Origin of the sequence: Myxococcus sp. AB036A (genome assembly GCF_006547355.1) — a bacterium.
Classification (GTDB): Bacteria; Myxococcota; Myxococcia; order Myxococcales; family Myxococcaceae; genus Myxococcus; species Myxococcus virescens.
This window is the reverse complement of the sequence record NZ_VHLC01000045.1, coordinates 1-57671: the sequence shown is the minus strand read 5'-3', so window position 1 is coordinate 57671 and position 57671 is coordinate 1. Positions and strand designations below refer to the sequence as shown.

Here is a 57671-nt window from a genome sequence, read left to right as displayed (position 1 = left end):
GGCCCTGGAGAACGCGCGCACGGTGGTGGCCGAGGCCGCGGCCCGCGACTCCTTCGTGCGCATCGACATGGAGGACAGCTCGGTGACGCAGGTGACGCTGGACATCGTGCGACAGCTGCGCGCGGAGTTCGGCGAGCCCCATGTCGGCGCCGTGTTGCAAAGCGCCTTGCGGCGCACGGAGCAGGACGCGAAGGAAGTGTGCGCACAGCGCATCCGCATCCGTCTCTGCAAGGGTGCCTATCTGGAGAAGCCCGACGTGGCCTTCCCAGACAAGCGGGACGTGGATGCCAGCTTCGTTCGCACCATGCGGGTGCTGCTGGACAGCGGCATGTATCACGGCATCGCCACGCATGATGAACGGATGATTGAAGCGACACTGGACCACGCGGCGAAGCGCGGACTGCCGCGCGGCGCCTTCGAGTTCCAGATGCTGTACGGCATCCGCAGGGACTTGCAGGAGCGACTCGTGAGGGAGGGTCACCCGGTACGCATCTACGTGCCATACGGACGGCACTGGTACCCGTACTTCATGCGCCGGCTGGCCGAGCGCCCCGCCAATCTGACCTTCCTTCTGCGCAACCTGGTACGTGGGTAGGAAGCAGTACGCGCCTCCCCGCCTGGCGCGCGGGGCCGCCGCGAGGCCCGCATGCGGGTGAAACATGCGGATGAAACACCAGACCGCGCCCCCCCTCGGGAACCCCGCGCGGAGGACCAACGCCAATCGAGAATGGCCGGCCCGCATGGACAGTCATGTCCGGGCAACCCCATACCGGGAGTGGTTCGCGCGCCGCGGCATTCCCTGTTCATGCCCCATGTCTTGTCGCATGGCGTCGATGCGTCGCGAGCGGGCGGCTGCCCCCTCCTCCGCCATCCGCGGGGCCCGTGGACGGCCCGCCGCTCCGGGTGCTCCTGGAGGGACACGCCGCGGGAGGCGTCCCTAGCTTTCCCGCATGGCGCTGCCCATCGAAGCCCATGCCCTCATTGGAGACACGCACAGCGCCGCGCTGGTGGCGAATGACGGCGCCGTCGACTGGCTGTGCTGGCCGCGCTTCGACTCGGACGCGTGCTTCGCGGCGCTGCTGGGTGAGCCGCGGCATGGCTTCTGGCGCATCGCCCCCACCGTGCCCGTGCGGCGCGTCCACCGCCGCTACGTGCGCGACACGCTGGTACTGGAGACGGAGTTCCACACCGACGCCGGCACCGTGCGCCTGTGCGACTTCATGCCGCTGCGCGAGGACACGCCGCAGTTGATTCGCATCGTGGAGGCCCGCACCGGACAGGTGCCGCTCCACCTGGAGTTCGCCCCCTGCTTCGGCTACGGCGACCGCACGCCCTGGGCCCGCCTGATTCCGGGAGGCGTCAGCACCAAGGCCGGCCCGGACGCGCTCTACCTGTCCACCGAGCTGCCGCTGCGTCTGGAGCACAGCCATGTGCTCGCGGACTTCGCCGTGCCGGAAGGGCAGCGCCTGGCCTTCGTCCTGTCCTGGCATCCTTCGCACCTGCCTCCGCCCCGGCAGCCGCCGGACCCCTTCCTCACGCGCGCGGACACGGAGCGGTGGTGGCGCGCCTGGGCGCGCCGCTGCATCCATGAGAGCCCCTGGCGCGCGCAGGTGCTGCGCTCGCTCATCACCCTCAAGGCGCTCACCTACTCCCCCACCGGCGGCGTGGTCGCCGCGCCCACCACGTCCCTGCCGGAGCGGATGGGCGGCGTGCGCAACTGGGACTACCGCTACTGCTGGCTGCGGGATGCCACGCTGACGCTGCTGACCCTGCTGGACGCCGGCTACACCCAGGAAGCCCAGGCCTGGCGGGACTGGCTGCTGCGCGCGGTGGCCGGAGAGCCCGACGAGCTCCAAATCCTCTACGGCGTGGCCGGAGAGCGCCGCGTCACCGAGTTGGAGCTGCCGTGGCTGCCGGGCTTTGCGAGCTCGCGCCCGGTGCGCATCGGCAACGCCGCCGTGGGCCAGTTCCAGTTGGACGTCTTCGGCGAGATTGCCGACTGCCTCTACCACGCGCTCCGTCACGGCGTCTGCTCGGACGCCGAGGCCTGGGACGTGAGCGTGCACCTGCTGCGCTTCGTGGAGCGCCACTGGGACCAGCCCGACGAGGGCATCTGGGAGGTGCGCGGCGGGCGACAGCAGTTCACCCACTCCAAGGTCATGGCCTGGGTGGCCATGGACCGGATGGTGAAGACGGCGGACCTGCGCGGCATGCGCGGCGCGCAGGTGGAGCACTGGAAGGCGCTGCGGGCGCAGATGCACGCGGACATCTGCGCGCGGGGCTACGACGCGCGCCGCAACACCTTCACCCAGGCCTTTGGCAGCCAGGCCCTGGACGCCAGCCTGCTGTTGATTCCCATGGTGGGCTTCCTCCCACCCGACGACGTCCGCGTGCGCGGCACCGTGGAGGCCATCCGCCGCGAGCTGTGCCACGACGGACTGGTGCGCCGCTACCACACGCACGAGACGCGGGACGGCCTCCCTCCGGGCGAAGGCGTCTTCCTGGCGTGCAGCTTCTGGCTGGCGGACGCGCTGGCGCTGATGGGCCGCAAGGACGAGGCGCGCGCGCTGTTCGAGCGCCTGCTGGGCCTGTGCAACGACGTGGGCCTGCTGTCCGAGGAATACGACCCGGTGGCCCACAAGATGGTGGGCAACTTCCCGCAGGCCTTCAGCCACCTCGCGCTGGTGGGCACCGCGCTGAACCTGTCGCGCGAGGGCGGCCCCGTTCAGCAGCGGAGCCACTGACGGCGGCGGCCCGGGCCCTTGGCTGGAAATGAAGCGGGCCCCGGCACGCGGTGGGCGCAGCGTCCCACCTCGTCCGAGGCCCCTGATGCACCACACGCACGTCCACGTCCTCGAGAGACGCGGAGGAGCGGAGACTAGAAGTAGCCGCCGATGGTGGAGGCGACGCTGAAGTTCACCTCCACGTCATTGCCCAGGCCGAAGGCCAGGCGCGGGCCACCGCCCACGAAGAAGTGCGGCGTCACGTGGAAGAGGAAGGGCGCGTAGCCTTCCAGGATGACGGTGACGTCGGCGGGGAGCGCCGAGTTGGCGAAGGGCAGGATGTCGTCGCCGATGTACAGCGACACCTGGCCCTTGGGCCACACGGAGATGCGGTCGGAGAGCGGGATGTTGTAGCCGACGCGCGCGTTCAGGCCGAAGGCGGCAATCGTGTCACCGCTGCCGAAGAGCGCGCGGACCTGGAGGCCGCTACCGACGGACAGGTTCTTCTTGAGGAAGTAGTCCGCGCCGGGCTCCAGGAAGATGTAGCCGACGCCGCTGCCCTGCGTGGAGTAACCCAGGCTCGCGGAGGCATCCGTGCTGATGACGAACTGCCCCTCCGAACCGAAGCTCCCCGACGACTCCTGAGCGCCAGCGCTCACCGACACCATGACGCCCGCCACTGCGGCCAGGTTCTTCCAGTTGTTTGCCTTCATGAGACGTCCCTCCGTTGCGTAGGCCCGGCGCACATGTCCGGGCGCTCGGCGCCCACTTCTAGCCAATGGGCGCGGAGGAACATCATTTATTTCGTCATGGTTGTGAACAGTCGCGTCGATGTCATGCGTGGATCAGCCGCGTGACAGAGAGCCCACCACGATTCATCCAGCAGATGTGTACGGGCCAGCACTGGCAGTGGCCCATTCTCGCGAGGCGAGAAACCGCGGCACGTACCGCGGCCTACTGCATCCGCGACACGCAGCAGGTCACGAGTCCCAGGACAGCGTGTACTCGCTGTCCAGCAGGGACGTCTGTCCGCCACGCACCTGGATGTCCTGGGCGCCCACGGCCAGCAGCGCGCCTTCGAGCATGCCCTCGTTGTAGGCCACGGGGGTGAAGATGCGGCGCATGTGGATGCGGCCCGAGCGCGGGCCCGTCCACGCCACCTGCAGCTCTCCGAAGTTGATGGCCATGCGGTAGGCCTCGGGGAGCATCTCCACGAGGCGCTTGGGCTCGCCGCCCACCTGCTGCCGGACCTCGGCGCCGAACATGGAGTTGATGAAGGCCAGCGTGCCCTGGACGCCGAGCTGCCGCATGGCCTCCTCGACGCCGCCGAGCTGCGGTGCCAGCAGCCGGGCCGCGGAGAAGAACACGCGCATGAAGGGCGGGACGGGGTAGAGCTCGGTGGTGTCCAGGTCGGCGGGGTAGTCACCGCCCTGCTGGATGGGAGCCACCGCCTGCTCACCGCCGAGGAAACGCACGGTGTCGAGGACGGCCGCGAAGTGCATGCCGCGAATGCCCTCGGACGCTTCCACGAGCGCGAGCCGCGAGCTCAGCTCGCGCTCCACATCCTCTGGCGTGTCCCACTTGCCGCGCTCCATGCTGACCTCCCGTCGGAGAACGCGCGAGATGCTGGCACAGCTTGGCCGCCCGCGCGAACTCCGGGCGGCCTTGGTGCGGAGCGTCCCACCTGTCACGTCCGGTGCGCGACGTGGCTCAGGGTGCGGGCTCGACGGCCGGCTCGGCCGCTTCACGGCGCAGGCGCGCTTCGAAGACGAAGGTGCCGAAGGGAAGCAGCGACGCGAAGACGCCGCCCACCACGCGCACGAAGGACCAGCGGTAGGTGATGGCCGCCTCCATGAGCGCGAAGAGGTAGAGCACGAAGAGCAGGCCGTGGACCCAGCCGGTGAACTTCACGGCCTGCGGCATGCCCGCGGCGTACTTCAAAGGCATGGCGATGAAGAAGAGCGCGATGACGGACAGGCCCTCCGCGAGGGCCACGGCACGGAAACGTCCAAGAGGGGTCTTCAGCATGAGGTTCTCCCCCGCCTGTTTCCCACTCCCGGCCGCGGTGGTCCATGAGTCATGGTGACGCAGGGGGTGCTGCCTGGTTGCTTGCTCTCGGAGCGTAGTACGTTGGCGCGATTCGACGTCGAAGGGCATTGCCGGGGGAGGCACCATGAAGCACGGCTACCGCGAGGGCTGCCTGCTCCTGATGGCGCTAGGCATCGCTTGTTCGAGCGGGCGCAGCCACTACACGCATGCGGAGGTGCCCAAGCTCGGAGGCGAGGACGCGTTTCCCGTGGCACCAGGGCCCTGGCCTCAAGTGCCTGCGGTGTTCTCGGATTCGGCCACCGTTCCAGACGACCTGGTCATCCCCACCCTCACTGCGTTGATGGCGCTCCCCGGAAGCACCGGCGCATGCGATGCAAGCACTGGCCGCCCTCGTCCGGATGCCGCAGAGTATTGCGTTGCCCTCTACCGAACGCCGGAGGACTGGAGGGTGTCCTGGCCGCTTCGAAACGTGGCGAACGCATCCGGGACCTGCCAGCCACCGTGGGGTGGGGTCGATGATGCGGATTTCGGACGAGAACTCCCTATCTTTGGGTACGCGCACAACCATCCCTGTGGCTCCGGAATCAGTAGTCAGGACCTCTCGGTGTGGCCTCTTGCGAAATCCGGCGAGGGTGTTTGGATCATGGTCGCCTATGGAACAACGCCCTCGGGGAAGCTGGCTCGTGACTCAAGAGGCCAGCTGATTCCTGCGTGGGGTTGGCTCGCCACGGGGCAACGCGACGCGCCTCTCTTCTACAAATGGAATCAGCAGGGGCAGGTCTACCAATGGGATGAGGGAGGAAAGCACTGGCGGTTTCATGCGAACTGCCAACCTGGGCGGCCCAGCACGTTCCGGCCCCAAGGAGTCCCGCCTGACTGCACTCCAGCGCTACGCCACTAGCAGGGCCCAAGGTGCCACATGCTGAGCCCCCACCACCTCATCGTACTCGTCTCATTGCTCGCGGACGGGGGAGCCCTTCCCGGACTCGCCCGTGATGCAGGAGCAGACGTGGGGACGACTTCGCCCCGTCCCCATCTGGCGCCATCGCGCGCCGACGCAGGCACTGTGCCCACCCAGCCGGCCGCCATCCCCTGGCCTGAAACGGAGCTGGAGCCTCTTGGAACGTTGGATGGTCCGGCGGTCCTGGCCGCTCACGCAGCGCTTCAAGAAGTCCTGAAGCGCTTTCCGAAGACCTCCACGAAGTCGTGTGCCTTCTCACCCCGCGCCCTGGAGTTCGTCGTTGGCTACCAGTCCGGGTGGTACTTCGTCCGGGTCAACCGCCGGGTCGACAAGTGCCCGGAGTTCGGCCCAGGTGTGACGCTGGAATACGACTGGTTCGAGCTGTATGCCGTCTCTCCAGAGGGACGCGTGGAGCGCTACCCCCACATGCCTTGAACCCTCACCCCCGCCACGACGGCAGCGCCACACCGTAGCGCGACAGGTCCTCGGGGGTGTTCACGTTCGCCAGGGAGCGGAGTGACGGATCCACCGCGCGCAGCACGGCCTCGGACAACAGCCGCGTGCGCACTCCGGACAACAGCTCCCGCATCGACGGATCCGTCGCCAGTGCCGCCCCCCACGCCGGGGCCAGCGCCGACCGGTACGCCGCGAGCAACGGCTCCAGCCTGCCCCGCGCCTCGAAGCACACCGCGTCCACGCCGTCATCCCGCGCGCCCAGCAACACCCGCAGGACCTCCGTCGTGATGAACGGCATGTCGCACGCCACCGCCACCACCCAGGGCGTGCGCGCGGCCACCAGCGCCGCATGAACACCGCCAGGCGCTCCCTTGCCTGGCACCACGTCCGCCACCGTGCGCAACCCGAAGCGTGCATAGGGCCCGGGCACGTTCGCCACCAGCAAGACGTCCTTGAAGCACGGGGCCAGCGCCAGGAGCCGCTCCAGCACCGTGCGCCCCTCCACTTCCAACAGCCCCTTGGGCACGCCAGACAGGCGCCGGCCCTGCCCTCCCGCGAGGATGGCCAGCGTCACCTCCGGGAACTCCGTGCGGATCCGCTCCATGCTCGTGCCCCGTTCGCGCGCCTGCCGCGGCCACTTTATCTGTCCGCCCACGCACGCCCCCAGACGAAGTGGCCCTTGCCCCCGTGGACACAGCGGGCGCTCCACGACATAGGCTGCGGCGCTTCCATGCCCCTCACGCCCCTCGACTCCGCCCGGCAAGCCGCGCTCGACGCCATCGCCCCGGCGGTACCTGAGCGCGTGCCGCTCCTCGATGCCCAGGGCCGGTTCCTCGCCACCCCCGTCACGGCCTCCCGCTCGCTGCCCGGCTGTGACAACTCAGCCATGGACGGCTGGGCCGTGCACGCCGAGGAGACCCAGGGCGCCTCCCGCGACCGGCCCGCGCGCCTGCGCGTCACCAGCACCATCTTCGCCGGCGCCCTCCCCTCCACGCCCCTCCGGCCTGGAGAAGCCGCGCGCGTCTTCACCGGCGCGCCCCTGCCCCCCGGCGCAGACGCCATCGTCCGCCAGGAGGCCGCACGCGCCGCCGAGGACGGCGCCTGCGTGGACGTCTTCATCACCGTGCCGCCCGGCAACGACATCCGCCGCACCGGAGAGGAAGTCCTCACCGGCACCCCCCTCTTCGACGCGGGCCAGCGCGTGGGCGCCGCCGTGCTCGGCGTGCTCGCGTCCATGGGCGCCACGGACGTCTGGGTGCGCCCCGCGCCGCGCGTCGCCGTGCTCGCCACCGGCGATGAGCTCGTCCCTCCTGGCACGCCGGCCCTGCCCCACCAGGTGTACGAGAGCAACCTCGTCCTCGTGGCCGCGCTCGCCCGCGAGGCCGGCGCGGATGTCCGCCAGCTCGACCGCGCCCGCGATGACGAGAGCGCCCTGCGCGATGCGCTCTCGCGACTGGCCCCGCAGGTGGATGTCCTCATCACCACTGGAGGCGCCTCCGTGGGCGACAAGGACCTGGTGAAGCGCGTGCTCGCCACGCTCGGCGCCCGCTTCTTCGTGGACGGCGTCGCGCTCAAGCCCGGCAAGCCCGTGGCCGTGGCCCGGCTGGGTGACACCTCCGTCGTCGTGCTGCCCGGCAATCCCGGCGCGGCCACCGTGGCGTTCGACCAGTTCGCGCGCCTGCTCCTGCTCAAGCACCAAGGTGTGCTGGAGACGCGCCGCCGCGTCCGCGCCCACCTCTCCGAAGCACGCCGCAAGCAGGCGGGCCTCACCTACCTCATCACCACCACCCTGGAAGCCCGGGACGGCCTCGCTCCGCGCGCCGTGCTCCGCCCCCAGGGCGCCGGGCAGATCCTCCAGAACGTCCACGGCGAGGGCTGGGCCCTCCTCCCACCGGGCCGCGCGGACTTCGCCGAAGACGACCTCGTCGACGTCGAGCTCTTCGACCGGCCCACCTTCACCCCCGTGGGCGCACTGGCATGAGCCGCGTCCCCGCGCTCAGCGTGGTGGGCTGGTCCGGCGCCGGCAAGACGACGCTGCTCACCCGGCTCGTTCCCGAGCTCGCCGCGCGAGGCCTGCGCGTGGCCGTGGTGAAGCACTCCTCCGACGCCCATCCGCTGCACCGGCCCGGCAGCGACACCGCCCGCTACCAGGACGCGGGCGCCGTGCTCACCGGCTTCACCACGCCCGCGGGTGTCCAGCTCACAACGGCCACTGCCCTCTCGGACGCGCTTCCATCGCTGCTCGAGCGCTCCGCGGGCGCCGTGGAGCTGGTGCTCGTCGAAGGCTGGAAGGACGGCCCCCTCCCCAAGCTGGAGGTGTGGCGGGAGGGCCTGGGCCCGCCGCTGGCGCCCTCGCGCCCGGAGGTCCTCGCGGTGCTCTCCTCCGAGCCCGCACTCCCCACGGACTTCCCACCCGGCCTGCGCGTGCTGCACCCCGACGACGTGCGCGCCGTGGCGGACCTCATCCTGGCCCACCTGCGCCCGAGGCGCCCCGCGCCCCTGCCCCCCGTGGATGCGCGCGGCGTCACGCGCCGCTTCGTCCAGCGGTGGAACGGCGCCACGCTGCTCCCGGCCCAGGAGGACGACATCGCGGTGGAGGAGCCTCTGGAGATTCGCGTCAGCGGAGACTCGGTGGCCACCACCATGCGCACGCCAGGACATGACCGCGAGTTGGCCACCGGCTTCCTCTTCGCCGAGGGCATCCTCCAGAGCGTGGACGACCTGGGCGGGCTGGCACACTGCGGACGGCCCGGCGAGGAGGGCTTCGGCAACGTCATCGAAGTCACCCCCGCCCCCGGCGCCTTCCTCGACGTGGAGCGCGTGAGCACCGCCCGCCGGGGCACCCTCACCACCTCCGCCTGTGGCGTGTGCGGCCGGCGCAGCGTGGATGACCTGCTCGCCGTGTGCCCGGCCCTGCCGCCCGGCCCGGTGCTCCACCCCGACGCCGTGGCCCGCGCCACCGAGCGCCTGCGCGACGTGCAGCGCAACTTCGCCCGCACCGGAGGCGTCCACGCCGCCGCCGTGCTCGACGCCGACGGCCACCTCCTGGCCGCCCATGAGGACGTGGGCCGCCACAACGCCGTGGACAAGGTGGTCGGGACGCTGGTGCTGGCCGGCACCGTGCGGGGCCCCCGGGCCCCCCGCCTCCCGCTGACGCGTCAGCCCGCGGTGCTCGCCGTCAGTGGACGCGTCAGCTTTGAGATCGTCCAGAAAGCCGCCATGGCCCGCATTCCCATCGTCGCGGGCGTCTCCGCCGCCAGCTCCCTCGCAGTGGATCTGGCCCTGCGTTCGGGCATGACGCTGGCCGCGTTCGCCCGGAACGAGCGCTTCAACGTCTACACCGGGCCCGAACGCCTGTCGCAGGTGTAACCTCTTGAAACCCCAGGCATCCTTCCAGGGCGCCCCCGGCGACTGGCATCATCCGTGCCTTCGCGTCAGAGCGGCACCGTAAATGCAAAGAAACCGTGACGAAGGAAACGCGGGGAGCCGCGGTGAAGCACAATGTGTTGGCGACGCTCGGTGAACTCGAACCTGGGTAGGGCGATCGCAAGATTTCACCTGCGGTCACGTCTTAGTGACGCGGCAGGGGTTGCACCTCGCCGCGATATCAGGCAAAACTGGTTTCCTTCCGACTTGAACATTTATAGCCTCAACGGCGACCTCTGCTTCAACTGCACGAAAGTGAGCAGAGGGGGGTGGACACGATGAGCGGCGCAACGGCAAGTGCGGCGGTGGTCGGTGCTCCTGGGTCGGCCAACGCTCAGGGACAAGCAATTGAAGAGGTGCAGGGGCCGCCCAAGCTGGCCCCAGGGTTCGCGGCGAAGCTGAACCTCACGGTGGACCTCGTGCTGCTGTCGTCGGTGCTGGTGGGCTCGGCGTGGCTGAGCGGCGAGCTGTCGGCGGAGTCCGGTTGGAAGGTGTCTGGGCTGGTGCTCGCGGCGTGGGTGGTGTGGATTGTGACGGGCACCGCGCTGTGCCTGTACGACTCGCGCTTCGCCGAGCGCAGCAAGCTGGACCACGTGGCGCTGGTGTCGGTGACGACGCTGGCGGTGGTGACGGTGCTGACGCTGGGCAGCGTGGCGATGCCGGCGGTGGTGACGTCGCCGGTGGTGGGCCCGCTGCTGTTCATCTTCTGGCCGGTGACGCTGCTCCTGCGCCTGTTCGTCTTCCGCCCGGTGGCCTCGCAGGAGCGCCCCATGGACGCGGTGCTCATCGTGGGCACGGGCGCCATGGGCCGCTACACCGGTGAGGACCTGGCCAACCGGGGCCGCCGGCAGATTCTGGGCTACGTGCGTTTCCACGACGACAACGGCTCCGTGGGAGAGCTGCCCGGCCCGGTCATGGGTTCGGTGGACGACCTGGAGCACATCCTCCGCAACACCGCGGTGGATGAGGTGTACATCGCCGGCAACACGCTGAAGCAGGGCGAGTCCATGCAGGCGGCCATCAAGCTGGCCGAGCGCTTCGGCGTGCCCTTCGCGCTGCCCGCGCACAGCTTCCGCCTGGACCGCGCCCGCCCGGTGGAGCGCCGCGCGGTGGCGGACGGCTTCCTGCACTTCGCGGCGGTGAGCCCCAAGCCGCACCAGATGGCGATGAAGCGCCTGTTCGACATCTGCGTGTCCGCTGCGGCGCTGTGGGCGCTGCTGCCGCTGCTGGGCATGGTGGCGCTGGCGGTGAAGTTCACCTCCAAGGGCCCCATCTTCTTCAAGCAGCTGCGCGTGGGGCAGAACGGCAAGCCCTTCTACATGCTGAAGTTCCGCTCCATGGTGGTGAACGCCGAGGAGCTGAAGGAGAAGCTGGCCGCGCTCAACGAGCAGACGGGCCCCGTCTTCAAGATGAAGCACGACCCGCGCATCACCGGCATCGGCCGCTTCATCCGCAAGTTCTCCATTGATGAGCTGCCCCAGTTCATCAACGTGCTGCGCGGGGAGATGAGCATCGTCGGGCCGCGCCCGCCGGTGCCCACCGAGGTGGCGAAGTACGAGACGTGGCAGCGCCGCCGCCTGTCGGTGCGTCCTGGACTCACCTGCATCTGGCAGGTGTCAGGACGGAACCAGATCTCCTTCGAGGAGTGGATGTACCTGGACATGCAGTACATCGACCACTGGAGCCTGACGAGCGACCTGCGCCTGCTGCTGCAGACGGTGCCGGTGGTGCTCACGGGCCGCGGCGCCAGCTAGCAAGCCTTCAGGCAACCCAACCTTTGCGGGGGCGGCATTGACGTGCCGCCCCCGCTCGTTTTCTATGCACCCGGGCAGTCCTGGCCGGCGCCGGGTCCGCACGCTCCCACCGTGAACAGTCCCAGCCATTCCATTTCGCAGGACGCGGGCGAGCGCGAGCGCTCGCATGAGGCGATGGGCGCGGTGCGCAACGGGCTCCAACTCGGTGGCTCGCTGCTGGCCACGTACGCCATCGCCATGGGCGTGCGCTTCCTGCTGCCGGCCCACCTGGGACCGGAGAGCTTCGGGCGCTTCAACTACGCCGACAGCTTCTCCGCCGTCTTCTTCATCGCCACCCACCTGGGCCTGGAGATGTACATCCGCAAGGAGGTGTCGCGCCGGCCCGAGCACGCCAGCGACTTCTTCGGCAGCACGCTGCTGCTGCGGCTGGGCCTCACCGCAGCGCTGATGGGCGCCATGGCGCTGGTGATGGCCCACTTCGATGAGCCGCCCGAGGTGCGCCAGCTCGTCTACGTCTTCGCGCTGGCCCAGTCGCTCATCATCATCAACGCCTCCGTGGCCGCGCTGCTGCACGCCAAGGGCAAGGTGGCGGGGCTGTCCGTCTCCAACATCGTCACCAAGCTGGTGTGGGGCGGAGGCCTGCTGGCCGTCGCCGTGGCGGGCCTGCCGCTGCCGTGGCTGGCGGTGCCGCTGGTGGCGTCGGAAGCCGTGAAGCTGGGCGTGGGCTGGTACCTGGCCCGCGAACACATGGGCCTCACCTTCAAGGTGGACGTGCCGGCCACGCTGAAGGTGCTCAAGGCCAGCCTGCCCTTCTTCATCACCGGCGCGGCGCTTGCGGCCAACGGGCGCCTGGACGTGATGATTCTGGGCATGGTCTCCAGCCACGAAGAGGTGGGCTGGTATGGCGCGGCGTGGAACATCGCGGGCCTCACCTTCTTCCTCAACCCGGTGTTCGGCTGGGTGCTGATGCCGCTGGCGTCCCGTGCGGCCGAGCGCTCCGAGGCGGAGCTGACGAACCTGACGCGCCGCTCGCTGGAGGGCACGCTGGCCGTCACCGTGCCCATGATGATGCTCATCGTCCTGGGCGCTCCGCTGTGGGTGGGGCTGATGGGCGGCGCGTTCTCCGAATCCGCCATGCCGCTGCGGCTGATGTCGCCGCTGTTCGTGCTGGCCTTCGTGACGATGAACGCCGGCCTGTGGCTGACCATGACGAACCGCGAGTGGTGGGTGACCATCACCAGCGTCATTGGCAGCGTGGTGCTGATCCCCCTGCTCAACCTGCTGCTGATTCCGCTGATGCTCTCGGCGCTGGGCAACGGCGGCGGCGCGGCGGGCACGGCGCTGTCCATGCTGCTCATGGAAATCTGCGTCACCATCAGCCTGCTGGGGCGCATGGGCAAGGCGGCCTTCGACGCGCGCCTGGTGTCCATGATGGCCAAGACGGCCGTCATCTGCGTGGCCATCGCCGTGCTGGACCAGACGCTGCTGGCCTCCCTGAACCCGTGGGTGCGCATCACCGTGGAGGCCGTGCTGTACATCGTCGCGGTGCTGGTCACCGGCGCGGTGCGCCCCGGCGAGGTGCTCCAGGTGGTGCGCATCGCCCGCCGCCGTGGAAACCCCGCCCCCGAGGCCGCGCCCACCCCGTGAGGAGAATTCCGCCGCTCATGCCGTCCACGCACCGCCAGCCGCCTTCCGCCCCGCGCCATCCCTGGCGCTCGTTCGCCTGCGCCGCGCTGCTGCTGCTCGCGCCCGCTTGCCGGGGCCTGGGCAAGTACACCTGGGTGGATGACTACCAGGAGAAGCCGCCCCCGGTGGACTCGGCGTACCGCATCGCCGCGGGCGACCTGCTCAACATCCGCGTGTGGAACCAGGAGTCGCTCACCACGCAGGCCCGCGTGCGCGAGGACGGCCGCATCAGCCTGCTCTTCCTGGACGACGTGGAGGCCGCCGGTCACACGCCGGCCATGCTGTCGCAGCAAATCCAGACGCGGCTGAAGGACTACATCAACCACCCCGTCGTCACCGTCGCGCTGGAGATGGCGCGCCCCATCAAGGTGACCATGGTGGGCGAGGTCAACCGCATCGGTCCGCTGGAAATCGACCCGGGCGCCAGCCTGCTGCAGGCCCTGGCCGGCGCGGGCGGCTTCACCGAGTACGCCCACAAGGACCGCATCTTCGTCATGCGCCAGGAAGAGGGCGCCGCGCCCGAGCGCATCCGCTTCCGCTACGACGACCTCATCCACGCCGAGGGGCGCGCGCCCACCTTCCGCCTGCGCCCCGGTGACGTGGTGGTGGTGGAATAACCCGTGCTGGGGACGGTCCTCACCGTCGCGTTGCTGGAGGTGTCCTCCGCCTCCGTCAGCTACGCCACGGCCGCGCGCGTCGACTCGCGCCTGCGCTCCAACGAGGACCCCGCCCCCGAGGCCCCCCGTGTCGCGGGCGACACCGACGTCACCCCGCTCCTGGGCCTGGAGATTCGCGACGGCAACGCCGCGCTCCAGGTGGAGTACGCCCCGCGCATCAGCCTGCGCGAAGTCACCGCCCGCGCGCGCACCGAAATCCAGCACATGGGCCGCCTGGCCGGCCTGTGGCGCCCCGAGCGCGGCCTGTCCCTGCGCCTGTCGGAGGAGCTGGTGCTGGGCAGCGTCAACCTCCTCACCACGGACCTGGGCTCCCTGCCCGGCGGCACACCGGGCACGGACCCCGACGGGCCGCAGCGGCCTCCCGGAAGCGGCGGGCCCCTGCAGCCCCTGCCCCAGGCGGACACCGTCTACTTCCTCTCCTCCGCGACGACGCTGACGGCGGACACCGGCTGGCTGGGGCGGCGGTGGAACCTCACCGGCTCCGGCGGCTTCTCCATCAGCGGCGGCCTGGACGGGCCCGCCCGCGAAGCGGTGCCCATGCAGTATGGCCCGCGCGCGGACGTGTCCCTCAGCCATGCGCTGTCACCCCTGAGCGCCATCACCACCTCCGTGGCCTTCAACTACGCGCGCTTCTCCACCGGGGCGAACAACACCATCGTCACGCTGCGGGAGGCCTGGGGGCACCGGGTGGACAGGCGCACCTCCCTGGAGGCCGGAGCGGGCGTGAGCGTGGTGCACGCCATCCCCGTGCCCCCCGGCGAAGGCGAGCCCGAGCCCGGCCCGCTGGACGCGCCCCGGACGGAGCTGCTCCCCAACCTGAATGTCGGGGTGAGCCACCGGATTCCCTCGCGCACCGCGGACTTCAACGGCCGGGCGGACCTGCGGCTCGTCCCCTTCACGGACCGGCTCACGGCGCGCGTCTACCCTCGGGCGGACCTGACGCTGACGGGGACCTGGGCCCTGGGGCCCCGCGTGCGCGTGTCCGCCATTGGCGGCGGCGCCGCGGCCGTGGGCGGAAGTAGTGGGGACAGCATCCTTTCCGGAGGCTTCACTGGTTCCTGGATTCTCACACGGTGGGTGTCCGTGGATACCGACCTCCGCGGGACGTGGAGCCGCTCGCCCGAACTGCCGGCGGCCCGGCTGACGTGGGCCGCGACGCTGGGCCTCTCCGTGCGGCAAACTGGTATTCTCTGAGGGCTGGCGCCATGGCGAAGCTCATCTTGATGTCCGTCCTCATCCTCACCATCGCCCTGCCAGCCAAGGCGGCGAGGGATCCGCATCCGATGCGGGGGCTGAAGAAGGCCATCCTCTGGTTCGTCCTCTTCAACGCGGCATACACGTATGGCGTCCTCGTCTGGGTGCCACGGCTCGGGTTCGGCTGAGCGAGTTTCAGAAAGGTTGACGACGGATGGAGTCCGACCTGCACACGGTCCTCTTGGTGGAGGACGCCCCCTTCTTCCGGAAGATGCTGGGCGACTACCTGCGGGACATGGGGTTCAAGGAGGTCGTGGAGCTGCCCAGTGGCCGCGCCGCGCTCAAGCACCTGGAGACGGCCGCGCGTCCTGACCTCGTGTGTCTGGACCTGACGCTGCCGGACATCTCCGGCTATGACCTCTGCGAGCACATCCGCCGCTCGGCGACGATGGCGGACGTGCCCGTGCTGGTGGTGAGCGCCCGGGACTTGCCGGAGGACAAGGCGCACGCCGAGGAGGCCGGCGCCAACGGCTACCTGGGCAAGCCCTTCACCCAGGAGGAGTTCACCCGGCGGGTGCAGTCGCTCCTCAAGAGCACTGGGGCCAGGAGGGCGCCGTGACGGTCCCCGCGCCCGGGGCTCCCGGGCCGCGCCCCCAGTTGGTGCCGCCGCGGCCCGCGTTCACTCCGGAGCGCCCGGAGACGAACGCGCCCGCGGACCTCATCGACTGGGGCTTCGCCATCGACGCGGTCTTCTTCTTGAAGAACGCGGTAATGCGGCACTGGTTCCTCGCCCTGATGGTGATGGGCGCGGTGTCCGCCATGGCGGTGGGCGTCAGCAAAATCATGCCGCGCAAGTACCGCGTGGAGACGCGGATGCTGACGCAGCGCAACTTCATCATCTCCTCGCTGGCCAACCCTGGGCGCTCCATCCCCGTGGACGCGGACCAGCCCACGCGCGCCGCGTGGGAGATGGTGATGAAGCACGACAACCTCAAGTCCATCGTCGCGCAGGCGAAGCTGGTGGAGTACTGGGAGCTGCAGCGCTCGCCGCTGAACCGGCTGAAGGAGAAGGTGCTGCGCAAGCCGCCGGTGGCCATGTCGGACGACGACAAGCGCGACGCGCTCACCGCCATGCTGGAGCAGGCGATGATTGTCGGCGTGGAGGGCGGCACGGGCACCGTCTCCATCGGCGTGGAGTGGACCGACCCGCAGCTGGCGCTCAACATCGTGCAGGCCGCGCAGCAGAACTTCCTCGACATGCGCCAGGCGGCGGAGATGGGCGCGGTGCAGGAGGCCATCACCATCCTAGAGAAGCAGGTGGTGGAGGAGGCCGCGGGCATCCAGCAGGCCATTGGCCAGCTCAACGCGGCGGTGAAGCGCGTGGAGGCCCGGCAGAAGAAGGAGGAGGAGAAGAAGGGACGGCGGGGCGGTGCCGCGGCCGCGGCCAACGCCGCGCTGGGCATCAACACCGACCACCTGCTGGCGCAGATGCGCTTCATGATTCAGACGAAGCGCCGGGCCATTGGCGACGTGGAGGACTTCCGCTCGCGGCGGCTGACGGAGCTGCGCAACCAGCTGTCCGAGCAGCGCGTCATCTATTCGCCGCAGCACCCCATCATCACCGACCTGGAGCAGCGCATCTCCTCGCTCCAGGAGGATTCGCCGCAGTTGATTGCGCTGCGCTCGGAGATGACGGAGCTCATCAACGAGTACGTGCGCAACGGCGGTGACCCGGGTGAGCTGGAGTCCGGGCTGGCGACGGCGGCCATGGGCGGCGCGACGTTCGGCGGGCCGGCCACGTCGGATGACCCGGAGGTGTCGGTGGCGGCGGACCGGGTGCGCATGCTGGTGATGCGGCACCAGGAGAAGATGCGGCGGTTGGACCAGGCGCGCACGGAGCTGGAGATTTCCCGCGCGTCCATGAAGCACCGCTTCAGCGTGCTTTCGCCGCCCACCTTCCCGGAGCGGCCATCCAAGCCGAAGGTGAAGCTCATCGTCGCCGCGGGCGTGGTGGGCGGAATCGGCATGGGCATCTTCGCGGCGCTGGCGCTGGACATCATCCGCCGGCGCATTCTGGAGAAGTGGCAGGTCGAGCGGATTCTGAAGCTACCCGTGCTGGCGGAGCTGGAGCGGCGCTGAACAGCGCGCTCGGGGGTGCATGTCGTGACATTGTGGACGTGGCTGGACGTGGCGCTGTGCGTGGCGCAGCTTCCCGTGGCGGTGGCGTGTGGCTATCTGCTGACGCTGACGCTGCTCTCCTATCGGCCCCAGCCGCCGACGACGCGCATCGGGCCGCGAAAGTTCGACATCATCATCCCCGCGCACAACGAGGAGCTGGGCATCGCCCGGACGGTGAAGAACCTGTCCGAGGTCGACTACCCGGCGCACCTGCGGCGCATCATCGTGGTGGCGGACAACTGTTCCGACGCGACGGCGCAGAAGGCGCGCGAGGCCGGCGCCTTCGTCCTGGAGCGGCAGGACACGACGAAGCGGGGCAAGGGCTACGCGCTGGCCCACGCCTTCGAGTTCAGCCAGCAGGACGGCTTCGCCGAGGCGGTGGTGGTGGTGGACGCGGACACGGTGGTGTCGCCCAACCTGCTGACCGCCTTCGCGAAGCGCATCGAGGGTGTCGAGGGCAAGGAGGCCGGTGGCGCGAAGGGCGGGCTCAAAGTCGCGCACGCCATGCAGGCGCACTACGGGGTGATGAACCCCACGGCGTCCTGGCGCACGCGGTTGATGACCATTGCCCTGGGCATGTTCCACAAGGTGCGCTCACAGGGCCGCGAGGCCCTGGGCGTGTCGTGCGGCCTGCGCGGCAACGGCATGTGCTTCACGCACCACGCGCTGGCCCAGGTGCCGCATGACGCCTTCAGCGTGGTGGAGGACCTGGAGTACGGCATCCGCCTGGCTCGCAACGGCTTCCGCGTGCACTACGTCTGGGAGGCGGACGTGCTGGGGGAGATGGTGTCCGCGGAGAAGCAGAGCCGCTCGCAGCGTCAGCGCTGGGAGGGCGGCCGCGCGCAGATGCGCAAGCTGCACGGGTGGCCGCTGCTGAAGGACGGCCTGCGGAAGCGGGACGGCACGCTGTTGGACATCGCCATGGACGTGCTGGTGCCGCCGCTGAGCCAGTTGGTACTGGCGGCGGTGGGTTGCGCGGTGATGGCCGGGGCGTTCGCCTGGTGGTCCCACAACCCGATGCCGTGGGCGCTGGGCGTGGCGGGCTTCAGCGTGGCCAGCCTGGGGGCGTATGTCCTGCGCGGCTGGTGGGTGTCTGGCGTGGGCGTTCGCGGCCTGCTGGACCTGGCCTGGGCGCCTGTCTACGTAGTGTGGAAGGTGTGGCTCATGCTGCGCGGCCCCGGCGCGGAGAAGCGCGGTGAGTGGGTGCGGACCTCGCGTGAGGGCGAGAACCGGTAGCGGGCCGTGTGCACAGAACTCAAGTTGGACTTGAGTTTCGTGCAGTTGAGCGTGGCGACTTGCACGAAACTCAAATTGGACTTTAGTTTCGTGCGTGGGAACGGCACGACGCGGGCAGCCAGATTGGGACCGGCTCTTCGACATCGTCGCGGGGCAATCGGGCCTGTTCACGGCGCAGCAGGTACTGGAGGACGGGTATTCGGCGCAGGTGCTCGCCCACGATGTGCGGTCCGGCCGGCTCCTCCGGTGCACTGAGGCATCTACCGGCTGGTGCACTTTCCGGCCGCTGAGCATGAGGACTTGGTCGCCGTCTGGCTCTGGTCCGAGCAGCAAGGTGTGTTCTCCCACCAGACGGCCCTGGCGCTCCACAACCTGTCGGACGTCCTGCCGCATCGCGTGCACCTGACGCTGCCGGCCAACTGGAAGCAGCGCCGATTCCGCGGTCCTGCCGACACCGTGTTCCACCATGCGGACGTCGGAAAAACGAAGCGCGTCTGATTCGGCCCCATCCCAGGGACTTCACCGCACAGAACTCTGCTGAATTGCGTTGCGGTGCATGTCTCCCCCCATCTGCTGAATCAGGCCATCGCACTGTTGCCCGATAATGCGGACGCCGTGCCACCAACTGCGCTACGTAGAAATTGAGGGGTGGCTCTACCCCTGCCGACTACCTATGCAGGGTGATAGACGCATGAAGCAGGGCCGTGTTTTTCAAGCCCAACATGCGAAAGCGGAAAACCCAAGCCTCTCTGATGTGCCTCTTCGCCACCCTCGCGCTAGGTTGCTCCAGCAGCGCCACCGGCACCGCCAGCCGTCGCGATGCGTACGCGCTCGCGACCTGCTCTGACACTGTGTCGTGCTGCATCCAGCGCAACCCTGGCGTCCCCGAAGCGTGCGGCCTCACGGCGAGCGAAGCCGCCATGTACATGGCAGGCGTCAAGACAGCCATGGACGAGGCCGCCAAGGAAGAAGAGGCACCCGTCATCTGGGACGACGCCCACAACGGGGACCTTCCCGAATGGCGGCGCGAGTGCATTCGGTTCTACGGCGACTGCAAGACGGAGCCTGGGTGGACGGGCCCTTGCTACGAGTGCCTGCGCCGCTGCGAGGCCCAAGAAGAGTGGCCCGTGTCGATGTGCAAGCCCGGAAGAAAGACGCGGAGGAAGTAATGGACGACAGCCCCGACTGGGACCCGGTGCGCGCCCTCGCACATGGCGTGTTGAATCAAGGCATCCCGCTGGAGCTGACGGATGACGTGCGGAGCTTGCTCAGGCGCACCGCGCGAGAGGTTGCCATCAGCGACGCGGACACCGCGCTACAGACCGAAGCGGGCGCAACGGAACTTCTGCGGGAAGCCATGCGCCGAATCAAGGATGGCTCCTGGCGCCTGATGCGTGCGCTTCACCGCATGTACCAGCACAAGCGCGCGGGTGACTTCGACAGCGCCCGCCAGGAAATGAGAGAGGTGCTCGCCGAAGAAGTGGTGCCCTTCTACCGCGACGTTGCAGCCGGGCAACTCGAAGACCTCGACGACGAGCCGTAACGACGACGGGAGCGAGACTGAAGCCGCGCCCCCGTCGTACTCAGAAGCCACCGTCACCAACACGGGGCGGCGCTACCCTGCCGCACGCTGCGGCAGGCCGCGCACAACGTCAGCGCTGGGAGGACGGGCGCAGTTGCGCAGGCTGTCTTGCATGAGACTCGAGTTGGACTTTAGTTTCGTGTGTAGGAATGGCGCGGCGCGGGCAGCCGATGCGGCTGTGCGGAGGAGGCAACGCGGATGGGCGTGCGTAGCAAGGGACGACGTAAGCTCCACCGGGAAGGCCGCCTCTTCATCTGGTGGGTGGACGCAGCGGATGGACCGGAAAAAGTCCTGCACGTCATCGCGGACGACAAGCGGTTCCACGTCCAGTATCCGCTGGAGCAACCCGCCGAGGAGGGCTTCCTGGCCGTCGTCGGCCGGGAGTTTCCAGGACTCCCAGACGCAGGCAGTTGCTGGATTCGAGTGCGAGTCCCCACCTGGGACTCCACCGCCGTGGGCCCCGGCTTCGTTCGCCGCCTCATCGACTGGGCGTTGACGCCGGACAAGCCGCTCCTTCGGGTGGATTGGCGCGGCAAGCCCAAGGAAGGCGGCGATGCCCCTTCCCATTGACCTGCCGGACATCAACGCGGCGATGACCTCGGCATCGTGATGCGTGGATGAAGCTCGGGCCTGCTCGCGGGCGATGCCTTCACGCGAGGTGTCGAGCACCGGCCTGCTCCTCCAACGGCTCGGGTTCAACACGGAGGCCACGGAAATTCTCGACGTGGCGACTGCCTGGTCAGCCCACCCGGACCCGTTCTAGCCCCGGCATCCTGGCGCGCGATTGATGCTGGAACCGTGATGAAGAGGCGAGGCGCCCATGACGTTCGTCACGAGCGCTCTCTGGAAGATGGCCACCTCTTGTTCCTCCGAGGTGGCCCACGATGCATTCCGTCGCTCGCAGTGTGCTGTGCGTCTTCCTGCTGCTGTTCGCCTTTCCCTCGCTGGCTCAGCCCGATGCCGGCGGACATCCGAACACCAGCACCGTCATCGGGACGGTGCGTAACGCATATCGGCGCGTTCCCGTCGCCAATGCTGTCGTGACCGCGAGTTCCCCCAACCTTCAGGGGGAATTGAGAGTCTCGACCGATGCACAAGGGAGCTACCGCATCCCGCAGCTCCCACCGGGCGACTACACGCTGACGTTCGAGAAGGAAGGGTTCAAGCCCTACACACGCTCCGCCATTCAACTGCGTCTCAACCGGACCACCCGGGTCGACGTGGAACTCCTCGCCGCTGCATCGGAGGAGCCGGGACGTGTCATCGCCGCTCCGCCGACCATCGACGTGGGCTCCACGACCATGGGCGTGAACATCGACCAGGAGTTCATCAAGCGCATCGCCGTCGCCCGTCCGGGTGGCAAGGGCGGCGCTACCCGCTCCTACGAAAGCCTGGCAGAGCGCCCCACCAGCGGCCACGCCGGCGTCGCCATCAACGGCCCACCGTACTCCATCCTGCCCTCGCAGTCCCTGAGCCGTGCGGCGCCCCCGACGCCTCCGAGCGCGCCCCGGCTCGCCCGCAGAGATGTCGAGCCCCCTGCCCCCGCCGTGACGCCCGCGCCGGTCTCCCCCTTCCACATGTACTTCCAGGGGTACGGCGTCAATCCCACCATCAACACGGAGGAGGAGCGCTTCTCCACCTTCTCCGTCGACACGGATTCCGCGTCGTACACGCTGACGCGGGCCTACCTGGAGCGCGGCAGCCTTCCCAGCGAGCAGGCCGTCCGTGTGGAGGAGTTCGTCAACACCTTCGACTACGGCTACGCGCACCAGGGCAGCGCGCCCTTCAGCGTCCAGGTGGAAGGCTTCCCGTCTCCCGTTCGCAAGGGCTACCACGTGGTCCACGTCGGCGTGAAAGCGCGGGAGGTCAGCCGCCCGCAGCGCAAGCCGAGCCACCTCGTCTTCGTCATCGACGTGTCCGGCTCCATGAACCTGGAGAACCGGCTGGGCCTGGTGAAGCGCGCACTGCACCTGCTCGTGAACGAGCTGGATGAGCGCGACGAGGTCTCCATCGTCGTGTACGGCTCCACCGCGCGCCTGGTGCTGGAGCCCACCAGCGCCGTGCACGCACACGTCATCCGCGCCGCCATCGACAGCCTGCACACCGAGGGCTCCACCAACGCCCAGGCGGGTCTGGAGATGGGCTATTCGCTCGCGGCCTCCCACCTCGTGGAGGGCGGCATCAACCGCGTCATCCTCTGCTCGGATGGCGTGGCCAACACCGGGCTCACGGATGCCAACAGCATCTGGGAGCACATCCGTGCGCGCGCGGCGAAGGGCATTACCCTGTCCACCGTCGGCTTCGGCATGGGCAACTACAACGACGTGTTGATGGAGCGCCTGTCCCAGGTGGGTGAGGGCAACTACGCCTACGTGGACCGGATTGAAGAGGCGCACCGCATCTTCGTGCGCAACCTCACCGGCACGCTCCAGGTGGTGGCCAAGGACGTGAAGCTCCAGATGGAGTTCAACCCGAAGGCCGTGTCCCACTACCGCCTGCTCGGCTACGAGAACCGCATGCTCACCAAGGAGCAGTTCGCCGATGACCGCGTGGACGCGGGTGAAATCGGCGCGGGCCACGCCGTCACCGCGCTCTACGAGGTGAAGCTGACCGAGCCCTCCGCGTCCTTCGGCACGCTGCGCATCCGCTACAAGGCGCCGGAGGGTGGGGACTCGAAGCTCATCGAGAAGCCGCTGCCGTCGAGCGTCCTCCGCCCCGCCTACGGCCGCGCCACACCGCCCACGCGGCTGTCCTACGTGGCCGCCGCCTTCGCGGAGAAGCTGCGCGGTTCCTACTGGGTGCGCCCGCTGACCTATGACGCCCTGTTCTCCTTCTGGGAGGAAGTCGGCCAGCCGCTGAAGGCCCGCGATGACGTGGCGGAGCTGGGCGCCCTCATCCAGAGGGCCCGCGCCCTGGACCACCGGGAGGACCGCTTCGAGGCCTTCGCGCCCGTGAGCACCATGGACTTCGACCGCGTGCCCACCCTGCCCTGAGCCCCGCGCCCGCGCCTGGCGCGGTCCTTTCGCCAGGCGCGAGCGGCTCCCATTCCTCAGGGCACTGAGTCCAAGCCGGCAGCGAACAGCACCGAGTCCTCCGCCAGCGGGGCACACATGACGCTGACTCGCGGGAAGCTGGCCTCGCGATCAGGTAGGAACAGCTCCATGACGACCTGGATGAGTGGAGTCTGCGAAACGAACGGCATCAACATCCACTACCTCCGAACCGGAGGTGCCACCCCTCCCGTCGTTCTGCTCCATGGATTGATGGGGAACGGCGCCTGCTGGACTCCCCTTGCGCGTGTGCTCGAAGGTGAATTCGACGTCGTCATGCCCGACGCCAGGGGGCACGGCGGTTCGAGCACGCCGCACCACGGCTACCGGTACGACGACCACGCGAACGACGTCGTGGGCCTCATCCGCGGTCTGGAGCTCTCTCGTCCGGTGCTGCTTGGCCACTCGATGGGCGGAATGACCGCCGCGGTGGTGGCGAGTCGAGGGACGGGGGGCCTCCGCGGCCTCATCCTGGTCGACCCGACATTCTTGAGCCCCGAGCGCCAACGCGAGGTGCGCGACAGCGACGTCGCCGACCAACACCGCCGGGCCCTCGGCATGCACAAGTCTGACCTCGTTGCACAGGCCCGAGCCCGCAACCCGCATCGCTCGCCCGAATTCATCGACCTTCTTGCCGAGGCGAGACTGAACACCCGCCTGGACGCCTTCGACGTTCTCACGCCGCCCAACCCCGAGTATCGCGACGTGATGAGCGCGATTGACGTCCCGACCCTCCTCGTCATTGGAGACCGCAGCCCCGTCGTCACGCTCGAGATGGCAACGGAACTGCGGAGCCTCAACCCACGTGTGCGAATCGAACAGGTACAGAACGCCGCCCACGGTCTTCCGTTTGACCAACCCGAGCGACTGGGAGCCGTGGTCGTGCAGTTCTTGCGCGAGCTGACCTAAGGAGGTCTCCAGAAATTCTCTAACCCATCGCGCAGCCCAAAACCCTCGGCGAGGCAACCTGCCTTGCAGAGGACTTCCTGGGGCGAGAGATTCAGCAGCCGCCAGGTGCGCAGCTTCGCCAGGGCCCTTGCCCTCGGCGATGAGCTGGATGGCCAGAAGGCGACGGAAGTGGCGAGCGTCGCGTGCCTGCCGCAGCGCCCACTCCAGCTTCCGCCTGTCGTCTGCTGTCAGCCCCAGTTCCGCAGGGCGCCTTGCCGGTCGCATCCCCCAGAAGTTGTGCATGCTGCTGGCGACCTACTTCAGAGCACCGCGAAGACTGCTTCGAGTCCTTCGCGCCCGTGAGCACCATGGACTTCGACCGCGTGCCCACCCTGCCCTGAGCCCCGCGCCCGCGCCTGGCGTGATGCCCCGCCATGCCGGGGCACTTCCGCCAAGCGCGAGCGCAAGCTCCCGTCAGGGCGCCGTGTCCAGCCCCGCCGCGAAGAGCACCGAGGCCTCAGCGAGCTTCACCGTCTCCTGCTGCTTCAGGTGAAGCACTCGCATGTCCTTGAGCGAGCGGAACGCGTCCAGCAACTCCAGGATGCCTCCGCGCCCCTCGCGGTAGGCGTCCTCGGCCATCCGGCGCACCGTGGGTAGCCGCTCCACCACGTCGTGCTCCAGCCGCGCCAACGCGCCCTTGCGGCCCTCCAGGACGGCGTGAGCCCGGGACAGCTCCGCGCGGGCCTCGGCCAGCTCCGCTTCCAGTGCGCGGGCCTCGGCCTGCATCTCCGCGGACGCGCGGGCGACGGCGCCCTGGTTCCGGTCGAAGAGCGGCAATGGCAGTCCCACGCCCACCAGGGCGATGGTGCTCTGCTCGTTCCGGGTGAACATGACACCCGCCGCCACGGACGGCACTGGCAGCCGCTCCCTGCGTGCCACGTCCAGACCGCCTCGTGCCACGGCCTGCCGCGCGCGCGCCGCCACCAGCGACGGTCGACGCTGCTGGGCGGACTCCCACAGGAGCGGCAGGTCCGGCAGGGATTCGGTGGTCCGCAACGAGCCCTGCGCCTTCGGGTGCCACCCTTCCATGCCGAGCAACGCGGCCAGCCGTCCGGAGGCGTCGGCCACGTTGGCGCGAGCGTTCAACACCTCCACCTCCAGCGCGCGGCTCTCCACCTCGATGCGCTCCACGTCATACCGGCTGGAGTCACCCGCCGCCGCCCGGCCCTTCACCACCTTCTCCACGCGCCCCAGGTCCACCGCCGTCTCCTCCAGCACGCGCAGTTCCTCCTGGTTCGTCAGCAGCGCCGCGAAGGCCTCGCGCACGGCCAGCGCGCGCTCCGCCAGTGAGGCTTTCACGCGCGCCTGTTCGGCGGACACGTTGCGCTCCGCCAGCTCGCGGCGCACGCCGCGCTGCCCGAAAATCATCAGGGGCTGCTCCAGCGACAGCTCGTGCACCACCGACGAACCGGTGTTCACGCCCGCGGCCAGGAGCTGCGTTCCGTAACTGAACGAGGGGTTGGGCAGGATGCTCGCCTCGACGCGGTCCGCCGCCGCCACGTCAATGCGCGAGCGCTCCGCCGCGGCCCATGGGCTGCGCTCGTCCAGCAACGACAGCGCCTGCTCCAGCGTGATGTGCTCCGGAGGCGCCTCCTCAAGCCGCTTCTGCTCCTGCGTGAGTGAGTCCCGAGGAGTGTCGGACCGCGTCTGCGCGAGCAGGAGTCGGTCCGGCGGGGTATACGACCGGTTCTGCGCCAGCACGAATCGACCTGGAGGCGGCACATCGGACTGCGTCTGCTCCTGCGTGAGCCGGTCCGGTGACGTCGCCTCGGACCGCGTCTGCTCCTGAGTGAGCCGGTCCGGCGATGTCGCCTCGGACCGCGTCTGCTCCTGCGTAAGTCGCTCCGGCGACGGCGTATCGGTCTGCTCCGCCCTGGCAGACCCGGCCATCAACAGACACAGCACACCCCATGCGGTGAAGTGCCTCATTCCGTCACCTCCGCCTCGCCCTGATCGCCTTCCGACACCAACGACAGCCATGGAACTCCCTCTGTGCTGAAACCTCGCTTGGCGCCGCATGGCTCCGTCTCCGGCACCGCCCAGTGGGCACGCACCGGCATGAAGCGCTTCAGGCCACCGTTCGCTGAACGCACACCGCTTCGCAGAACGGGTCCAAAGACGGTGTCGCGCCGAAGAGCATCGATGCTCCAGCGGTGCCGGGCCTTTCGGCCCGCCATGCCTCGCCGTGCACCACCAGGAGACCTCCGGACTCTCGCCCCAATGAAGCGCCTCATGCCGCCACCTCACCCTGACGCCAGTGACCACCGGCAAGTCCACCGAGCAGCGCCTCACCACCGCTCCCGCCTGGCTGCCCCGCCACTGACGCCCACTGTGCGCCCGTCCCGTTGAAGCGCCTCACGCCGCCACCCCCGCGGTGCCCTGCTCCGGGTCGTGCCCCTTCGGCCCGATGTGCTCCACGCCGGAGTCCAGGTCCTCGTCCTCGTCGTCGCGCGAGCCCGTGGAGGCGACATGCTTCCCCACGATGACGGAGTAGAAGGCCGGCAGCGCGAACAGCGATACCAGCACCGCCGTCACCAGTCCGCCGATGATGACCACCGCGAAGGGTCGCTGCGTCTCGCTGCCCGCTCCGCTGGAGAGCGCCGCCGGCATCAACCCCAGCATCGCCAGCAGCGCCGTCATCAGCACCGCGCGGAAGCGGCTGGCCGCGCCCGCCGGCAGCGCTGCCTCCAGGGACTCGCCCGCCTTCCGCCGGTCATCCACCGCGCTCACCACCAGCAGCGACGCCAGACACACCTGCCCCAGCAGCGTGATGAAGCCCACCGCCGCGCTCACCGACAGCGGGATGCCAGTGACGGCCAGCGCCAGCACGCCGCCGCACATCGCGAAGGGCGCCCCCGCCAGCACCGCGCCCGCGCTCCGCATGGAGCCCAGCGCCGCGTAGAGCAACGCGAACACCACCAGGAAGGAGATGGGCACGATGACCGCCAGCCTGCCCAGCGCACGCTCCTGGTTCTCGAACTCGCCGCCCCACTTGAGGAACGTGCCCTCCGGCACCGTCACCTCGCGCTCCACGGTGGCCATGGCCTCCTGGATGGTGGAGCCCATGTCGCGCCCCTCCACGTTGAACTTCAGCGCCAGGGTGCGGCTGTTCGCCTCGCGGTTGATGCTCGCGCGGCCCAGCGCCTTCTCCAGCCGCGCCACCTCGCGCAGCGGGACATGGCCTCCGCTGGCCGTGGGCACCAGGATGCCGCCGATGCGCGACTCGTCGTCACGCTCCGTGCCCGGCAGGATGACGCGCACCGGAACGGGTCGCTCCTGCTCCCACAGCTCCGTCACCACCCGGCCACCCAGGGCCGTCTCCACCAGGTCCTGCGCGGTGGCCACGTCGATGCCGGCACGCGCCAGCGCGGGACGGTCCAGCACCACCTGGAGCTGCGGCACACTCGAATCGCGGTAGAGCCCCAGGTCCACCACACCCTCCACGTTCTGCAGCGACGTGACGGCCCGCTCCAGCGTGCCGCGCATGGCCGCCAGGTCCGTGCCGAAAATCTTCAGCACCACCTTGCCGCGCACGCCGCTGATGGCCTCCTCCACGCTGTCCTTGATGGGCTGCGAGAAGTTGAAGCTGACGCCCGGAATCTCCAGCAGTGAGGCGCGCATCTCCCGCACCAGCCGCTCCTTGTCCCAGCCCTTGCGCCACGTCTCCTCGGGCATGAAGCGGACGAACGTCTTGCCCATGTTGACGGCCTCGTTGTCCGTGCCGTCCTCTGGGCGGCCCTGCTCGACGAGCACCTCCTTCACCTCCGGGAAGTCCAACAGCCTGCGCCGCACCTCCAGGAGGAGGTCCGCGCCCTTGCCCAGGGAGATGCTGGCCGGCATCTCCACGAAGATGTTGATGTCGCCCTCATCCAGCTCCGGGAGGAACTCACTGCCCACCCGCGAGCCCACCACGCCGGTGAAGAGCACCAGCGCCGCCATGCTCGCGAACACCAGCGGCTTGCGCGGCATCAGCCACGTCACCGCGCGGCCGTAGCCTTCCCTCAGGGTGGTGAGCAGCTTCGGCTCCTTCACCTCCGCGTCCTTCGGCCGAAGCAGCAGCGCGCACAGCGCGGGCACCACCGTCAGCGCGAAGACGAGCGCGCCCACCAGCGCGAAGCTGTACGTCAGCGACAGCGGCCGGAAGATACGGCCCTCCACACGCTCCAGCGTGAAGACGGGGATGAGCGCGGCGATGATGATGGCCATCGCGAAGAACGTCGGCCGCGCCACATCCAGCGCCGAGCGCAGGATGAGCCCCAGCATCTCCTTGCGCCGCCGGGGCCGCTGCACGCCCGCCTCGTGCAGCACGTTCTCCACCAGCACCACCGCGCCATCCACCAGGATGCCGAAGTCGATGGCGCCCATGGAGATGAGGTTCGCGGGCAGGCCCACCATCTTCAGGCCGATGAAGGCCGTCAGCAGCGCCAGGGGGATGACGGACGCGACGATGAGCGAGCAGCGCAGGCTGCGCAGGAACAGCCACGCCACCGCCACCACCAGCAGCGCGCCGTGCAGCAGGTTGTGGTGCACCGTGGACAGCGTGTGCCCCACCAGGTCGTTCCGGTCATAGAAGGGCTCGATGCGCATGCCCTTGGGCAGCACCCGCGAGTTCAGCTCCTCCACCTTGGCGTGCACGCCCTCCAGCACCGTGCTGGGGTTCTCTCCCCGGCGCAGCAGGACGACGCCTTCGGTGACGTCCATGTCCAGGTTGTGGCTCACCGAGCCGCGACGCGGCGTGTGCGACGCCACCACCCGCGCCACGTCGCCCACCGTCACCGGCGTGCCGTCCTCGCTCTTGAGGACGATGCTCTGCACGTCCTGCGAGCCGCGCAGGTAGCCGACACCGCGGATGAGCAGCTCCTGGTCGCCCTGGCGCAGGAAGCCGCCGCCCACGTTGCGGTTGGAGCGCTCCAGCGCCTCGGTGACGTCCGCCAGCGTCAGCTCGTGCGCGAGCAGCCGCGACGGGTCCACCTGGACGTGGAACTCCTTGAGGAAGCCGCCCAGGCTGAGCACGTCCGCCACGCCGGGCACCTGGCGCAGGTGCCGCGCGATGTTCCACTCCATCTCCGAGCGCGTCTCGGTGAGGGTGTGCCGGTCGCTCAGCACGCGGAACTGGTAGATTTTGCCCAGCGGCGTGGCCTCGGGCGCCAGCCGCACGTCCGCGCCGTCCGGCATGTCCGCGTTGGACATGCGCTCCCCGACGATGGTGCGCGCCTTGAACGGGTCCACGCCGTCATCGAAGGTGAGGAAGATGAGCGACAGCCCGAAGAGGCTCTCGCTGCGCATCTGCACCATGCCCGGCGTGCCGTTGAGCACACGCTCCAGGGGCACCGTCACCTGCCGCTCGATTTCCTCGGGCGCCAGCCCGGGCATCTGCGCGATGACATTCACTTGGAGGTTGGTGACATCCGGAAACGCCTCCACGGGCGTTTCGAGATAGGCCTTCACACCGAAGAGACCGATGCCCAGCGTCAGCAACAGGACGGGCAGGCGGCTTCGGACACAGAACGCGATGAGTGCTCGCAACATGGGTAGGTGTCCTCGCCGCGCCTAGAGGAGCTGATCCGCCGCGCCATCCAGCAGCAGCGCGCCCCGGGTGACGACCGGGTCCCCCGGTGACAGGCCCGCGATGACCTGCACCCGTCCCTCCACCGGCTGCGCCACGACGATGGGCCGCCGCTCGAAGGTGCCCGCGTCCTGCTGCACGTACACCACCGAGTCCTTGCCGTTGCGCAGCAGCACCGCCTCCACCGGCAGCGTCAGGCTGGCGTCCGGCGAGTCGATGCGCACGCGCCCGAACATGCCGGGCCGCAGTCCCCGCGCCTGCGTGTCCAGGGTGATGCGCACCGGCGCCGTCCGCGAGCCGCTCGCCACCACCGCGCCCACCGAGTCCACCTTCCCCTCCAGCGGCGCGTGCACCGACGGCATCGTCACCCGCACCCGCGCGCCCTCACGCACCAGCGGCAGGTCGCGCTCGAACACGTCCGCCATCACCCACAGCGCCGAAGGGTCTCCCACCTCCACCAGCACGTCTCCGCCCGGCTGCACGGCGATGCCCTCCGCCGCGCTCCGGCTCAGCACCGTGCCCGCCATCGGCGCGCGCAGCACCACGGTGGTGCCGCTGCCGGTGCCCACGAAGCCCACGAACGCCTGCGCCCGCGCCAGCTCCGCACGCGCCTCCGCCAGCCGCGTCTCCGCGGACAGGCGCTCACGCTCCGTCGTGACGCCCTGCTCGAACATGCGCGCCTCGCGCTCGAAGGCGGACTGGGCCTCGCGCAGCGCCGCCGTCGCGGTGGCCACCGCCGTGCGTGACGCCGCGGCCTCCGGGCAGTCCAGCGTCACCAGCGCGTCGCCCGGCTTCACCGTGTCGCCGGTGCGCACGTGGACGCTCACCACCCGGCCCGCCAGGGGCGCCACCAGCCGCGACAGCGCCCCGTCCCGGAAGGCCACGCGCGCGGGGGCCTGGAGCGCCGCGCTGCTGGCGTCCGCCTTCACCGGGGTGACGGTGATGAAGGCCCGCGAGGCCTCGGCGAGCTGCACCACACCTTCCTTCAGGGGGGCGGGCGTGGCGCGCTCGGCGGGAGCGGAGGGGGTGCCCGCGCCCGAGCAGGCGGCGGAGAAGGCCCAGAGGCCAAGGAGCAGGGTCCTGTTCATGCCCCAGCCCCTGGGCAAGTCCCGGTCCACCGCACCAGACGCTCAACTCACGAGAATCATTGAGGATGGCGACGCTCAGCGAGCAGGCGGAGCTGGTGCTTATTGAACCACCTGTGCACTTTCGCCACAGTGCCCGGCGTGCGCATCTCCACGAAGCTGGGCCTGGGCCTGACGCTGACGAGCGCCGTCATCCTGGGCGCCTACGGCTACAGCCAACTCCAGAAGGAGGAGCACGACCTGCGGACGGCCACCGAGCACGCAGCGCGGCTGCTGGCCACGGCGCTCCAGGTGGCCATGGAGAACGCGCTGCGGGACGGGCAGGCGGCGGACGTGAACGAAATCCTCGAGTCGTTGGACCACCGGGACCCGACCGTGGACGTCTTCGTCTTCGACGCCCAGGCCGTGCCACTGGTGCGCTCCCCGGGCAGCTCGCAGACGCTGCACCTGGTGGAGGATGCCGCCCGGCGGGTGCTGAAGACGCACCACTCCCTCACCCGCTTCACGGGCCCCCAGAAGCTGTCGCACCTGCTCATCGTCCTGCCCCTGCACAGCGACGACAGCACCGTCGTGGTGGGGGCGCTCGCCGTGGTGAAGCCGCTGGACGGGCTGCGGCAGGACCTGGAGTCCACCAGCCGCGCCACCGTGCTGTCGGTGCTGACGCTCATCACTGGCATCTCCCTGGTGGGCTGGCTGCTGTTGATGCTCTACCTCCGGCGTCCCCTGGAGCGCGTGGTGGGGGCGATGCGCGCGGTGCGCGGCGGCGACTTCACGGCCACCGTGACGCCCGGCAGTGACGACGAGGTGGGCGAGGTCGTCCACGCCTTCAACGGCATGGTGAAGGAGCTGGGCGAGGCGCGGCAGCGGCTGTCGGCCGAGGCCGAGTCCCGGTTGGCACTGGAGGCGGGCCTGCGGCGCGTGGACAAGCTGGCCGCCGTGGGACAACTGTCCGCGGGGCTGGCACACGAAATCGGCTCCCCCCTGCTCATCCTCAACGGACGGGCCCAGGCCCTGGCCGCGCGCGCCGAGCTGCCCGACGACGTGCGGCGCAACGCGCGCATCCTGGTGGAGCAGTCGGAGCGCATCGAGCGCATCGTCCGCCAGCTCCTGGACCTGGCCCGCCGCAAACCGTCGAAGCTGGAGTCCCTGGACGCGCTCGCCTCCGTGCGTGCGGTGGTGGAGCTGCTGGAGTTCGACGCGCGCAAGCGCGACGTCCGGCTGACGTTCCATTCCGAGGAGCCGCTCCCACGCGTGCTGGCGGACGGAGACGGGCTGCAGCAAGTGGCGCTCAACCTGCTCACCAACGCGCTGCGCGCCACGCCCCGAGGCGGCGAGGTGCGGGTGACGCTGGCGCCGTCCACCTTCCAGCCCGCCCCCGGCCTGCGCGAGCGCCACGGCGTGCGCCTGTCCGTGGAGGACACCGGCGTGGGCATGGATGACGCGGCGCTGGAGCGCTTCTTCGAGCCCTTCTTCACCACCTGGAGCGCCCACGGCGGCACGGGCCTGGGCCTGCCGGTGGTGAAGGCCATTGTCGCGGAGCACGGCGGCACCGTGACGGTGACGTCGCGCCCGGGACAGGGCACTCACTTCAGCGTGCACATTCCTTCGGAGAAGGAAGAAGGAACGGGGGCGATATGAGCACTCCCAGAAAGCGCCTGCTCATCCTGGATGATGACGCGGGGGTGGTGGACTTCCTCTGCGAAGCCCTGGACGCGCGAGGCTACGAGGCGGTGGGACGCACCTCGCCCGAGGAGGCGCTGGCCCTCTTCGAGCGCGAGTCCTTCGACCTGGTCATCACCGACGTGGAGATGCCCCGCATGCGCGGCACGGAGGTGCTGGAGGCGCTGCTGACGCGCAAGCCGGGCCAGCTGGTGGTGCTCATCACCGCCTTCGGCAGCGTGGAGCTGGCGGTGGCGGCGGTGAAGGCCGGCGCCTGCGACTTCGTCACCAAGCCCTTCAACATCGACGCGCTCGTCCTCACGCTGGAGCGCGCCTTCCGGGAGCGGCAACTGCGCCGCGAAATCGTGCGCCTGCGCGCGGCCGTCCCCGGCGACACGCCCGGCGGGCTGGTGGCTCGCAGCCCCGCCATGCAGAAGGCGCTGGAGGTGTCCCGCCGCGCGGCGCGCAGCGACGCCACCGTACTGCTCACCGGCGAGACAGGCACCGGAAAGAGCGCCCTGGCGCGCTTCATCCACGAATCCAGCAGCCGGCGCACCCAGCCCTTCCTCCAGCTCAACTGCGCGGCCCTGCCCTCGGGGCTGGCGGAGAGCGAGCTGTTCGGCGCCAGGCGCGGCGCCTACACCGACGCGCGCGAGGACCGGGCCGGCGTCTTCGTGTCGGCCGGCGGCGGGACGCTCTTCCTGGACGAAGTGGGCGAGCTGTCGCTGGAGGTGCAGGCCAAGCTGCTCCAGGCCCTGGAGACGGGACGCGTGCGGCCCCTGGGCTCGAGCACGGAGATACCCGTGCGCGCCCGCGTGCTGGCCGCCACCAACCAGCCGCTGGAGGTGCTGCTGCGTGAAGGCCGCTTCCGCGCGGACCTCTACTACCGCCTCAACGTCATCCGCATCGAAGTGCCCCCGCTGCGCGAGCGGCGCGAGGACATCCTGCCCCTGGTGGACTTCTTCCTCGGGCGCCTGGGCGAGCAGCAGCAGCGCGAGGTGCTGGGCGTGTCCGCCAGCGCGCTGAAGCGGCTGCTGGCCCACGCGTGGCCCGGCAACGTGCGCGAGCTGGCCAACCTGCTGGAGCGCGCGGTGGCCCTGGCGGACCACGACACGCTGGTGCCGGAGGACTTCGACCTGCCGGGCGGGGACAGCGGCCTGACGTCGCTGCTCAGCCGTGCCTCGGGAGAGGACGCGCCCCTGGAAGAGGTGGAGCGCGCCTATGTGCGCCGGGTGGTGGAGGCGCAGGGTGGCAACAAGGCCGCCGCCGCGCGCATCCTGGGCATCAACCGGCGCACGCTGTACCGCAAGCTGGACCTGGACGAGTGAGGCCGCGCCTCAATCCGCCAGCGGCATGCCCCAGTCCGGCTGGCCGCGCTCGCCCTTCACCCAGCGGTACACCTCCAGCACCTGCTCCGCCTTCGCCTTCCAGGTGAAGTACTTGAAGATGCGCTCGCGGGCGCGCTCGCCCATGGGGCGGATGACGGACGGGTCCGCCGCCAGCTTCGTCAGCACCTCGCGCACGCGCAGGACGATTTCCTCCGGCGTCCCCATCTGGATGGCGAAGCCGGTGGCCGGGCTCACGATTTCCCCCGGGCCGCCGTAGTCCATGACGATGGGCACCAGCCCCAGCGCCATGGCCTCGCACACCACCGCGCCGCCGAACTCGCGCACGCTGGGGAAGCCGAAGATGTGGTTCTTCGCCAGCCGGCCCTGGAGCTCCTGGTGCTTCACCCAGCCGGCGAAGGTGACGCCGGACTCGATGCCCTCACGCGCCGCCTGCGCCCGGAGGTTGGCCATCTCCTGACCGTCACCGATGTACTCCAGCACCACCTTGCCCTCGCGGATGAGCGGCGCGGCGGCCTCCATCAGCATGGCCATGCCCTTGTACGGCACGAAGCGGCCCACGAAGGCCACGCGCAGGGGCAGCTCCACCGGGCCCTCCGACTTCTCCGTGCCGAAGCGCCGGGTGTCGATGGCGTTCTCCGGCACGTACACCGTCTTGCCCTGCCACTGCCCCGACACCTGCCCCCGCGTGGCGCGCGAGCCGGTGATGATGGCGGACGCGTTCTCCCGCGTGGACTTGTAGAAGGGCATCAGCTTGTAGACGTCACGGATGTAGCTCAGCCACTCCTTCTCCCGCCGCCGCGCGCCGCCAAAGCCCTTGGGCCAGGGCAGACCGCCGTTGAGCGGCCCCATGACGAAGGGTACGCCCGCCTTCTTGCACCGCGCCGCCAGCGTGCTGGGCGTGGTGGGACTGATGGGCGTGTAGCGGTGCACCAGGTCGAACTCACCCGCCTCGATGCGCGGGCCGAAGCGGCGCCAGAGCACCTCCTCGAAGTAGTAGTAGGGCAGCGCGCTCAACGCGGTGGCCGTCGTCCAGCCCACCCCTGTCTTTCCCCGCAGCACCTCGCCCACTTTGTCGAGCGGCTTCTCCACCGGCGTGGAGTCCAGCGCGGTGAACTGCGAGCCCTCCTGCACGCCCTGCTTGAGGATGTTCTCCCGGTTGCGGACGTGGGTGACCAGGTGCACGTCCGCCACGTCGGCCAGAGCGCGGTAGAGCGACCAGCCTTCGAGCGGGACACTCACCCAGTCGGGGTTGCACAGCTCGGCAATCAGAAGGACGCGTGGGCGGGGAGCAGGCATACGTGCCACTCCATCTATCCCAACCCGCTCTCCGGATGTAGCCTCCTCCGGGTCTCGATGTACGCACCCGACCGGCCGCCCTACCTGCGCTACGGCGCACTGCTTGCTTTCCTGGTGCTGGCCACCGTGGGCGGCGCCGTCATCCACCCCGTGGTCGCGTTGGCCCCTGTGCTGTGCGTGGGGGTGGTGTGGGTCATCCTGAAGGTGCCGGTGAAGTACCCGGTGTTGGTCGTGACCTGGCTCGTCCTGGCGGTGGACTACGTGCCAGAGCGGCCCCAGTCCGGCCTGTGGCCCTCGCCGCTCCACCCGCTGGGCGAGCTGATGTTCGCGCAGCTCAGCTACATCACCAAAATCGGGGCGCTGCGCTTCCCGCTGGTGGACGTGCTCATCCTCGGGTTGATGGGGCTGGCGATGTACCGGCGGGTGACGAAGTCCACCATCGACCCGGAGCCGCTGCCCATGCCCCGGCCGCTCATCGCCGTGGTGGCGCTGTCCCTGGTCGCCATCCTCTGGATGGAGGTGCGCGGCATCGCCCGGGGCGGGGACATCAAGAACTCGCTGTGGCAATGGCACCAGGCCGCGATGATGCCCTTCATCGTGGCGATGTATCACTACGCCATGCGGGGCCCGGAGGACTGGCCCGCCTTCGCGAAGACCATCATCCTGGCGGGCCTCACCAAGTCCGCGGTGAGCACCTACTTCGCCATGGTGGTGGTGCACGAGCTGGGCGTGGAGGTGGAGTACACCACGTCCCACTCCGACTCGATGACGTTCGTCTTCGCCCTGCTGGTGGCGACGCTGCGCTTCGTCGAGAAGCCCAAGTCCGCGCACATGCTGCGCGGCCTCGCCATCATCGCCTTCATTGGCATTGGGATGATTTTCAACGACCGGCGCCTGGCCTATGTCAGCTTCGCCGGCTGTCTGCTGGCGGCCTTCCTCATCAACCCGTGGACGCCGCTGAAGCGGTTCCTGGTGCGGACGCTGCCGTTCTTCGCGCCCTTCATCATCGTGTACATCGCTGCGGGGTGGAACTCCGGCTCGTCCGTCTTCGCGCCAGTGCAGACCATCCGCTCGCTGATTGACGGCCAGGGCGGCGAAGGCAACCTGGACTACCGCGACATCGAGAACCTGGACATGATTGCCACGTGGGCCCAGTTCCCCATCCTGGGCACCGGCTACGGGCACGAGTTCCTGGAGCCCATCCCACTGCCGGACATCGCCTTCGTCTTCCCGCAGTACCGCTTCCACCCGCACAACTCACTGCTGGGGCTGTTCGCGTTCGGAGGGCTGCTGGGCTACACGGGCGTGTGGATGTACCTGGCCGTCACCATCTACCTGGTGGTGCGCTCGTATCACCGCACCGACGTCTCGGAGTACCGCGCCGCCGCGCTCATCATCGTGGGACTGGTGGCCACGTACATCAACCAGGTGTTCGGAGACATGGGCATCATCTCGTACATCTGCACGTTCCAGATATCGCTGGCCGTGGCCATGACAGGGAAGCTCGCCGTGCACACCGGCGCGTGGCCCATGCCTCACAGCCGGCTGCTGGGCCCCGCGCCCGCGGCGCCCGTGCCACCGCCGGGCGCCATCACCTATCCCAACGAGGACGCCCCATCCTCCGCCGCGAACCCGCGCTGAGCGCGGCGGCTACAGCAGGGTGCCACGGAGGATGAGCTCCGCCGTGGTGAAGTAGATGACCAGCCCGCTGACGTCCACCAGCGTGGCCACGAAGGGCGCGGACGCGCTCGCGGGGTCGAAGCCCAGCCGCCGCAGCAGGAACGGCAGCATCGAACCCGCCAGCGTCCCCCACGTCACCACGCCCAGCACCGCCAGCCCCACCGTGAGGGCCACCCGGAAGGCGTGCTCGCCGTAGAGGTGGAACAGCACCTGCCAGAGCAGGATGCGCGCCACGCCCACCGAGCCCAAGACCAGCCCCAGTGACAGGCCGGACAGCAGCTCCCGCCGCAGCACGCGGACCACGTCCCGCAGGCGCACCTGCGCCAACGCCAACGCGCGGATGACCAGCGTGGAGGCCTGACTGCCGGCGTTGCCTCCCGCGGAGATGATGAGCGGCACGAAGAGGCTGAGCACCACCGCGCGGGCAATCTCATCCTGGTAGCGCGTCATGGCGGTGGCGGTGAGCATCTCCGACAGGAAGAGCACCAGCAGCCAGCCCGCGCGCTTCTTCAGCATGGCGGGCAGGCCCACCTCCAGGTACGGCGCCCCCAGGGCCTCCGTGCCACCCACCTTCTGGATGTCCTCGGTGGCCTCCGCCTGCACCACGCTGACGATGTCATCCACGGTGACGATGCCCTTCATCCGCCCCTGGTCGTCCACCACGGGGATGGCCCCCAGGCCGTACCGGGCGAAGAGGCGCCCCACCTCCTCCTGGTCCGTGTCCTCCCGCACGCGAATCAACTCCGTGCGCATCACCTCCCGCACCGCCTTGTCCGGCGTGGCCTGGAAGAGCTGGCGCAGGGAGACCACGCCCTCCAGTCGCTGTGCCTCGTCCAGCACATAGGCGTAGTAGACGGTCTCCACCTGCTCGCGGGCCTGCCGGCGCAGGTAGCTGAGGGCCTCGTCGATGCGCAGCTCCGGCCGCACGCGGACGAAGCGCGGGTTCATCAGCCCACCCGCGGCGTCCTCGCCATACGCCAGCAGCGCCCGCACCTCACGCAGGGACGGCGCGTCGAGCAGGGCCAGCCAGGCCTCCCGCGCCTCGGGAGACAGCCGCTGCACGACATCCGCCGCGTCATCCGGCGCCATCGCCCGCAGCCACGTGCCCCGCTCCCCGGGCGAGAGCGCCTCGAGCAGCCCCAGTTGCGCTGGAGCCTTCAGGGTGGCGAAGAAGTCCCGCGCGCGCTCGGGCGGCAGCAGGTGGAAACCATCCACCCGCTCTTGCGCCGACAGCGCCGGCCACGCGTCACGCAGCTCGTCTTCGTGGACCGGCTCGGCCTCGGGCTCCATCCGCCTCCCCCTCTTCCGCCAACCCAGGCAGGCGGCCCTGCGGCGTCATGGCGCGGGCTTGCCCGGCGCCACCGGCAGCACGACGTGGAAGGTGCTGCCCATGCCCTGGCTGCCGGGAGACTCCGCCCAGATGCGCCCGCCGTGGCGTTCGACGATGCCCCGCGCAATCGACAGGCCCAGGCCCAGCCCGCCGTAGGAAATCCCGTGCGCGCGGCCGAAGCGCTCGAAGATGTCCTCCAGCTTCTCGCCGGGGATGCCCAGCCCGTGGTCCACCACCTCCACGTGCACGCGCCCCGCCTCCTTGCGGGCGGCGAGCCGGATGCGCCCGCCCTCCGGTGAGTAGCGCAGCGCGTTCGACACCAGGTTGCTGAACACCTGGTCCAGCCGCTCGCGGTCTCCCGGCACCACCAGTCCCTCGGGGGCGTCCAGTTCGATGTGCTGGCCTTCGGGCAGCGGCTCGAAGTGCTCGGCCACGTCGCGCAGCAGCGCGCCCACATCCAGCGACTTCGGCTCCAGGTGCAGCTCGCCCCGCTGGATGCGCCCCACGTCGAGCAGGTTCTCCACCAGCTTCGCCATGCGATTCACGCTGCGGTGGATGCCGTGCAGCGCCTTGTCCACGCCCGGCGCCAGCGTGCCGTCCCCCTTCACCGAGGCCAGGTGCGCATACCCCCGCGCGGCCTGCAGCGGCGTGCGCAGCTCGTGCGCCGCCATGGTGAGGAACATGTCCTTCGCCTCACTGGCCGCCCGCAGCGTCTCCACCGCCCGGCGCGCGTCGTCGATGTCCGTCGCCGTGGAGACCCAACCCGCGAGCTGCCCCTGCTCGTCGCGCTCTGGAATGGTGCGCGTCAGGAACCAGCGGTACTCGCCATCCGCCCGCCGCAGTCGGCATTCCTGCTCCAGCGGGTGGCCCTCGCGCTGGGCTTCCTGCCAGGCGCTCCGAAGGCCGGGAACGTCCTCCGGGTGCAGGCAGTACAGCGTGTCCTTCCACTTCCGCCCCTGCTCCGGTGACAGCCCCGCGTAGTCCAGCCAGCCCCGGTTGGCGTAGCCGATGGTGCCGTCCAGCAGCAGCTCCCAGACGAACTGGGGCATGGTGTCCACCAGCCGGCGGAAGCGCAGCTCGCCCTGCTGCTCCAGCATCCGGCGCTCTCGCGCCCACAGCGCGGACTCATGCCGCTGGAGCCGCTGCTGCTGGAGGTACAGCCCGACGAAGGCCTCCACCTTCCAGCGCAGCACGTCCGGATGGAAGGGCTTCACCACGTAGTCCGCCGCGCCCACCGCGTAGCCGTGCACCAGGTGGGCTTCGTCGCGGCTGTGCGCGGTGAGGAAGATGATGGGCGTGTAGCGGGTGCGCTGGCGCTGGCGGATGAGGCGGGCCGTCTCGAAGCCGTCCACGCCGGGCATCTGCACGTCCAGCAGGATGACGGCGAACTCCTCCCGAAGCAGCCATCGCAGGGCCTCGGGGCCTGAAGACGCCCTCACCAACCGTTGACCCAGCGGCTCCAGGACGGCCTCCAGCGCGAGCAGGTTGGCCGCGTTGTCGTCCACCAGCAGGACACTCGTGGCGAGCGGCTCCAGCCGGGTGAGCGCATGGAACGTGGGTTGCTCGGGCATTTTCACCCGCGATGCCTCCCTTCGTGCCTGACCCCAGGCGGTAATGCCCCGAGGGGGGATTTGGCAACGGGTCCAACCCGCCGTGCCCGCGGGTCTCCGCCAGGCGGGCGAACCCAGCGCCCCCCGGTCAGGACGGCCCCATCATGGTGCCACCCCAGGACTCCCACCAGTCCGCGGAAGGCCCGCACCGGGCCAGTGACGGCCTGGCAACACCTGCCAGCGCGGCGGGACTCCCTACCGTGTGGCCCGCTACACCACCGCCCGCTGGAGCATCTGCGCGAGCATGTCCGCGCTGCGCTCGCTGCTGAACGTCGTCTCCACCTTGCGGCGGCCCGCCTCACCCAGCCGGTGGGCCTCCTGGGCGTCGCGCGCCACGGCCTCCAGCTTGTCCGCCAGGGTGCGGGGCTGCTGCGGGGGCACGAGGATTCCGTCCACACCGTCATCCACCAACTCCGGCACCCCACCCGCGCCCGTCACCACCACGGGCACGCGCATGGCCATGGCCTCCATGATGGCCACGCCCAACGGCTCCTGGAGGCTGGCCAGCGCGAAGATGTGCGCGCGCTCGATTTCACCCCGCACCGTGTCCTCGCTCACCGCGCCCAGCAACGTCACCGCGTCGCCCAGGCCCGTCTCCTGGATTTTGGCCTCCAGCACCTTGCGGTACGTGGTGCCGCCGGCCTCGTCCTCGCCCGCGATGGACAGCCGCGCGTCCATTCCCTTCGCGCGCAACATCCCCACCGCGTCGATGAGGTCCGCGTGGCCCTTGCAGGGGTTGAGGCGGCCGCAGGAGAAGATGCGCAGCGGGCCTTCACCCGTCCACGCCGCGTAGGGCACGGAGCGGTTGAACTTGCGCAGCTCCACGCCCATGGGCGCCAGCTCGATGCGCGACGGCAGCGCGCCGGCCAGCTCGTCATTCACTTCCTTGAGCAGCTTCTTCGTAATCACGAAGGCGAACCGCGCGTGCCGCCACTTCTCGCGCTGGTTGGGGCCGTAATCGTCCAGCGGCCCGTGCAACGTCAGGCTGTAGGGCAACCCCGACAGGAGGTTCGCGAAGAGCGCCACGTGCGCGGCGTTGGCGCATGAATGGACGTGGACGTGTGTCCAGCCCCGCTCCCGCGCCAGCGACGCCAGCCGGCCGCCCATGACGGCGAAGGCCAACAACTGCGCGCGGCCCTTCGCGTCCAGCCCCTCCGCTCGGGCGATGGAGGCCAGGCACCGGGCCCAGCCCGTGGGCATGGCGCGGGCCACCTCCGCGGCGGCCTTGGCGACCCCCAGCGGCCCCGGCGGCGTCAGGTACTCCGTGCGCGACATGGCCTCGCGCGCCCAGCTGTGCGAGATGATGCGCGCGGGAGGCGGACGCGTGGACACCAGCTCCGGCGTCACGCCCTTCCCCTGGAGCGCCTGCAGCTCGCGCCAGAAGAAGATGTGAGTCTGTCCGGGGAACTCGGGAATCAAATAGCCAATCTTCTGCACACTGGATGGCATAACACGCCTGCCTGCCCCTGCCACGGCGTGGGTAGGCGCGTACCCAGCCCGTCACACGCCGTTCACGCTCGCGGTGGGGAGGGCTTCGCGAACCCCGCCGGACCGCTTGGGGAGCGCGCGGCGGAACGCACGGTCCGGGAGACGGTGACTGTCGCGCGTCACCGGCGCGCTCCGCGGCAACCAGGCGGGCCGCCGCGCCCCGGACTGCCCGGAGAGGCCGTTGGGTCGGCGCCACGCGTTGCGCTATACCGAGCCCCTCCCCATGGCAGCCGATTCCAGCGCACCTCCCGCCGACGCCACCTCGACCGACAGCGCCATTCCGTCCCCGGCGTTGCAACGGCTGTGGTTCGCCCTGGAGCGCCACGCGTGGAGCTTCCTCACGGTGGTGCCGGCCCACCCGGGTGCTCCGGCGTTGGAAGCCGCCACGGCCGTGCTGGAGGCGGGCGCGCCCTACGCCTACACGCAGAAGGTCCACCTGGAAGACGCCACCGGCCTGTCGCCCACGGCCGCCGCGCAGAAGGTGCTGGAGCTGCGCGAGCGCGTGTCCCGGGGCGAGCGTGTCGTCGCCGTCATCGACTCGTTGATGACCCATCCCGCCAGCCTGCCGCTGGCGCTGGCCGCCGACGGCTGCCTCCTGTGCGTCACCCTGGGCGAGACGGACTTCGGCGCCGCCAGCAAGACCCTGGAGTTCGTGGGCCGCGAGCGCTTCCTCGGCAGCGTCACCTTTCCCCGGCTGACGAAGAAGCAGCGCCGGGCGGCGTCCCAGAAGAAGAAGGCATGAGCTCCACCTCCGCGCCCCGGCTCAGCGTCGTCATCGCCACGTACAACCGGCTGCCCCTCATCACCCGGCTGCTGTGGCAGTTGGCCGGGCAGACGCTGCCGCCCGAGCAGTTCGAAGTCGTGGTGGTGGACGACGGCTCCAAGGAGCCCACCCGCGAGCCGCTGCAGGCCCTGGCCCTGCCCTACACCCTGCGCGTGGAGGTGCAGCAGAACGCGGGCGCCGCCGCCGCCCGGCACCGGGGCGTCATGGCCGCCCGGGGCGACGTGGTGCTCGTCACGGATGACGACATGCAGGTGGCCCCGGACTTCCTGGAGCGGCACCTGGCGCACCATCCGGAGGGCTCGCGCACCGTGGTGCTGGGCCGCATCCGGCCGGACCCGTCCATTGGCGACATGCCGTTGTTCGAGCGCTGGTACGCGTACCTCAACAACCGCATGGCCGAGGAGCTCTCCACGCCCGGCGCCCGCGCCCGCGGCGTCCACCTGTTCACCGGCAACGTGTCCTTCCCCCGCGCGGACTACGTGGGCGTGGGCGGCTTCGACAAGTCATTGGGACAGTCGGAGGACGTGGAGCTGGGCGTGCGGCTGGAGAAGGCCGGCTGCGCCTTCGTCTTCGCGCGTGACGCGTACGTGCTGCACGGCAGTGACCACGTGTCCTTCGAGCGTTGGCTGAAGCGCGCGCACCGCTACGGCATGTTCGACACGCAGGTGGCCCGGAAGCACCCGGACGTGCGTGACGTCAATCCGTGGCGGCTGCTCTTCCAGACCAACCCCCTGACCCGCCCGCTGCTGGCCGCCACCCTGGTGGCGCCGGACGCGTCACGCGTTCTGACGCGCGCGGTGATGCACGCCGCCAACGCCGCGGACAAGCTGGGTCTGGAGAAGGCCGCCTTCGCCGGCACCTCCGTGGTGTACGGGATGGAGTATCTGCGCGGCGCGCGCGGTGAGGCCGGCGGCTGGACGGGCATTGCCCGCGAGGTCGCCCGCTACCTGCAGGGCCGGGGGGAGTAGTCACACACCATGCTGAAGGCCAGGGAATCGATGATTGGCTCGCTCGTCACGGATGCGCTGGAGCTGGCGAAGGCCGCCAATGGCAACTCGGACGCGAAGTCCATCGCCAAGGTGGTGCTGACCAGTGATTCGTACCGCATCACCGCGCTCAACCGCGCCCGCGAGGCCGCGCTGGCCTACCGCATCCCCCTGGTCAACCACGTGCTGCGCGTGGCGCAGACGGCGGTGATGGGGATTGAGATTGGCAAGGACGTCACGCTCGGCAAGGGCGTGTACTTCGTGCACAGCCTGGGCGTCGTCATCGGCGGCGACGCGCGCATTGGCGACCGCGTGCGCTTCTACGGGAACAACACCGTGGGCACCGCGAAGGACAACGGCTATCCCGTCATCGAGGATGACGTCTGGATTGGCGCGGGGGCCCGCATCCTGGGACCGGTGCGCATCGGCGCGCGCTCGCGCATCGGCGCCAACGCGGTGGTGCTCCAGGACGTGCCGCCGGACAGCGTGGCCGTGGGGATTCCCGCCCGCATCTTCCCGCGCAAGGACACGGACGAAGTCGCGCTCTAGCGCGGCGGGGCGGGCGCCGCCCATGGAGGATGAAGTGATGCGTTCGCGGACGAAGGCGCGCTGTGCCGCGGTGACGGCGGCGGCCCCAGGGAGGACGGAGTGATGCGTTCGCGGACGAAGGTTGGCGCCGCTGTACTGGCGGGTGCGCTGCTGGCCGGTGGCACCGTGACGGTGGCGCGGGCCGTCGGCGCGGAAGCGCCGGGTACGAGCAACGCGGCGGATGCGAGCGGCGCCGCGGCCACGACGCCAGGCACCGGCACCGAACAGACCGCGCCGGTGATGCTGTACGACGGAGGCCTGTCCCCCGATTGGAAGGACCTCGGCTGGGCGCAGCGCAACCTCCCAAAGGGCGCGCCGGCGCGCATGCGCCTGTTCAACTACGCCGGGTGGATTCTCTACCGGCCCAAGCTGGAGGGCACCTTCGGCGCGCTGTCGTTCCGGTTCAGCGCGCCAGAGTCCTTCGGCGAGTTCCTGGAGGTCCGCCTGGACGCTCCGGGCGCCGCCAGCTTCCCACGCGTCCCCATCATCCCCGAGCTCCAGGTCCGCAAGGACGGTGAGTGGTCGGAGATTGTCATCCCCATGGAGCAGCTCAACCCGCGCGGCCAGCCGTTCGACCGTGTGGTGCTGCGCGCGTCCAAGAGCGTGGGCCGTGAATGGGTGCTGTTCGACAAGGTGGCGCTGGTGCCGCTGCCGCCCGAACTGGCCGCCGCGCTGGCCGCGGGGGGCGGACGCACGGGCCAGGGCAGTGGCCGCGAGGCGCCGATGACCATCGACTGCACCGCGCCGAGCCACCGCATCAGCCCGCTCATCTACGGCATCGCCTTCGATGGGTTGACGGAGAAGCGCGACAAGCACCAGTACGAGGTGGGCGCCACCACGCGCCGCTGGGGCGGCAACCCCACGTCCCGCTACAACTGGAAGCTGGGCGGCGCGTGGAACACCGCGAACGACTGGTTCTACCAGAACGTCGACATCGGCCTGAGCTACGACGACTTCCTGGAGTCCAACCGCAAGCACGGCATGACGTCCGCGCTGACGGTGCCCATCCTGGGCTGGGTGGCCAAGGACGCGAAGTCGGTGGGCTTCCCCGTGTCGCGCTTCGGCCCGCAGCAGCAGGAGGACAACGGCTCGGGCAACGGGCTCGCCCGGGATGGCACGCCGCTGAAGCCCGGCGCGCCGACGCTCACCAGCACCGAGGCCCCACCGGAGTTCATCGCCGAGTGGATCCGCGCCATCCGGAAGAAGGACCAGGAGCGGGGCCAGCGCAGCGTCCAGATGTACATCCTGGACAACGAGCCCATGCTCTGGAACTCCACGCACCGCGACGTGCACCCGGAGCCGCTGTCGTATGACGGGCTGCTGGAGCGCACGATTGCCTACGGCACGGTGGTGCGGAAGGAAGACCCGGAGGGCCTCATCGCGGGCCCGGCCGAGTGGGGTTGGACGAACTACCTGTGGTCCGCGGCGGACTTCGCGCCGGGGAAGATGCCGCACTCCGACCGGCGCGCGCACGGCAACATGCCGCTGCTGCCCTGGTACCTGCGGCAACTGCGCGAGCACGAGAAGAAGACGGGCGTGCGGCTGCTCGACATCGTGGACCTGCACTTCTATCCACAGACGAACGTCGGTGTCGGCCTGGAGGGCAACACGGACCCGGCCACCAACGCGCGCCGCATCCGCTCCACGCGCGGGCTGTGGGACCCCACGTACAAGGACGAGTCCTGGATTGGCGAGCCCGTGCGCCTCATCCCGCGCATGAAGGAGTGGATCGCCGACCACTCCCCGGGCCTGCGCATCTCCATTGGCGAGTACAACTTCGGCGCCTTCCGGCACATGAGCGGCGGCCTGGCCCAGGCCGAGGCGTTGGGCCGCTTCGCGCAGGAGAACATCTACTCCGCCTACTTCTGGCAGTACCCCACCGAGGGCTCGCCGGTGTTCTGGGCGTTCCGCGCGTTCCGGAACTTCGACGGCAAGGGGAGCCGCTTCCAGGACTGGTGGGTGCCCGCGAAGGCCGCCGAGGGCACCAGCGTGTTCGCCTCGCGCGACGAGGCGGGCGGGAAGATGGTGGCGGTGGTCCTCAACTTCGACCCGGACCAGGCCGCCCAGGCGCAGATTCAACTCAAGGGCTGCGGGACACTCGACAGCGTGCGCGTGCTGGGCTACTCGGGCGCACCTGGGGGGTTCACCGAGCAGACTCCCGGTGCGAAGGCCGCGGGTTCCCTGACCCAGCGGCTGCCGCCCTATTCCATGACCGTGCTCGACCTGACGGTGAAGAAGCCATGAGCTCCGCCGCGACGCCCGTACCCCCGCAGATTCCGTTCACCACTGGCCGAGCGCGCCTGAACATCGGCCAGCTCGCCATCGACCAGCTCACCTTCGAGGAGGCGGTGACGGAGATTGGCCGGCTGGTGGACTCGCGTCAGGGCGGCTACGTGTTCACCGCCAACGTGGACCACGTGGTGCTGGCCGAGGACCACGCGCAGTTCCGCGAGGCGTACGCGCGCGCCACGATTTCGGTGGTGGACGGGATGCCCATCGTCTGGGCCTCGCGCGCCATGGACGTGCCGCTGCCCGAGCGCATCGCCGGTTCGGACCTCATCCTCCCGCTGATGAAGCTGGGGGCGGAGCGCAAGTGGCGCGTGTTCCTGCTGGGCGCGGGCCCCGGCGTGGCGGAGAAGGTAGGCCGCATCGTCAGCGAGCAGTACGGCGTGGAGGTGGTGGGCTGGGATTCGCCCATGGTGCGCGTGGACGGCGGCGACGCGCAGAACGACCCGATGGTCGCGAAGATTCGCGAGAAGGACCCGCACCTGCTCCTGGTGGCGCTGGGCAGCCCGAAGCAGGAGGTGTGGATTTCGCAGGTGGCCTCCAAGCTGGGCCCCACGGTGGCCATTGGCATTGGCGCGGGGTTGGACTTCATCGCCGGGACGGCGAAGCGCGCGCCCGTGTGGATTTCGCGCGCGGGCTTCGAATGGCTGTACCGCCTGGTGAACGAACCCAAGCGCCTGTGGCGGCGGTACATCCTGAATGACTCCCGCTTCGCCACGATTCTGCTGCGCGAGTTCTGGCAGCGGACGGGCGCGAAGAAGCCTGAGTAGCCAACCGCGTCACACGGGGGTGACGCGGCGGGCACTCATCCCTGGGGGGACGTTCATGATGCGCGGCTGGGTCGTGCTGCTGGTCCTGCTTCTGGCGTCAGGCTGCGCGACAACCCGTTCCGTCAGATTGGATTCGGGCCACGACATCTTCCTCGTCATTCCTCGCGAGGAAGTTGGCGCAGAGCTACATGATGACGGCCGACGGCTTCGCCATCGCGCTGGCGCCCCATGCCGTGGCCATGGCGGCACGAGAGGCCACGGGCCCTCGTGCGCAGTAGCATCATCTCGCCACGAACAAGAACGAGGTTTCCACGCTGCGTGGCGGGCCCTGGACTCCGGAGTTCAGGAGAATCTTCAAGCGTGCGGGGATGGAGCTGAAAGACCCCGAAAACATCGTCCAGGTCCAGGGGCACAAGGGGCCGCATCCCCGGGCCTATCACCAAGCAGTTCATGACAGGCTCATCAACGCCACGGAAGGCTGCCGCACCCTGGCGTCGTGCCGCCAAGCACTGACGACCGCGCTCAGGGAGTTGGCCGAAGAGGTCTCCACACCCGGAACGATGCTCCACAAGCTCCTGACCCGCGCCATGTGAGAGAAGGCCATCATGACGAAGCGCTACTTCAGGCTGACGGAGGACATGCAAGCCGGGAACTGGGACCTCGGTGACCCGGTGGACGCGCTGGGTCACGAAGTGGACGACCTTTGGATGTACACCGCCGGGCATCCCATTCAAGCCAAAGAGCGCCTGAGCATTCCCATCGACACACCCGGAAGGCAGTTGGACTTCTGCACAGTGGGGGTGGGCGTGATGCCCATCATCCACGTCCGCGTGGCGTCACTCTTCGCGGAACTGGCCCCCGATGATGTGCAGCTCATCCCCGTGGACATCCAGGGCCATGCAGCTCAGTACCTCATCCTGGTCGCCACGAAGCTCATCCGGTGTATCGACGACGCGGCCTCCGAGGAGGTTCGCTACTGGAAGCCCGAGCACGGTCAGCCGGAGCGCGTGGGCCAGTACCGTTCGGTCATCGGTCTCCGTATCGCCCCCTCGATGGTCGGCGATGCGAAGGTGTTCCGCACCTGGGGCTGGAGGCTCGCCCTCATTGTCTCCGATGACATCAAGTCCGCGTTGGAGAGTGCCAACGTCACGGGCGTGGAATTCACACCGGTATAGCCTGGACTTCGTTGCGCCGAGCCCTGGTCATTGTCGCCAAGCAACGAAGCAAGCCGCATTTGGATTCGCGCCGTCATGAAACCTCCACTCGAACTCCCCGAGGACCTCCGGCGGATGCTCCGTTCCCACGCACCGGGACTCGAGTCCGACATCGAGCGGTTCCTCGAAACGGCACCTTCCCCGTGTCTGTACATCCGCTCGGAGCGCGTCTCTCGCTCGCCCCTCCGGCCCTCCATCCTCCACAGGGTGATGGGCCACAGGGCCGCGCAGCCCGTGCTCTCCACGCTCGACAGCAAGTTCGGCGGCATCCCCTATGTCGAAGAGGTGGACCTGACGTGGGATGGCTTCCACTTCCTCGGGCAGCTCAACTTCGCTCAACTGAGTGATGCACCTGCCACATTGCCGCGTCGAGGCCTCTTCGCCCTCGACCGCAATCTTCGTGCACCGGACTGCACCGCCAACTCGCTCCGTGTGCGCTGGTATCCGGAGCCCACCGAAGCGCGCGCCCGTTCTATCTCGCAGCCGCGATGCGTCGGCCGCTGGGAAACGCGGATGCTGTTCATCCCCGGCTGGTCACTCCCTGGAGGTGCTGAGTGGGAAGCGCCGCTACCTGCTGGGGTCACGCAACTCCACGATGCATGGAACGCGTGGACACCTTCAGGCTACCTGGAGGATGAGCAGCGCCCTGGCCTCCACCGACTGTCCGGCCACCGAAGCGCGGGGCTCGACGAGCCCTACTCCTTCGTACCGCCTCCCGGGCGTGACAGTCCCCTTCGTGCGTACGCGCAACTCTTGCGCATCGACTTCGACAATGCCTCGGGATTCCACTGGGGCACGAACCAGGCCTACGTGCTGATTCACCCCGAGGACCTCGCCGCGAACCAGCTGGAGCGCGCGGTGGTGACCTGGGCCAATGCCTGAGTGGATTTGGAGGCACGCTCGCACGTCAGGCGAGTTCGACCTGCCAGCCAGGTCCTCCCACCTCCCCCGCTGAACGTGCAATATCTGCCCCCCATGTTCTCATGGAACCGCGTGGCGGGAGCGGTGCCCCCGGCGCTGCTGCGCATCCACTGACGCGAAGCAACAGGCGCTGTTCCTCTGGGTGCTATCCTCACGGACTCCACGGACATGACGGAGCCCTCCTCCAGCCCGCCCGAGCAGGAAGACGACTACGGCATGTCCCTGCCGGCGCTGGTCGTTCTGCGCATCAGCATCGTGTTCATCGAGCTGTTCACCCGGCTCTTCGACGTCCTGGTGCTGCTGCGCCGGCCCCGGCTGCTCCCGCCCTACCTGGGCCTGTGGCTCCGCGAGGTGCGCGTCTCGCCCTACCGCTTGAAGCGCTCGTTCGAAACGACGCGGGTCCTCCAGGCGAGCGGGCAGATTTTCAAGGAGCTGATGTACGGCGAGATGCCGGTGCACACGGGGGTGTGGCTCTTCTGGAAGGCCGGGCTGGGCCCTGGCTCGCGGCTGGTGGACCTGGGCGCGGGACGGGGCCGCACGCTGCTGGCCGCGCGCTGGCTGGGCGCTGAGGCCCGAGGCATTGAATTGATGCAGCACCACGTGGACCTGGCCCGAGAGCCCGTGGAGAAGGCGGGCGCGCAGCTCATCGTGGGCGACGCGACCCGCGCGGACCTCCAGGATGCCACGCACGTCTTCACCAACTGGACGGCGCTGACGCCGCGGACGCGGGCCCGGCTGGTGGAGCGCTTCCGCACCTGCCGCCCCGGCACGCGCATCCTCACCGTGACGCGGCCAGTGGAGGCGCCGGGCTTCACCCTCCTCTCCAAGCATCGGCTGCTCTTCACCTGGGGCCTGGAGCACGTCTGGATTCACGAGGTCCGCGACAGTGTCGTTGGAGATACAACCAATTGACGCGGCTTCCTGTGACGCGGACTCCATGCCTACGCTCCGCGCCACGACGCCGGGCCGACTGGGCTCAAGGCCCTGGGCCCGGGCGTCCAGGAGCTGAATCACATGAAGGCATGGATGACGGTGGTGTCGCTGGCGGTGGTTCCCCTCGCCGTGGGTTGCACGTCGTCGCGCGAGCTGACGCGGGCGCGCGTGGAGGCGAACACGCTGCGCAAGGACGCGGACACGCTGCGCGGGGAGAACGCGACGCTGAAGGAGCGCGTCAGCGAGTTGGAAGGGCAGCTGGCGAAGGTGCAGGAGGAGCGCGACACGCTGAAGGCCGCCGCGGAGAAGCCCCCGGAGCCCGTCGTCGCGCCCGCCGCGGGCAAGAAGCGCAAGAAGTAGCGTCCGCGAGGCCACGCCGATGACCGTGACGCGCACCACGGCGGTCCATGTCCACGACGGCTGCGACGTGTACGTGGGCCGGGCCTTCCGCGCCTATGCGAAGCCGAGCCCGCTCAACCCGGTGCCCGGCCGCTTCGGCAACCCCTTCAAGCCCGGAGGCGTGCGCACTCCAGGCGCCATGCTGCGCACCTACTTCGCACCGTGGCTGGGGACGCTTCCGGAGGCGGAGCAGGAGCGCATCCGCCAGGAAGCCCTGCGCCGCATGGGGCCGGACGAGGACGCCTTCGACGCGTTCCGCTGGTACCTGGCGCTGCGCACCCGGCATGACGCGGACCACCGCGCCGCCGTGCTGATGTTGCGTGGCAAACGCCTGGGCTGCTGGTGCAAGCCCGGCCCCTGCCACGCGGACATCCTGGCGGAGTGGGTGGACGCACAGCCCGCGTAGGCCGTGCTCACACGGGAATGTCCTTCCACGGCCTGATGGTCTGGCACTGGTTGCGGAAGGTCTCGATGCGGTCCGCCACCTCCCACGCCGTCTGCGTGTCGCGGAGTGCTTCAAGATAGAGGCATCGCCGTGCAACCGCCGCCAGGCCAAAGGCCCAGTACATGCTCATCAGTGGGTTGATCCACAGCTGACTGCCCTCGGTGCGGACCGTGCGGTGGACGTCGCCGTACGCCCCTTCCACGGCGCTCACCACGGACAACGACACGATGCTGGGCGCGCGAGGCATGCGCTCGCACACGTATGTCACTGCGTCGCGGTACAGCGCGACTTCGGGCATGGGCTCCAACAACGCGGTGACGCCCAGGTAGGCACCTTGTTGGCTAAGCGCGGCCACGGACTCCAGGAAGTGCGCGTGGCAGACGCCATGGTGCCGGTCGACCCCGAAGCCCAGGCACACCACAAGCTTGTCATACAGTGGCAATGCGTCGACGGCGGCCAGACTGCTGATGTCCTCCTCGGGCGTGCCCAACCCCACCTCATCCCCGCGCATGAGGATGTCGGTGCCTCCGTCCACCAGCACCACCGCATCAAATCCAAGCCGTTCCCACAGCAGCGCATACGCCGCGCGCAAAGGGGCCACACCCGTTCGCTCGAAGCAGTACACCGGAACGTGCTCACCCCGGCCATGGAACCAACGCGCCAGGAGCCCCTCCGGGAAGTAGTGCGCCGGTCCCTTCGTATGCGCCTCAACCTTCATGAGGCCTGGCGCCAGCCAGGTTCCCTCGACCGATTCCAGCCGAGTGAAGCTCAAATTGGCCAGGGACACCGTCTTGCCCAGCTCGCGCAGGCGGAAGAACAGCGGCAACCCACTGAACACGTCGAAACCACCGCCCGCCCCCGCGATGAGCACATGACGCGCACCCGCGAGCCTTTCGAACAGCGGTGAAGTGGACAGGTCCATTCCCTGACTCCTTCCAATGTCAGCCACGACGCCTCCATCGCTATATAGCGCCGCCATGCCCACCCTCATCCTCAGCGCGAAGGACCTCCGAAGTCTCTACACCGTCGAGCTCGGCCTCACCGCCGTCGAGCGGGCCTTCCGTGCCCACGGCCTCGGCGAGTCGCTGATGCCGCCCAAGGTGTACCTGTCCCTGCCTTCCTACGACGGCGACTTCCGCGCCATGCCCGCGTTCCTCGACGGCGCCGCTGGCGTGAAATGGGTCAACGCCCATCCGCGCAACCCGGAGAAGCACGGCCTGCCCACCGTCCGCGCCCTCTACATCCTCAGCGACCCGGACACCGCCTCCCCGCTGGCCATCCTCGACGGCACCCTGCTCACCGCCTGGCGCACCGGCGCCGCGGGCGGCGTGGCCTCCAAGTTCCTCGCGAAGAAGCAGCCGCGCACCCTGGGCCTCGTCGGCTGCGGCGTGCAGGCCCGCGTGCTCATCGATTCGCACCGCGCCGTCTTCGGCGACAGCCTGGAGCTGCTGCTCGCCGACACCTCCGAGGCCGCCGCCAAGGCGCTCCAGGCCGAGAAGGGCGGCCGCATCGTCAGCACCCAGGAAGCCTGCGGCGCCGACATCGTCTGCACCGCCACCCCCGCCCGCGTCCCCGTGGTGAAGCGCGAGTGGTTCCAGCCCGGCGCCCACATCAACGCCATGGGCGCGGACGCCCCCGGCAAGCAGGAGCTGGATGCGCGCCTGCTCACCGAAGGCCGCGTCTTCATCGACGACACCGAGCAGGCCCTCCACTCCGGCGAGGTCAACGTGCCGCTGCATGACGGCCGCCTCCGCGCCGAGCAAATCGCTGGAACCCTGGGTGAAGTCGTCTCCGGCAAGAAGCCCGGCCGCACCCACGCGACCGAAATCACCGTTTTCGACTCCACCGGCCTCGCACTCCAGGACGTGGCCCTCGCTCGCGCCCTCTACGATTCCGCTCTGGCGCGAGGGCTCGGACAGCCCTTCGACATCGTCGGAAACGGCTGACCCAGTGGGTCAAGCCTACCCCGTACATCTTGTGACTCATTCGAAACCCGGAAGACTGGACAGTTCCAACAACACAGGAGTATTCCCTCAATCGCGCAGTCCGGGGGGATGCTCTCAAAGCCGCGACAGTCACTCTGGGTGAAGCGCGGAGAGAGCGCTCGCCCAGCGCTGCCGTCGTGCGTCTGGAGCGCTCCTCCCGGAGGTCGCGCGGGGTGCCAATCCCGGCACCCGCCTCTCTTCGGAGACCTCAGATGGCTCACGTCCCCCGGCGTCCCTCCTGGCGTCACCTCCCCGCGCTCTTGCTGCGGCTGGTGGTGCTCGTCCCGCTCGTCGTCGCCCTTCCCTCAGCCGCGCAGACGCAGACGAACACCCAGTCCACACAGCGGGCCATCAACTTCCTCAGCGCGGACGTGGTGCACTGGACGCAGGAGAACAACTGCGTGGCCTGCCACCGTCAGGGCGCGGTGGTGTACGGCCTGTCGAGCGCGCGCGCCAACGGCTACGACATGAACGCCGTCGTCGGCAACGGGCGCACCAACCTGGCCAACCTGGAGCTGCTGGCCCAGCGCATCCGCAATGACCAGCTCGCCAACGGCTCGTGGATTCACGAGGGCACCGCGTTCCGCTACGAGAAGACGTCGTTCTCCGTCTTCGGGCTCGCGGGCTACGACGAGAACGTCTCCACCCAGTACAGCAACGCGCTGGTGAACGCGGCCAACTGGGCGCTGACCACGCAGGAGCCCAGCGGCCGGTGGCCGAGCGACCACGCGCACTTCCCCGTGGACCACGGCAGCGTGTCCACCACCGCGCGCATCATGACGGGCCTGGCCCAGGCGAAGCAGCGCGTGGACCCCGCGCGCGCCGCCACGTACCAGGCCGCGCTGGACCGCGCCGCCGCGTACCTGCGCGCCAACCTCAACAACAACGACACCAGCGCGCCCGGCAACGGCATGCCCTACACCTTCCAGGTGGCCTGGACGGTGCTGGGCCTCAAGGCCGCGGGCCCCGGCCTCAACGACGTCAACACCGGCGCCATCAACACCCTGGCCGAGCGGCTCATCACCCGCACGTCCCCCGGCAACGCGGGCTGGGGCAACCTGCCCAACGAGGCCGCCAACGACTTCGCCACCGGCAGCGCCATCTACGCGCTGTGCCTCGCGGGCCGTGAGCCCGCCACCGACCCGCGCCTGCGCAACGCGATTGAGTGGATGAAGACGCGGCAGTCCGCCGACGGCAGCTGGCGCACCGGTTCGGCCACGTTCGACATCCCCACCACCTTCGCGGCCCTGGGCCTGTCCTGCTTCGGTGACTTCAGCGTGCGCGTCTCCGTCGTCGGCGCGGAGCGGCAGGAGCTCCTGGTGGACAACCCGTCGCCGCAGCAGGCCACCTTCACCTTCACCGTGAAGAACCACGGCTATCAGGCGGACACGTACACGCTGAGCACCCAGGGCGGCCTGCCCGGGTGGACCGCGTCCGTGAGCCCCGTCACCCTCTTCCTGCCCGCGGGCGGCGAAGGCACCGTCACCGTCACCGTCCATGCGCCGCCCCGGCTGCTGCCCGCGCTCACCTCCGCGGTGACGCTCATCGCTTCGTCCGGCGGCGCGCCCGGCGTCACCGGCTCCGCGCGCGTGGCGGCATACACCCCGCCCCTGCCGCCCGTGACGGGCCTGCCCACCGTCACCACCATCGTGACGCCCGCGGCCAACGCGCGCGTCACCGTTGGCAACGGCACCCTGCTGTCGGCGCGCGTGACGAACGGGGGCGCCATCGTCCCGGGCCCGGCCCATGGCGTCGTCACCTTCTACGTCGCGGGCGTGCCCGTGGGCGCGGACGTGGACGCGGATGGCGACGGCATCTACGCCTTCAACTGGGTGCCCGCGGTGGACAGTTGGACCATCACCGGCCCGCAGGACTACCGCGCGGTGTACTCCGGCGTGGAGCGGCAGGCCCCGCTGGCCAACCTGCTGGGCAGCACGGCGTCGAGCACCCTCATCATCGACCCGTTCCCGCACCTGACGCCCATGGTCACCATCGGCAACCCGCCGGCCTTCACGCGGGAGACGGCCCTGGACATCTGGGGCTACGCCACGCCGCGCGCGCCGGGCGCCGTCATCACCTACGCCGCGTTCATCATCAACGGCGGCGCGCCCATCGTCCTCACGCCGGGCAACGGCGGCCTCATCCACACCTCCATCACCCTGGAAGAAGGTCCCAACATCATCCAGATGACCGCGCGAGACAGCTTCGGCGGCGTCACCACCAAGCAGGTCAACCTCACGGTGGACCGGGTGGCCCCCATCCTCACCATCCTGTCGCCCGCGGAGAACGCCGCGGTGAACACGCCGGTGGTGACGGTGCGCTCGTCCGTGCAGGACCAGACGCCCGTGCGCGTGGAGACGCAGTGGGTGAACAGCTCGCTCCTGGAGTTCGGCAACGGCACCGTGGAGCACCCGGTGAACGTCAGCTACGGCAGCCAGGTCATCCTGGTGCGCGCCACCGACAGCGCCGGCAACGTCACCGAGAAGCTGCTGTACCTGTGGGTGGACGCGGGCACGCCCGTGGTGAGCACCCACTTCGCGGATGGCCAAATCCAAGGCCCGCTGCCCAACGGCGCCTTCCAGTACGCCATCAACGTGCAGACGGTCTCCGCCACCACGGTGCGCGTCAACGGAGGGGCGCCCTTCCACCTGCCTCGCGGCGGCGGCCAGATTCAGACGTCGGTGACGCTGGCCCCGGGCGTCAACACGCTGGGCATCTCCGTCATCAGCGAGACGGGCATGACGGCCAACCTCGTGCGCCGGGTGAACTACGACGTGCAGGCCCCCACGGCCACGCTGCTCAGCCCCACCGCGGGCAGCACCGTCAGCGGCGCCATCACCGTGCGCGCACGCGTCACCGACAACTTCGGCCCGGTGACGAACGTGGGCTTCAGCCGCGACATGTCCGGCATCCGCGTGGGCACCCAGCAGTCGGACGGGACGTGGACGGCGCAGTTCGACACGCGGGAGATGGTGAACGGCGCGCACACCATCGACCTGTGGATGAACGACGGCGTGGGCAACTTCGCCGTGCAGAGCTTCAACATCGTCGTCAGCAACTGACGCGGTGAGCGCAGGGCCCACCCTGACATCCAGGGTGGGCTCCGGCGATGTGGAGGGCCGCGGCCGACACATGCGAGGCCGCGGCGGCCCGCCAGCCCCTACGATGCACATGGCCTGGGTGCTCCACGCGGGACGCGGCGCACCAACGGCCCGGTACACGGACGCCCCACCCCCGGCAGCAGCCCTCGAGCGGACACCTGCCACCTGTTTCAGTTTCAGGAGGGCAAGCGCGGCGCCAACAAGGAACTGCCTGCCCGCCCCTCCCCATCGGGCATGAGGCCCCGGACGCAAGCCGTTCCCAGGTCGGCGCGAGGCGGCGCGGGGCCCCATCCCACGGCCGGGTGGCGGCCAGCCCGGGGCCCCCGGCCCTTCCCGCCCGAAAGCAGCGCCTAACTTGGATCCGCGTGGGTGCCCGACACGCAGCCAACAGCCCTCCCGGCATGGACAGTGCCCACGGGCGGGGCGGATCCGTCCGGGCGCTGATGGGGAGCCTCACCGGCCAGGAGCAGCGCTTCTGGCTGCTCGTCGTCACGGTGGGGCTCATCGCGGGGTTGGGCGCGGTGGCGCTGCTCAAGGTGCTGCGCTTCACCCAGCAACTCTTCTGGCGCAGCACGGGCGAGGACTTCCTGGCCGGCGTCGCGGCGGCCCCCACGTGGCGCCGGGTGCTCATCCCGATTCTCGGCGGCGCGCTGGTGACGCTGCTGACGCTCATCGTCGGCCGGCCCATGCGGGGCCACGGCACCGCGGGCATCATCGAATCCATCTGGGTGAAGTCCGGCCGCCTGTCGCTGCCGCGCGCGCTGCTGCGGGGGCTGGTCTCCATCCTCGCCGTGGCGATGGGCGCGCCACTGGGCCGCGAGGGCGCGCTGCTGTCCACCGGCGCGGCCAGTGGCTCGTCACTGGCCCGCTGGCTGCGGCTGGGCCCCGGCCAGGCCCGCCTGCTGGTGGCCTGCGGCGCGTCCGCGGGCATGGCCTCCGCGTACAACGTCCCCATTGGCGCGGCCCTCTTCGGCCTGGAGGTGCTGCTGGGCAGCTTCGCGCTGGAGCTGTTCGGCCCCATCGTCGTCTCGTGCGTGGTGGCGACGCTCGTGTCACGCGGCCTCATCGCGGACCACCCCAGCTTCGTGATTCCCCACTACACGCTGCTGCACCCGCGCGAGCTGGTGCTGGCCATGCTGCTGGGCGTGGTGCTGGGCGTCGCGTCCGCCTTCTACGTGCGCGGCATCAACGTCATGTCGGACCTGCTGGACCGGGCCGCCGCGTGGCTGGCGCCCTTCCTACCCCTGATGTCCATGACGGTGGTGGGCGTGACGGCAGTGTGGCTGCCGCAGCTTCTGGGCAACGGCTATGACGCGGTGAACGGGGCGCTGCTCGGCGAGCTCTCCCTGGCCCACCTGCTGCTGCTTCCGCTGGCGAAGCTGGCCCTCACCGCCACCTGCGCCGGCGCCGGCGTACCCGGCGGACTCTTCACCCCATCCCTCTTCTACGGCGGGCTGCTGGGCGGCGCCTTTGGCATGCTCGCCGAATGGGTGCTGCCCGGCGGCGCGCCCAGCGGCGCCTACGCGCTGCTGGGCATGGGCGCGGTGCTGGCGGGCACCACGCACGCGTCGGTGTCCGCGGTGCTCCTCATCTTCGAGCTTACCGGCGACTACCCGCTGGTGCTGCCGCTGATGCTCAGCGCGGTGGTGTCCGCGGTCGTCAGCCAGCGCCTGGAGCCAGAGTCGCTGTACACGTCCGTGCTCAACCGCCGCAACGTGCGCGTCCCCGCCACCGTACCGCACTGGCTGCGCCAGGAAGGCGCCCGCGCGCTGCTCAAGCCCGTGCACCAGCGCGTACCTCCGTCGGCGCCGCTTCAGGAGGTGCTCGCGTTCCTGCTGGAGCAGCCCCTGGGCCAGGACCTCTACGTCACCGATGAGGCGGGCCGGTACCGGGGCGCGCTGGTGCTCGACCAGCTGAAGGGGCATCTGCCGGACCACTCGCAACTGCACGCCACCATCGCCGCGGACCTGATGGACGTGCGCGTGCGCCCGATTACCCCGGGCCTGTCCCTGAGCGAGGTCGCCGCCCGCTTCACGGAGACCTCCCTGGAGCGGCTCCCCGTCGTGGACGGAGAGCGGCGCCTGCTGGGCACAATCTCCAAGCAGGACGTGTTGAAGCAGGGAACCTTCTGAGGAACGCGGCGTGGAAGACAGACGGATGCTGCACGGACCAGCGCGCGCATGGAGCATCGTGCTCATAGGTCTGCTGTGCATGGTGCTGAGCGTCGTCCTGCTCCATCGCCCACCGCCCGAAGTCCCTGATGTCACCCCACCCCC

At 69.7% G+C, this 57671-nt stretch carries 47 protein-coding genes and 1 pseudogene (1 of these 48 running past the window's edge); 36 read left to right on the top strand and 12 right to left on the bottom strand.

Features of this window, described 5'->3' with window-relative positions; all coding sequences use genetic code 11:
- Together FL344_RS19545 and FL344_RS19540 are read left to right on the top strand one after the other, a co-directional pair.
- Nucleotides 1–595: the 3' portion of a proline dehydrogenase family protein gene (locus FL344_RS19545; RefSeq protein ID WP_141619580.1), read on the top strand. It extends 344 nt beyond the left edge of the window; only the last 595 of its 939 coding nucleotides appear in the window; its start codon lies beyond the left edge, outside the window; it ends in the stop codon at nucleotides 593–595.
- A gap of 355 nt (nucleotides 596–950) precedes the next feature.
- Entirely contained in the window at nucleotides 951–2744 is a 1794-nt protein-coding gene (locus FL344_RS19540; RefSeq protein WP_141619579.1) for a glycoside hydrolase family 15 protein, read from the top strand.
- A gap of 134 nt (nucleotides 2745–2878) precedes the next feature.
- Here FL344_RS19540 and FL344_RS19535 read toward each other — a convergent pair whose 3' ends face one another.
- From FL344_RS19535 to FL344_RS19525, 3 genes are all read right to left on the bottom strand, one after another.
- On the bottom strand, nucleotides 2879–3436 hold the full coding sequence (locus FL344_RS19535; RefSeq protein WP_171445032.1) for a hypothetical protein: 558 nt from the start codon (nucleotides 3434–3436) through the stop codon (nucleotides 2879–2881).
- 267 nt (nucleotides 3437–3703) lie between these two features.
- Nucleotides 3704–4318: a DUF2378 family protein gene (locus FL344_RS19530; RefSeq protein ID WP_216612114.1), complete on the bottom strand. Its 615-nt coding sequence runs from the start codon at nucleotides 4316–4318 to the stop codon at nucleotides 3704–3706.
- Between the two features lie 115 nt (nucleotides 4319–4433).
- Nucleotides 4434–4751 (bottom strand): DUF3817 domain-containing protein, encoded by a 318-nt coding sequence (locus FL344_RS19525; RefSeq protein ID WP_140870138.1) that lies wholly within the window; start codon nucleotides 4749–4751, stop codon nucleotides 4434–4436.
- A gap of 1030 nt (nucleotides 4752–5781) precedes the next feature.
- Between FL344_RS19525 and FL344_RS19520 the strand changes: the two genes are divergently transcribed.
- Complete coding sequence (locus FL344_RS19520) at nucleotides 5782–6168, top strand: hypothetical protein (protein ID WP_228565193.1); 387 nt, start codon at nucleotides 5782–5784, stop codon at nucleotides 6166–6168.
- 4 nt (nucleotides 6169–6172) lie between these two features.
- Here the strand turns inward: FL344_RS19520 and FL344_RS19515 are convergent, their stop codons facing one another.
- Nucleotides 6173–6793 (bottom strand): molybdenum cofactor guanylyltransferase, encoded by a 621-nt coding sequence (locus FL344_RS19515; RefSeq protein WP_141619576.1) that lies wholly within the window; start codon nucleotides 6791–6793, stop codon nucleotides 6173–6175.
- Nucleotides 6794–6919: 126 nt separating this feature from the next.
- Between FL344_RS19515 and glp the strand changes: the two genes are divergently transcribed.
- From glp to FL344_RS19440, 16 genes are all read left to right on the top strand, one after another.
- Nucleotides 6920–8170: a gephyrin-like molybdotransferase Glp gene (gene glp, locus FL344_RS19510; protein WP_141619575.1), complete on the top strand. Its 1251-nt coding sequence runs from the start codon at nucleotides 6920–6922 to the stop codon at nucleotides 8168–8170.
- Nucleotides 8167–9558 (top strand): formate dehydrogenase accessory sulfurtransferase FdhD, encoded by a 1392-nt coding sequence (fdhD, locus tag FL344_RS19505; RefSeq protein WP_141619574.1) that lies wholly within the window; start codon nucleotides 8167–8169, stop codon nucleotides 9556–9558. The genes glp and fdhD overlap by 4 nt, the downstream gene beginning before the upstream one ends.
- Before the next feature lie 326 nt (nucleotides 9559–9884).
- Nucleotides 9885–11369 (top strand): exopolysaccharide biosynthesis polyisoprenyl-phosphate hexose-1-phosphate transferase EpsZ, encoded by a 1485-nt coding sequence (gene epsZ / locus FL344_RS19500; protein ID WP_141588540.1) that lies wholly within the window; start codon nucleotides 9885–9887, stop codon nucleotides 11367–11369.
- 111 nt (nucleotides 11370–11480) lie between these two features.
- A complete protein-coding gene (gene wzx / locus FL344_RS19495) occupies nucleotides 11481–13016 on the top strand; it encodes an exopolysaccharide biosynthesis flippase (protein WP_141619573.1) in 1536 nt (511 codons plus the stop codon).
- Nucleotides 13017–13033: 17 nt separating this feature from the next.
- The gene (gene epsY, locus FL344_RS19490; RefSeq protein ID WP_194863165.1) at nucleotides 13034–13672 is read left to right on the top strand and encodes an exopolysaccharide export protein EpsY; all 639 of its coding nucleotides are present in this window, start codon (nucleotides 13034–13036) and stop codon (nucleotides 13670–13672) included.
- 3 nt (nucleotides 13673–13675) lie between these two features.
- Nucleotides 13676–14926, top strand: a complete 1251-nt coding sequence (gene epsX / locus FL344_RS19485) for an exopolysaccharide export protein EpsX (RefSeq protein WP_141619571.1) — start codon at nucleotides 13676–13678, stop codon at nucleotides 14924–14926.
- Nucleotides 14927–14937: 11 nt separating this feature from the next.
- Nucleotides 14938–15114: a hypothetical protein gene (locus FL344_RS38560; protein WP_011557330.1), complete on the top strand. Its 177-nt coding sequence runs from the start codon at nucleotides 14938–14940 to the stop codon at nucleotides 15112–15114.
- Nucleotides 15115–15140: 26 nt separating this feature from the next.
- Nucleotides 15141–15545, top strand: coding sequence for an exopolysaccharide biosynthesis response regulator EpsW (gene epsW, locus FL344_RS19480; RefSeq protein WP_090491206.1), 405 nt, complete (start codon nucleotides 15141–15143; stop codon nucleotides 15543–15545).
- A complete protein-coding gene (epsV, locus tag FL344_RS19475; RefSeq protein WP_141619570.1) occupies nucleotides 15542–17065 on the top strand; it encodes a PCP family exopolysaccharide biosynthesis protein EpsV in 1524 nt (507 codons plus the stop codon). Before epsW ends, epsV begins: the two co-directional genes overlap by 4 nt.
- A 15-nt stretch (nucleotides 17066–17080) precedes the next feature.
- Nucleotides 17081–18340: an exopolysaccharide biosynthesis GT2 family glycosyltransferase EpsU gene (epsU, locus tag FL344_RS19470; protein ID WP_141619569.1), complete on the top strand. Its 1260-nt coding sequence runs from the start codon at nucleotides 17081–17083 to the stop codon at nucleotides 18338–18340.
- Between the two features lie 300 nt (nucleotides 18341–18640).
- Nucleotides 18641–18838: a hypothetical protein gene (locus tag FL344_RS39195; RefSeq protein WP_228565192.1), complete on the top strand. Its 198-nt coding sequence runs from the start codon at nucleotides 18641–18643 to the stop codon at nucleotides 18836–18838.
- A gap of 224 nt (nucleotides 18839–19062) precedes the next feature.
- Nucleotides 19063–19509 carry a hypothetical protein gene (locus FL344_RS19460; protein WP_228565191.1) on the top strand — a complete coding sequence of 149 codons (447 nt, stop codon included), beginning with the start codon at nucleotides 19063–19065 and terminating at the stop codon, nucleotides 19507–19509.
- On the top strand, nucleotides 19509–19883 hold the full coding sequence (locus FL344_RS19455) for a DUSAM domain-containing protein (protein WP_090491203.1): 375 nt from the start codon (nucleotides 19509–19511) through the stop codon (nucleotides 19881–19883). Before FL344_RS19460 ends, FL344_RS19455 begins: the two co-directional genes overlap by 1 nt.
- Before the next feature lie 237 nt (nucleotides 19884–20120).
- Nucleotides 20121–20492 (top strand): hypothetical protein, encoded by a 372-nt coding sequence (locus FL344_RS19450; RefSeq protein ID WP_141619568.1) that lies wholly within the window; start codon nucleotides 20121–20123, stop codon nucleotides 20490–20492.
- Between the two features lie 314 nt (nucleotides 20493–20806).
- Nucleotides 20807–22915: a von Willebrand factor type A domain-containing protein gene (locus FL344_RS19445; protein ID WP_141619567.1), complete on the top strand. Its 2109-nt coding sequence runs from the start codon at nucleotides 20807–20809 to the stop codon at nucleotides 22913–22915.
- A gap of 168 nt (nucleotides 22916–23083) precedes the next feature.
- Nucleotides 23084–23881 (top strand): alpha/beta fold hydrolase, encoded by a 798-nt coding sequence (locus FL344_RS19440; protein WP_141619566.1) that lies wholly within the window; start codon nucleotides 23084–23086, stop codon nucleotides 23879–23881.
- Between the two features lie 453 nt (nucleotides 23882–24334).
- Here FL344_RS19440 and FL344_RS19430 read toward each other — a convergent pair whose 3' ends face one another.
- The 3 genes from FL344_RS19430 to FL344_RS19415 all read right to left on the bottom strand — a co-directional run bounded on the left by FL344_RS19430 (nucleotide 24335) and on the right by FL344_RS19415 (nucleotide 30574).
- Entirely contained in the window at nucleotides 24335–25849 is a 1515-nt protein-coding gene (locus FL344_RS19430; RefSeq protein ID WP_228565190.1) for a TolC family protein, read from the bottom strand.
- 426 nt (nucleotides 25850–26275) lie between these two features.
- Nucleotides 26276–29449 carry an efflux RND transporter permease subunit gene (locus tag FL344_RS19420; protein WP_141619565.1) on the bottom strand — a complete coding sequence of 1058 codons (3174 nt, stop codon included), beginning with the start codon at nucleotides 29447–29449 and terminating at the stop codon, nucleotides 26276–26278.
- 21 nt (nucleotides 29450–29470) lie between these two features.
- Nucleotides 29471–30574, bottom strand: a complete 1104-nt coding sequence (locus FL344_RS19415; RefSeq protein ID WP_141619564.1) for an efflux RND transporter periplasmic adaptor subunit — start codon at nucleotides 30572–30574, stop codon at nucleotides 29471–29473.
- Between the two features lie 138 nt (nucleotides 30575–30712).
- On the opposite strand from FL344_RS19415, the gene FL344_RS19410 reads away from it, so the two are divergent.
- Entirely contained in the window at nucleotides 30713–32209 is a 1497-nt protein-coding gene (locus FL344_RS19410; protein WP_228565189.1) for an ATP-binding protein, read from the top strand.
- The gene (locus FL344_RS19405; protein ID WP_141588552.1) at nucleotides 32206–33558 is read left to right on the top strand and encodes a sigma-54 dependent transcriptional regulator; all 1353 of its coding nucleotides are present in this window, start codon (nucleotides 32206–32208) and stop codon (nucleotides 33556–33558) included. The genes FL344_RS19410 and FL344_RS19405 overlap by 4 nt, the downstream gene beginning before the upstream one ends.
- A 9-nt stretch (nucleotides 33559–33567) precedes the next feature.
- Here FL344_RS19405 and epsH read toward each other — a convergent pair whose 3' ends face one another.
- Nucleotides 33568–34875 (bottom strand): exopolysaccharide biosynthesis glycosyltransferase EpsH, encoded by a 1308-nt coding sequence (gene epsH, locus FL344_RS19400; RefSeq protein WP_141619563.1) that lies wholly within the window; start codon nucleotides 34873–34875, stop codon nucleotides 33568–33570.
- A 57-nt stretch (nucleotides 34876–34932) separates the two neighbouring features.
- Here epsH and wzy point away from each other — a divergent pair, with 57 nt between their 5' ends.
- The gene (gene wzy / locus FL344_RS19395; protein WP_194863164.1) at nucleotides 34933–36516 is read left to right on the top strand and encodes an exopolysaccharide repeat unit polymerase; all 1584 of its coding nucleotides are present in this window, start codon (nucleotides 34933–34935) and stop codon (nucleotides 36514–36516) included.
- Between the two features lie 9 nt (nucleotides 36517–36525).
- Here the strand turns inward: wzy and mgtE are convergent, their stop codons facing one another.
- The 3 genes from mgtE to epsE all read right to left on the bottom strand — a co-directional run bounded on the left by mgtE (nucleotide 36526) and on the right by epsE (nucleotide 40914).
- The gene (mgtE, locus tag FL344_RS19390) at nucleotides 36526–37845 is read right to left on the bottom strand and encodes a magnesium transporter (RefSeq protein ID WP_141619562.1); all 1320 of its coding nucleotides are present in this window, start codon (nucleotides 37843–37845) and stop codon (nucleotides 36526–36528) included.
- Nucleotides 37846–37890: 45 nt separating this feature from the next.
- Entirely contained in the window at nucleotides 37891–39456 is a 1566-nt protein-coding gene (gene epsF, locus FL344_RS19385) for a response regulator EpsF (RefSeq protein WP_141619561.1), read from the bottom strand.
- A 249-nt stretch (nucleotides 39457–39705) separates the two neighbouring features.
- A complete protein-coding gene (gene epsE, locus FL344_RS19380) occupies nucleotides 39706–40914 on the bottom strand; it encodes an exopolysaccharide biosynthesis GT4 family glycosyltransferase EpsE (protein ID WP_228565188.1) in 1209 nt (402 codons plus the stop codon).
- 292 nt (nucleotides 40915–41206) lie between these two features.
- On the opposite strand from epsE, the gene FL344_RS19375 reads away from it, so the two are divergent.
- The 11 genes and pseudogenes from FL344_RS19375 to FL344_RS19325 all read left to right on the top strand — a co-directional run bounded on the left by FL344_RS19375 (nucleotide 41207) and on the right by FL344_RS19325 (nucleotide 50270).
- Nucleotides 41207–41725 carry a hypothetical protein gene (locus FL344_RS19375; protein ID WP_225888386.1) on the top strand — a complete coding sequence of 173 codons (519 nt, stop codon included), beginning with the start codon at nucleotides 41207–41209 and terminating at the stop codon, nucleotides 41723–41725.
- Entirely contained in the window at nucleotides 41722–42735 is a 1014-nt protein-coding gene (gene epsD, locus FL344_RS19370; RefSeq protein ID WP_011557356.1) for an exopolysaccharide biosynthesis glycosyltransferase EpsD, read from the top strand. The genes FL344_RS19375 and epsD overlap by 4 nt, the downstream gene beginning before the upstream one ends.
- A 9-nt stretch (nucleotides 42736–42744) precedes the next feature.
- Nucleotides 42745–43302: a serine O-acetyltransferase EpsC gene (gene epsC / locus FL344_RS19365; protein ID WP_020478618.1), complete on the top strand. Its 558-nt coding sequence runs from the start codon at nucleotides 42745–42747 to the stop codon at nucleotides 43300–43302.
- 102 nt (nucleotides 43303–43404) lie between these two features.
- A complete protein-coding gene (gene epsB / locus FL344_RS19360; protein WP_141619560.1) occupies nucleotides 43405–45585 on the top strand; it encodes a GH44 family glycoside hydrolase EpsB in 2181 nt (726 codons plus the stop codon).
- Complete coding sequence (gene epsA / locus FL344_RS19355; protein WP_141619559.1) at nucleotides 45582–46397, top strand: exopolysaccharide biosynthesis glycosyltransferase EpsA; 816 nt, start codon at nucleotides 45582–45584, stop codon at nucleotides 46395–46397. Before epsB ends, epsA begins: the two co-directional genes overlap by 4 nt.
- 179 nt (nucleotides 46398–46576) lie before the next feature.
- Nucleotides 46577–46990, top strand: a pseudogene (locus FL344_RS19350) (AHH domain-containing protein); the annotation flags it as partial.
- 12 nt (nucleotides 46991–47002) lie between these two features.
- A complete protein-coding gene (locus FL344_RS19345; protein WP_141619558.1) occupies nucleotides 47003–47572 on the top strand; it encodes a DUF1629 domain-containing protein in 570 nt (189 codons plus the stop codon).
- Nucleotides 47573–47647: 75 nt separating this feature from the next.
- Nucleotides 47648–48493 (top strand): DUF1963 domain-containing protein, encoded by an 846-nt coding sequence (locus FL344_RS19340; RefSeq protein ID WP_141619557.1) that lies wholly within the window; start codon nucleotides 47648–47650, stop codon nucleotides 48491–48493.
- Between the two features lie 207 nt (nucleotides 48494–48700).
- Nucleotides 48701–49444, top strand: a complete 744-nt coding sequence (locus FL344_RS19335) for a class I SAM-dependent methyltransferase (protein ID WP_141619556.1) — start codon at nucleotides 48701–48703, stop codon at nucleotides 49442–49444.
- A gap of 102 nt (nucleotides 49445–49546) precedes the next feature.
- Nucleotides 49547–49825, top strand: a complete 279-nt coding sequence (locus tag FL344_RS19330) for a hypothetical protein (protein WP_020480693.1) — start codon at nucleotides 49547–49549, stop codon at nucleotides 49823–49825.
- 19 nt (nucleotides 49826–49844) lie between these two features.
- Nucleotides 49845–50270 carry a DUF4326 domain-containing protein gene (locus FL344_RS19325; protein WP_141619555.1) on the top strand — a complete coding sequence of 142 codons (426 nt, stop codon included), beginning with the start codon at nucleotides 49845–49847 and terminating at the stop codon, nucleotides 50268–50270.
- 7 nt (nucleotides 50271–50277) lie between these two features.
- Here the strand turns inward: FL344_RS19325 and FL344_RS19320 are convergent, their stop codons facing one another.
- Entirely contained in the window at nucleotides 50278–51231 is a 954-nt protein-coding gene (locus FL344_RS19320) for a DUF1152 domain-containing protein (RefSeq protein WP_141619554.1), read from the bottom strand.
- A 55-nt stretch (nucleotides 51232–51286) separates the two neighbouring features.
- On the opposite strand from FL344_RS19320, the gene FL344_RS19315 reads away from it, so the two are divergent.
- From FL344_RS19315 to FL344_RS19305, 3 genes are all read left to right on the top strand, one after another.
- Complete coding sequence (locus FL344_RS19315) at nucleotides 51287–52255, top strand: ornithine cyclodeaminase family protein (RefSeq protein WP_141619553.1); 969 nt, start codon at nucleotides 51287–51289, stop codon at nucleotides 52253–52255.
- A 176-nt stretch (nucleotides 52256–52431) separates the two neighbouring features.
- The gene (locus FL344_RS19310) at nucleotides 52432–55356 is read left to right on the top strand and encodes an Ig-like domain-containing protein (RefSeq protein WP_141619552.1); all 2925 of its coding nucleotides are present in this window, start codon (nucleotides 52432–52434) and stop codon (nucleotides 55354–55356) included.
- Between the two features lie 440 nt (nucleotides 55357–55796).
- On the top strand, nucleotides 55797–57527 hold the full coding sequence (locus tag FL344_RS19305) for a chloride channel protein (RefSeq protein WP_228565186.1): 1731 nt from the start codon (nucleotides 55797–55799) through the stop codon (nucleotides 57525–57527).
- The last annotated feature ends 144 nt before the right edge of the window (nucleotides 57528–57671 follow it).

Coding starts and splice junctions, on each gene's coding strand:
- FL344_RS19325 (WP_141619555.1), top strand. CDS start 49,845: ATGACCGTGACGCGCACCACGGCGGTCCATGTCCACGACGGCTGCGAC.
- epsF (WP_141619561.1), bottom strand. CDS start 39,456: ATGCCCGAGCAACCCACGTTCCATGCGCTCACCCGGCTGGAGCCGCTC.
- FL344_RS19525 (WP_140870138.1), bottom strand. CDS start 4,751: ATGCTGAAGACCCCTCTTGGACGTTTCCGTGCCGTGGCCCTCGCGGAG.
- epsD (WP_011557356.1), top strand. CDS start 41,722: ATGAGCTCCACCTCCGCGCCCCGGCTCAGCGTCGTCATCGCCACGTAC.
- FL344_RS19315 (WP_141619553.1), top strand. CDS start 51,287: ATGCCCACCCTCATCCTCAGCGCGAAGGACCTCCGAAGTCTCTACACC.
- FL344_RS19430 (WP_228565190.1), bottom strand. CDS start 25,849: ATGAGGCACTTCACCGCATGGGGTGTGCTGTGTCTGTTGATGGCCGGG.
- FL344_RS19445 (WP_141619567.1), top strand. CDS start 20,807: ATGCATTCCGTCGCTCGCAGTGTGCTGTGCGTCTTCCTGCTGCTGTTC.
- FL344_RS19450 (WP_141619568.1), top strand. CDS start 20,121: ATGGGCGTGCGTAGCAAGGGACGACGTAAGCTCCACCGGGAAGGCCGC.
- FL344_RS19405 (WP_141588552.1), top strand. CDS start 32,206: ATGAGCACTCCCAGAAAGCGCCTGCTCATCCTGGATGATGACGCGGGG.
- FL344_RS19305 (WP_228565186.1), top strand. CDS start 55,797: ATGGACAGTGCCCACGGGCGGGGCGGATCCGTCCGGGCGCTGATGGGG.
- epsB (WP_141619560.1), top strand. CDS start 43,405: ATGCGTTCGCGGACGAAGGTTGGCGCCGCTGTACTGGCGGGTGCGCTG.
- epsY (WP_194863165.1), top strand. CDS start 13,034: ATGCCGTCCACGCACCGCCAGCCGCCTTCCGCCCCGCGCCATCCCTGG.
- FL344_RS19335 (WP_141619556.1), top strand. CDS start 48,701: ATGACGGAGCCCTCCTCCAGCCCGCCCGAGCAGGAAGACGACTACGGC.
- FL344_RS19415 (WP_141619564.1), bottom strand. CDS start 30,574: ATGAACAGGACCCTGCTCCTTGGCCTCTGGGCCTTCTCCGCCGCCTGC.
- FL344_RS19375 (WP_225888386.1), top strand. CDS start 41,207: ATGGCAGCCGATTCCAGCGCACCTCCCGCCGACGCCACCTCGACCGAC.
- FL344_RS19340 (WP_141619557.1), top strand. CDS start 47,648: ATGAAACCTCCACTCGAACTCCCCGAGGACCTCCGGCGGATGCTCCGT.
- glp (WP_141619575.1), top strand. CDS start 6,920: ATGCCCCTCACGCCCCTCGACTCCGCCCGGCAAGCCGCGCTCGACGCC.
- epsW (WP_090491206.1), top strand. CDS start 15,141: ATGGAGTCCGACCTGCACACGGTCCTCTTGGTGGAGGACGCCCCCTTC.
- epsC (WP_020478618.1), top strand. CDS start 42,745: ATGCTGAAGGCCAGGGAATCGATGATTGGCTCGCTCGTCACGGATGCG.
- FL344_RS19330 (WP_020480693.1), top strand. CDS start 49,547: ATGAAGGCATGGATGACGGTGGTGTCGCTGGCGGTGGTTCCCCTCGCC.
- fdhD (WP_141619574.1), top strand. CDS start 8,167: ATGAGCCGCGTCCCCGCGCTCAGCGTGGTGGGCTGGTCCGGCGCCGGC.
- FL344_RS19530 (WP_216612114.1), bottom strand. CDS start 4,318: ATGGAGCGCGGCAAGTGGGACACGCCAGAGGATGTGGAGCGCGAGCTG.
- FL344_RS19540 (WP_141619579.1), top strand. CDS start 951: ATGGCGCTGCCCATCGAAGCCCATGCCCTCATTGGAGACACGCACAGC.
- FL344_RS19535 (WP_171445032.1), bottom strand. CDS start 3,436: ATGAAGGCAAACAACTGGAAGAACCTGGCCGCAGTGGCGGGCGTCATG.
- FL344_RS19460 (WP_228565191.1), top strand. CDS start 19,063: ATGCGAAAGCGGAAAACCCAAGCCTCTCTGATGTGCCTCTTCGCCACC.
- mgtE (WP_141619562.1), bottom strand. CDS start 37,845: ATGGAGCCCGAGGCCGAGCCGGTCCACGAAGACGAGCTGCGTGACGCG.
- epsA (WP_141619559.1), top strand. CDS start 45,582: ATGAGCTCCGCCGCGACGCCCGTACCCCCGCAGATTCCGTTCACCACT.
- FL344_RS38560 (WP_011557330.1), top strand. CDS start 14,938: ATGGCGAAGCTCATCTTGATGTCCGTCCTCATCCTCACCATCGCCCTG.
- FL344_RS19440 (WP_141619566.1), top strand. CDS start 23,084: ATGACGACCTGGATGAGTGGAGTCTGCGAAACGAACGGCATCAACATC.
- FL344_RS19455 (WP_090491203.1), top strand. CDS start 19,509: ATGGACGACAGCCCCGACTGGGACCCGGTGCGCGCCCTCGCACATGGC.
- FL344_RS19420 (WP_141619565.1), bottom strand. CDS start 29,449: ATGTTGCGAGCACTCATCGCGTTCTGTGTCCGAAGCCGCCTGCCCGTC.
- wzy (WP_194863164.1), top strand. CDS start 34,933: ATGTACGCACCCGACCGGCCGCCCTACCTGCGCTACGGCGCACTGCTT.
- FL344_RS19515 (WP_141619576.1), bottom strand. CDS start 6,793: ATGGAGCGGATCCGCACGGAGTTCCCGGAGGTGACGCTGGCCATCCTC.
- FL344_RS19320 (WP_141619554.1), bottom strand. CDS start 51,231: ATGGACCTGTCCACTTCACCGCTGTTCGAAAGGCTCGCGGGTGCGCGT.
- epsH (WP_141619563.1), bottom strand. CDS start 34,875: ATGCCTGCTCCCCGCCCACGCGTCCTTCTGATTGCCGAGCTGTGCAAC.
- FL344_RS19345 (WP_141619558.1), top strand. CDS start 47,003: ATGACGAAGCGCTACTTCAGGCTGACGGAGGACATGCAAGCCGGGAAC.